General features: G+C 43.5%; 50 protein-coding genes, 1 tRNA gene and 1 pseudogene (1 of these 52 running past the window's edge). 29 read left to right on the top strand and 23 right to left on the bottom strand.

The window, feature by feature from the left end:
• Window positions 1-110 (bottom strand): annotated as a pseudogene (locus A3729_RS19970) (glycerol acyltransferase); its annotated part reaches 153 nt to the left of the window's first position; the annotation flags it as partial.
• A 257-nt stretch (window positions 111-367) separates the two neighbouring features.
• Between A3729_RS19970 and A3729_RS19965 the strand changes: the two are divergent.
• Window positions 368-955, top strand: a complete 588-nt coding sequence (locus tag A3729_RS19965) for a MarC family protein (RefSeq protein ID WP_068507525.1) — start codon at window positions 368-370, stop codon at window positions 953-955.
• Between the two features lie 33 nt (window positions 956-988).
• Here the strand turns inward: A3729_RS19965 and ald are convergent, their stop codons facing one another.
• From ald to metH, 4 genes are all read right to left on the bottom strand, one after another.
• Entirely contained in the window at window positions 989-2,110 is a 1,122-nt protein-coding gene (gene ald, locus A3729_RS19960; RefSeq protein WP_068507523.1) for an alanine dehydrogenase, read from the bottom strand.
• Window positions 2,111-2,267: 157 nt separating this feature from the next.
• Window positions 2,268-2,753, bottom strand: a complete 486-nt coding sequence (locus tag A3729_RS19955) for a DUF934 domain-containing protein (protein WP_068507521.1) — start codon at window positions 2,751-2,753, stop codon at window positions 2,268-2,270.
• Window positions 2,737-4,398: a nitrite/sulfite reductase gene (locus A3729_RS19950; RefSeq protein WP_068507518.1), complete on the bottom strand. Its 1,662-nt coding sequence runs from the start codon at window positions 4,396-4,398 to the stop codon at window positions 2,737-2,739. Before A3729_RS19950 ends, A3729_RS19955 begins: the two co-directional genes overlap by 17 nt.
• A 169-nt stretch (window positions 4,399-4,567) precedes the next feature.
• On the bottom strand, window positions 4,568-8,260 hold the full coding sequence (gene metH / locus A3729_RS19945) for a methionine synthase (protein ID WP_068507516.1): 3,693 nt from the start codon (window positions 8,258-8,260) through the stop codon (window positions 4,568-4,570).
• Between the two features lie 249 nt (window positions 8,261-8,509).
• Here metH and nfuA point away from each other — a divergent pair, with 249 nt between their 5' ends.
• The 3 genes from nfuA (at window position 8,510) to A3729_RS19930 (ending at window position 11,982) form a co-directional block, all read left to right on the top strand.
• Window positions 8,510-9,094, top strand: coding sequence for a Fe-S biogenesis protein NfuA (gene nfuA, locus A3729_RS19940; protein WP_197469755.1), 585 nt, complete (start codon window positions 8,510-8,512; stop codon window positions 9,092-9,094).
• 352 nt (window positions 9,095-9,446) lie between these two features.
• Window positions 9,447-11,396, top strand: a complete 1,950-nt coding sequence (locus A3729_RS19935) for a TRAP transporter large permease subunit (RefSeq protein ID WP_197475941.1) — start codon at window positions 9,447-9,449, stop codon at window positions 11,394-11,396.
• Window positions 11,397-11,406: 10 nt separating this feature from the next.
• Window positions 11,407-11,982, top strand: a complete 576-nt coding sequence (locus A3729_RS19930; RefSeq protein ID WP_068507510.1) for a magnesium transporter MgtE N-terminal domain-containing protein — start codon at window positions 11,407-11,409, stop codon at window positions 11,980-11,982.
• Between the two features lie 18 nt (window positions 11,983-12,000).
• Here the strand turns inward: A3729_RS19930 and miaA are convergent, their stop codons facing one another.
• Complete coding sequence (gene miaA / locus A3729_RS19925; protein ID WP_068507507.1) at window positions 12,001-12,912, bottom strand: tRNA (adenosine(37)-N6)-dimethylallyltransferase MiaA; 912 nt, start codon at window positions 12,910-12,912, stop codon at window positions 12,001-12,003.
• A 227-nt stretch (window positions 12,913-13,139) separates the two neighbouring features.
• On the opposite strand from miaA, the gene A3729_RS19920 reads away from it, so the two are divergent.
• Window positions 13,140-14,186 carry a putative solute-binding protein gene (locus A3729_RS19920; protein ID WP_068553859.1) on the top strand — a complete coding sequence of 349 codons (1,047 nt, stop codon included), beginning with the start codon at window positions 13,140-13,142 and terminating at the stop codon, window positions 14,184-14,186.
• A gap of 61 nt (window positions 14,187-14,247) precedes the next feature.
• Here the strand turns inward: A3729_RS19920 and A3729_RS19915 are convergent, their stop codons facing one another.
• Window positions 14,248-16,563: an RND family transporter gene (locus A3729_RS19915; RefSeq protein WP_068507504.1), complete on the bottom strand. Its 2,316-nt coding sequence runs from the start codon at window positions 16,561-16,563 to the stop codon at window positions 14,248-14,250.
• Window positions 16,564-16,787: 224 nt separating this feature from the next.
• On the opposite strand from A3729_RS19915, the gene A3729_RS19910 reads away from it, so the two are divergent.
• The 8 genes from A3729_RS19910 (at window position 16,788) to A3729_RS19880 (ending at window position 24,317) form a co-directional block, all read left to right on the top strand.
• Window positions 16,788-17,741, top strand: coding sequence for a LysR family transcriptional regulator (locus tag A3729_RS19910; protein WP_068507501.1), 954 nt, complete (start codon window positions 16,788-16,790; stop codon window positions 17,739-17,741).
• A gap of 50 nt (window positions 17,742-17,791) precedes the next feature.
• Window positions 17,792-18,358, top strand: coding sequence for a DNA endonuclease SmrA (smrA, locus tag A3729_RS19905; RefSeq protein WP_068507499.1), 567 nt, complete (start codon window positions 17,792-17,794; stop codon window positions 18,356-18,358).
• Window positions 18,359-18,588: 230 nt separating this feature from the next.
• A complete protein-coding gene (locus A3729_RS19900) occupies window positions 18,589-19,080 on the top strand; it encodes a (2Fe-2S)-binding protein (protein WP_068507497.1) in 492 nt (163 codons plus the stop codon).
• 10 nt (window positions 19,081-19,090) lie between these two features.
• Window positions 19,091-21,343 carry a molybdopterin cofactor-binding domain-containing protein gene (locus A3729_RS19895; protein ID WP_082865120.1) on the top strand — a complete coding sequence of 751 codons (2,253 nt, stop codon included), beginning with the start codon at window positions 19,091-19,093 and terminating at the stop codon, window positions 21,341-21,343.
• Window position 21,344: 1 nt separating this feature from the next.
• Window positions 21,345-22,349: an XdhC family protein gene (locus tag A3729_RS19890; protein WP_068507492.1), complete on the top strand. Its 1,005-nt coding sequence runs from the start codon at window positions 21,345-21,347 to the stop codon at window positions 22,347-22,349.
• 176 nt (window positions 22,350-22,525) lie between these two features.
• Window positions 22,526-23,101, top strand: coding sequence for a hypothetical protein (locus tag A3729_RS19885; RefSeq protein ID WP_068507490.1), 576 nt, complete (start codon window positions 22,526-22,528; stop codon window positions 23,099-23,101).
• Between the two features lie 31 nt (window positions 23,102-23,132).
• Window positions 23,133-23,288 (top strand): hypothetical protein, encoded by a 156-nt coding sequence (locus tag A3729_RS31780; protein WP_156490323.1) that lies wholly within the window; start codon window positions 23,133-23,135, stop codon window positions 23,286-23,288.
• A gap of 114 nt (window positions 23,289-23,402) precedes the next feature.
• Window positions 23,403-24,317: a DMT family transporter gene (locus A3729_RS19880; RefSeq protein ID WP_068507487.1), complete on the top strand. Its 915-nt coding sequence runs from the start codon at window positions 23,403-23,405 to the stop codon at window positions 24,315-24,317.
• 67 nt (window positions 24,318-24,384) lie between these two features.
• Here A3729_RS19880 and A3729_RS19875 read toward each other — a convergent pair whose 3' ends face one another.
• Window positions 24,385-25,089 (bottom strand): SIMPL domain-containing protein, encoded by a 705-nt coding sequence (locus A3729_RS19875; RefSeq protein ID WP_068507485.1) that lies wholly within the window; start codon window positions 25,087-25,089, stop codon window positions 24,385-24,387.
• Between the two features lie 122 nt (window positions 25,090-25,211).
• Between A3729_RS19875 and A3729_RS19870 the strand changes: the two genes are divergently transcribed.
• Entirely contained in the window at window positions 25,212-26,468 is a 1,257-nt protein-coding gene (locus A3729_RS19870) for a valine--pyruvate transaminase (RefSeq protein ID WP_068567122.1), read from the top strand.
• Here A3729_RS19870 and A3729_RS19865 read toward each other — a convergent pair.
• Complete coding sequence (locus tag A3729_RS19865; RefSeq protein ID WP_068510326.1) at window positions 26,465-27,472, bottom strand: AraC family transcriptional regulator; 1,008 nt, start codon at window positions 27,470-27,472, stop codon at window positions 26,465-26,467. The genes A3729_RS19870 and A3729_RS19865 overlap by 4 nt on opposite strands.
• A gap of 115 nt (window positions 27,473-27,587) precedes the next feature.
• On the opposite strand from A3729_RS19865, the gene A3729_RS19860 reads away from it, so the two are divergent.
• From A3729_RS19860 to A3729_RS19850, 3 genes are all read left to right on the top strand, one after another.
• Complete coding sequence (locus A3729_RS19860; RefSeq protein WP_068510320.1) at window positions 27,588-28,493, top strand: sterol desaturase family protein; 906 nt, start codon at window positions 27,588-27,590, stop codon at window positions 28,491-28,493.
• Window positions 28,494-28,557: 64 nt separating this feature from the next.
• Window positions 28,558-29,433: an endonuclease/exonuclease/phosphatase family protein gene (locus A3729_RS19855; RefSeq protein WP_068553365.1), complete on the top strand. Its 876-nt coding sequence runs from the start codon at window positions 28,558-28,560 to the stop codon at window positions 29,431-29,433.
• 117 nt (window positions 29,434-29,550) lie between these two features.
• Complete coding sequence (locus tag A3729_RS19850) at window positions 29,551-29,769, top strand: hypothetical protein (protein WP_068508004.1); 219 nt, start codon at window positions 29,551-29,553, stop codon at window positions 29,767-29,769.
• Window positions 29,770-29,807: 38 nt separating this feature from the next.
• On the opposite strand, the gene A3729_RS19845 is transcribed toward A3729_RS19850, so the two are convergent.
• From A3729_RS19845 to A3729_RS19835, 3 genes are all read right to left on the bottom strand, one after another.
• Window positions 29,808-30,191: an MmcQ/YjbR family DNA-binding protein gene (locus A3729_RS19845; RefSeq protein WP_068508006.1), complete on the bottom strand. Its 384-nt coding sequence runs from the start codon at window positions 30,189-30,191 to the stop codon at window positions 29,808-29,810.
• A 15-nt stretch (window positions 30,192-30,206) separates the two neighbouring features.
• Window positions 30,207-30,941, bottom strand: coding sequence for a DUF3108 domain-containing protein (locus A3729_RS19840; protein WP_068634336.1), 735 nt, complete (start codon window positions 30,939-30,941; stop codon window positions 30,207-30,209).
• Window positions 30,942-31,037: 96 nt separating this feature from the next.
• Window positions 31,038-31,802 (bottom strand): YciK family oxidoreductase, encoded by a 765-nt coding sequence (locus A3729_RS19835; protein ID WP_068510315.1) that lies wholly within the window; start codon window positions 31,800-31,802, stop codon window positions 31,038-31,040.
• Window positions 31,803-32,044: 242 nt separating this feature from the next.
• Here A3729_RS19835 and A3729_RS19830 point away from each other — a divergent pair, with 242 nt between their 5' ends.
• A complete protein-coding gene (locus tag A3729_RS19830) occupies window positions 32,045-32,470 on the top strand; it encodes an SRPBCC family protein (protein ID WP_068510313.1) in 426 nt (141 codons plus the stop codon).
• Window positions 32,471-32,534: 64 nt separating this feature from the next.
• Here A3729_RS19830 and A3729_RS19825 read toward each other — a convergent pair whose 3' ends face one another.
• Window positions 32,535-33,284, bottom strand: coding sequence for a phosphoadenylyl-sulfate reductase (locus tag A3729_RS19825; RefSeq protein ID WP_082880493.1), 750 nt, complete (start codon window positions 33,282-33,284; stop codon window positions 32,535-32,537).
• Between the two features lie 170 nt (window positions 33,285-33,454).
• On the opposite strand from A3729_RS19825, the gene thrH reads away from it, so the two are divergent.
• From thrH to A3729_RS19810, 3 genes are all read left to right on the top strand, one after another.
• Window positions 33,455-34,069, top strand: a complete 615-nt coding sequence (gene thrH / locus A3729_RS19820) for a bifunctional phosphoserine phosphatase/homoserine phosphotransferase ThrH (RefSeq protein ID WP_068510311.1) — start codon at window positions 33,455-33,457, stop codon at window positions 34,067-34,069.
• Between the two features lie 121 nt (window positions 34,070-34,190).
• A complete protein-coding gene (rluB, locus tag A3729_RS19815) occupies window positions 34,191-35,135 on the top strand; it encodes a 23S rRNA pseudouridine(2605) synthase RluB (RefSeq protein ID WP_082880495.1) in 945 nt (314 codons plus the stop codon).
• A 161-nt stretch (window positions 35,136-35,296) separates the two neighbouring features.
• A tRNA-Asn gene (locus A3729_RS19810) sits at window positions 35,297-35,372 on the top strand.
• A 130-nt stretch (window positions 35,373-35,502) separates the two neighbouring features.
• Here A3729_RS19810 and modC read toward each other — a convergent pair.
• The 5 genes from modC to nirB form a co-directional block, all read right to left on the bottom strand.
• Window positions 35,503-36,597 (bottom strand): molybdenum ABC transporter ATP-binding protein, encoded by a 1,095-nt coding sequence (gene modC, locus A3729_RS19805; RefSeq protein WP_068510309.1) that lies wholly within the window; start codon window positions 36,595-36,597, stop codon window positions 35,503-35,505.
• Window positions 36,587-37,285: a molybdate ABC transporter permease subunit gene (gene modB / locus A3729_RS19800; protein WP_068510307.1), complete on the bottom strand. Its 699-nt coding sequence runs from the start codon at window positions 37,283-37,285 to the stop codon at window positions 36,587-36,589. Before modB ends, modC begins: the two co-directional genes overlap by 11 nt.
• Before the next feature lie 8 nt (window positions 37,286-37,293).
• Window positions 37,294-38,103 (bottom strand): molybdate ABC transporter substrate-binding protein, encoded by an 810-nt coding sequence (modA, locus tag A3729_RS19795; RefSeq protein ID WP_068510305.1) that lies wholly within the window; start codon window positions 38,101-38,103, stop codon window positions 37,294-37,296.
• A gap of 229 nt (window positions 38,104-38,332) precedes the next feature.
• Entirely contained in the window at window positions 38,333-38,659 is a 327-nt protein-coding gene (nirD, locus tag A3729_RS19790; RefSeq protein WP_068510303.1) for a nitrite reductase small subunit NirD, read from the bottom strand.
• Window positions 38,660-38,689: 30 nt separating this feature from the next.
• Window positions 38,690-41,224, bottom strand: a complete 2,535-nt coding sequence (nirB, locus tag A3729_RS19785) for a nitrite reductase large subunit NirB (protein ID WP_068510301.1) — start codon at window positions 41,222-41,224, stop codon at window positions 38,690-38,692.
• Between the two features lie 426 nt (window positions 41,225-41,650).
• On the opposite strand from nirB, the gene A3729_RS19780 reads away from it, so the two are divergent.
• The 4 genes from A3729_RS19780 (at window position 41,651) to A3729_RS19765 (ending at window position 45,502) form a co-directional block, all read left to right on the top strand.
• The gene (locus tag A3729_RS19780; protein WP_068510299.1) at window positions 41,651-43,390 is read left to right on the top strand and encodes a bifunctional protein-serine/threonine kinase/phosphatase; all 1,740 of its coding nucleotides are present in this window, start codon (window positions 41,651-41,653) and stop codon (window positions 43,388-43,390) included.
• Between the two features lie 113 nt (window positions 43,391-43,503).
• Window positions 43,504-44,487, top strand: a complete 984-nt coding sequence (gene arsS / locus A3729_RS19775; protein WP_068510297.1) for an arsenosugar biosynthesis radical SAM (seleno)protein ArsS — start codon at window positions 43,504-43,506, stop codon at window positions 44,485-44,487.
• Window positions 44,471-45,184, top strand: coding sequence for a TIGR04283 family arsenosugar biosynthesis glycosyltransferase (locus tag A3729_RS19770; RefSeq protein WP_231872082.1), 714 nt, complete (start codon window positions 44,471-44,473; stop codon window positions 45,182-45,184). The genes arsS and A3729_RS19770 overlap by 17 nt, the downstream gene beginning before the upstream one ends.
• A 117-nt stretch (window positions 45,185-45,301) precedes the next feature.
• Window positions 45,302-45,502, top strand: a complete 201-nt coding sequence (locus A3729_RS19765; RefSeq protein ID WP_068510295.1) for a DUF2788 domain-containing protein — start codon at window positions 45,302-45,304, stop codon at window positions 45,500-45,502.
• A 30-nt stretch (window positions 45,503-45,532) separates the two neighbouring features.
• Here A3729_RS19765 and A3729_RS19760 read toward each other — a convergent pair whose 3' ends face one another.
• Window positions 45,533-46,450: a LysR family transcriptional regulator gene (locus A3729_RS19760; protein WP_068510294.1), complete on the bottom strand. Its 918-nt coding sequence runs from the start codon at window positions 46,448-46,450 to the stop codon at window positions 45,533-45,535.
• Window positions 46,451-46,604: 154 nt separating this feature from the next.
• On the opposite strand from A3729_RS19760, the gene leuC reads away from it, so the two are divergent.
• From leuC to A3729_RS19740, 4 genes are all read left to right on the top strand, one after another.
• A complete protein-coding gene (leuC, locus tag A3729_RS19755; protein WP_068510293.1) occupies window positions 46,605-48,026 on the top strand; it encodes a 3-isopropylmalate dehydratase large subunit in 1,422 nt (473 codons plus the stop codon).
• A 5-nt stretch (window positions 48,027-48,031) separates the two neighbouring features.
• Complete coding sequence (leuD, locus tag A3729_RS19750) at window positions 48,032-48,682, top strand: 3-isopropylmalate dehydratase small subunit (RefSeq protein WP_068510291.1); 651 nt, start codon at window positions 48,032-48,034, stop codon at window positions 48,680-48,682.
• Window positions 48,683-48,718: 36 nt separating this feature from the next.
• Window positions 48,719-49,831, top strand: a complete 1,113-nt coding sequence (asd, locus tag A3729_RS19745) for an aspartate-semialdehyde dehydrogenase (RefSeq protein ID WP_068510289.1) — start codon at window positions 48,719-48,721, stop codon at window positions 49,829-49,831.
• Between the two features lie 206 nt (window positions 49,832-50,037).
• Entirely contained in the window at window positions 50,038-51,225 is a 1,188-nt protein-coding gene (locus tag A3729_RS19740) for a PilT/PilU family type 4a pilus ATPase (RefSeq protein WP_068510286.1), read from the top strand.
• A 623-nt stretch (window positions 51,226-51,848) separates the two neighbouring features.
• Here the strand turns inward: A3729_RS19740 and A3729_RS19735 are convergent.
• From A3729_RS19735 to mmsB, 4 genes are all read right to left on the bottom strand, one after another.
• Window positions 51,849-53,675 (bottom strand): diguanylate cyclase, encoded by a 1,827-nt coding sequence (locus A3729_RS19735; RefSeq protein ID WP_068510284.1) that lies wholly within the window; start codon window positions 53,673-53,675, stop codon window positions 51,849-51,851.
• A 250-nt stretch (window positions 53,676-53,925) separates the two neighbouring features.
• Window positions 53,926-54,510 carry a hypothetical protein gene (locus A3729_RS19730; RefSeq protein ID WP_068510282.1) on the bottom strand — a complete coding sequence of 195 codons (585 nt, stop codon included), beginning with the start codon at window positions 54,508-54,510 and terminating at the stop codon, window positions 53,926-53,928.
• Between the two features lie 84 nt (window positions 54,511-54,594).
• Window positions 54,595-56,463 (bottom strand): extracellular solute-binding protein, encoded by a 1,869-nt coding sequence (locus tag A3729_RS19725; RefSeq protein WP_197470110.1) that lies wholly within the window; start codon window positions 56,461-56,463, stop codon window positions 54,595-54,597.
• Between the two features lie 126 nt (window positions 56,464-56,589).
• A complete protein-coding gene (gene mmsB, locus A3729_RS19720; RefSeq protein ID WP_068510281.1) occupies window positions 56,590-57,471 on the bottom strand; it encodes a 3-hydroxyisobutyrate dehydrogenase in 882 nt (293 codons plus the stop codon).
• Window positions 57,472-57,671: the final 200 nt, after the last annotated feature.

Below are 57,671 nucleotides of genomic sequence, written 5' to 3'. Positions count from 1 at the left end.
AAACCCCATGGGTCATAGCCAAGGGTTCCAACTGGTTTTTCTATCTTATCGAGTTGGACGTTTAGTTCTTTTGATACTAGTTTATCTTTTAGAAAAGATTTTAAGCCCATTTCAAATCCTTTGACATATTATTGTGTTGCTGTTCTATCTTGACTCGACTTAGTTTTGTGACTGTGAGTCGACATGAACATTATGTCATATTATTACGCTGCGGGTCTTTTTAAATCAGGATTAAAGGGCAATAAAATATATAGGGATTGATTTATCACATACAAAAAAATTAAGCCTTTTCGCTTTAGAGAAAGTATCTTTCGCGCTTGGCACGATTCAATACTATAGTGATAGTAAGTCCTTTTATGAGATTCTTATGGATATAAGTGTATATGTTGGAGCGTTGGTTGCTCTATTTGTGATCATCGATCCGATTGGAATGGCTTTAATTTTCCATTCTTTGCTTGAAAGTGGTTCAGGTCGAAAGTTGATCGCTTTCAAGGCCTGTCTTATTTCCACGATGCTACTAGTATTGTTTGGCAATTTTGGTGAACTCCTTTTAAGTAAGCTTGCGATTAGTATTCATGCATTCAAGATATCCGGTGGCGTGCTTTTGTTTTATACGGCGTTTCGTATGGTTACCAGTAGTTTGTCTTTCGCTGGCAGCGGGAATGGCAGAGATATATCGGTTTTCCCATTGTCCATACCGCTACTTGCGGGGCCTGGCTCTTTAACAGTAAGTATTTTGTTGTTTTCTTCGACTAGTTCGGCTTTGGGCCAGCTTTCTGTGATGTTTGCCATTGTATCTATCAGCACGCTAACCTGTATTCTGATGATTTTTTCGGGCAATGTTAAACGCCTGGTTGGTGCGATAGGTGATGAAGTATTAAAACGTTTTTTAGGAATGATCTTAGCTGCACTGGCAATCCAGTTTATTCTGGATGGCTTGCGAGTATTTACTTAATGTCGGCGAATCAGCTTATGCTGCTATAAGGAATCAAAGCTTATTAAGCGCATTTTCAAGAGAAATGCTTTTTAGGTTTTGTGCCTCGGCAACGTTCTTGTTACAGAGCTCCCCATTAACAATATTCAGACCTTTCATAAAGCCCGGGTTCGTTTCCAGTGCTTTACGACAACCTCTATTAGCAAGCTCGATTACGTAAGGCGCTGTAGCGTTCGTTAAAGCTAGAGTTGAACTTCGTGCAACGGCTCCGGGCATATTGGCGACGCAATAATGTACGACATTATTTATTGTGAATACTGGCTTTTCATGAGTTGTAGGTTTTGAGGTTTCAATACATCCACCTTGGTCTATCGCCACATCTACGATCACGCTGCCGCTTTTCATCTGGCTTAGGTCAGTTTTAGTAATTAGCTTTGGGGCGGTAGCGCCGGGAATTAGCACAGCCCCAATAACAAGGTCGCAGTGAGGTAGGAGTTTGAGTAGGGCTGCGCGACTTGCGTATAGAGTTTTGATGCTGTTGCCAAACTCGCTTTCTAGTGTTCTTAGTGTTTCAATCGATTTATCGAATACGGTTACGTCGCTCCCCATGCCAACAGCGATTTTAGCAGCATTGCGGCCGACAACTCCGCCACCAAGTATCAGAACGCGTGCCGGTTCGACACCGGGGGCACCACTTAAGAGTACGCCGCGACCTCCCTGCGATTTCTCAAGGCAGTGAGCGCCTGCCTGAATTGACATTCGGCCAGCAATCTCTGACATTGGTGTAAGAAGAGGAAGGTGTCCCGCAGCATCGGAAACCGTCTCATAGGCGATGCACGTTGCTTTACTATCTAGCAAGTCGCTTGTTTGCTGAAGATCTGGTGCAAGGTGTAAATATGTAAACAGTATATGACCTGCGGTGAGCTGGCTGCGCTCCCAGGCTTGCGGCTCCTTTACCTTAAGAATCAGGTTTGCTTGGTGAAAAATATCAACAGCAGATTCGAGCACAGTCGACCCTGCGTCAAGGTATTCTTGGTTTGAAAAACCGGATCCTAATCCTGCATCTTTCTCTATAAAAACCTTATGTCCATGAGAATAGAGCTCGTGAGCAATGTTAGGCGTCATGGCGACGCGGAATTCGTTATTTTTGACTTCTTTTGGTACACCAATACGCATTGCTGACTCCTTTAAAAAACGCCAGATATGTTATTAGTATAGCTGTATTTTTAGCGGATGAAGAACGACGTAAGGGGAAGAGGAGGGGGAGTTTGTTTGAAAAGCTCCACCTCTAAGATCCTGGTTTGGGGGCTTAGAGGTGGGTACTAAGCACTCGTTAGCCGCGACGGCGAAATAGTGGTTGATTCATAAAGCTTGCTGCTTGATAAGATTCAGTAAAGTCGGACAAGCCTTCTTGTGCGACCTCAATATCTTTGTCTTCTCGAACTGCATATGCGTCAAAACCGCAGCGTTTCAGATAGAAAAGCTGGTCGTGAAGAATGTCGCCAATTGCACGAATTTCACCCTCAAAGTTCAAACGGTCGCGAAGTATACGAGCATAGGAGTAGCCGCGCCCGTCAACAAACTTAGGGAAGTTTATTGCAATAGCAGGAAGCTTATCCAGGTAGGGTGCAAGCGCTTCCGGTTCTTCGTCGCTGTCGAGCCAAACGCCAACTTCAGAAGCATCAATGCATCCAGGGTTTTCAAGCAAATAGTTTAAGGGAACAAATACCTGGCTCTGCTCAAGCTTGCCTGAAAAACCTTTATCTAGAATTTGCCACGCATCATCGACAATCTTATCTACTTTAATCAGCCTTGGCATATACGCGCTCCTTAAAAGGTAGCATTCCAATTCTACGGAATGTATCAATAAACAGTTCTTCTTCAGTTCGGTTTTCAATATAAACGTTGATAATCTTTTCAACGACTTCAGGCATCTGAGCTCTAGCGAAGGACGGGCCTAATATTTTGCCAATGGCGGCATCTTTACCCGAGTTTCCACCTAGAGATACCTGATAGAATTCTTCGCCGCGCTTATCAACACCGAGAATTCCAATGTTACCCACATGGTGATGACCGCAAGCGTTCATACAGCCTGATATATTTAAATCGATCTCGCCGATGTCATAGACATAATCTAGATCATCAAACTTGATTTGAATCTGCTCAGCTACTGGTATTGATTTGGCGTTTGCAAGGCCACAAAAGTCGCCGCCTGGGCAGCAAATAATGTCTGTAATCATGCCAAGGTTAGGCGTTGCAAAACCAGCTGCTTTAGCCTCACTCCATAATTCAAACAACATATTCTGAGGAACGTCTGCAAGAACAATGTTCTGGTCGTGTGTTACACGGACTTCACCAAAACTATACTTATCAGCCATGTCTGCAATTGTATCAACCTGCTTGTCAGATGCATCGCCTGGTGGTGTGCCCGTTTTCTTAAGTGTTAGCGTAACGATCGAGTAGCCAGGCTTTTTATGGTCATTGACATTACGCTTGATCCAATTGGCAAAGCCTTTGTGCTCGTCTTGTTGCTTAACAAAGCTTTCACTATTATCAGCAAGCGATTGGTATGCTGGTTCTGTAAAGAAGTTTTTTACACGGTCAATTTCTTCATTGGTCAGTGTTGTCGCTCCATCCTTGATATGCTCCCATTCAGCTTCAACGCGTTCTGCGAACTTGGCGGGTGTAAGGGCTTTTACAAGGATTTTAATACGAGCTTTGTATTTGTTGTCGCGGCGACCGTGAATATTGTAGACACGCAAGATCGCATCGAGATAACTAAGCAGGTGCTTCTCGGGTAAAAACTCACGAATTACCGAGGCAATGATTGGCGTACGGCCTAGCCCACCACCGGCCAAAACTTTAAAGCCAATTTCACCTGCATCGTTCTTAACAAGCTCCAGAGCAATATCATTCACTAGAGACTCAGTACGATCTGTATCACCACAAGCGTTTACCGAGATTTTGAATTTACGTGGCAAGAATGCAAACTCAGGATGGAAAGTCGACCACTGACGTATGATCTCGCAGTAAGGGCGCGGGTCTAACAATTCATTCGCTGCCACACCGGCAAACTGGTCAGTCGTGGTGTTACGAATACAATTGCCACTCGTTTGAATGGAATGCATTTCAACACTACGAAGCTCGTCAAGAATGTCTGGGACATCTTTTAGCTCGGGCCAGTTGAATTGGACGTTTTGGCGAGTAGTAAAGTGCAGGTAGCCTTTGTCGTAGTCACGACTGATTGAAGCGAGCTTCCTAAGCTGTGTGGAAGACAGCATGCCGTAAGGTACGGCGACCCGAAGCATAGGTGCTAATCGCTGGACGTATAGACCGTTTTGCAGACGTAAAGGCAAAAAGTCGTCACCTGCCAAAGTCCCTTCAAGAAAGCGTTGGGTTTGACCGCGGAACTGCTGAACCCGTTCCTGGACGATCTGTTTGTCGTAACCATCGTATTTGTACATTTAGTGCGTCTCAATCGTACTTGCTTAATATAATTTAGCCCAAAGCAGCCTGGGGCCATTTTTGCGGGCGCTAAGGGTATCAGTTTTTAATAAGCGGTTAAATAACCAGCTTATATAAGTTTGTTTAGCTATTACGGGTTTTGGTTATATAAAAGCCGTTTTTTAGCGATTAATCATAGTTTAGTACCGGACTCAACCATTTTTCTGCTTCAGTGATAGACATTGATTTACGCTTAGCGTAATCCTCGACCTGGTCTTTGGTAATTTTTCCAACAGAAAAATATTTTGAATCAGGGTGGGAATAATAAAACCCACTAACTGAAGCTGCAGGTGTCATTGCAAAGTGTTCGGTTAATGAAATTCCGGCACTGTTTTCGGGTTCCAGTAGCTTGAACAGCTCGGTCTTTTCAGTATGATCAGGGCAAGCAGGGTAGCCCGGAGCAGGGCGGATACCGCGGTATTTTTCTTTAATCAAGGCGTCGTTATCAAAGCTTTCATCTCCAGCGTAAGCCCAGAACTCTTTACGAACTCTTTCGTGCATACGCTCAGCGAAAGCTTCGGCTAGGCGGTCAGCTAGCGCTTTGACCATAATCGCGTTGTAGTCGTCATGTTTTGCTTCGAACTCGGTGGCAAGTTCTTCAGCACCGATTCCAGCGGTGACTGCAAAGCCACCGATATAGTCATTGAGACCCGTTTCTTTAGGTGCAATAAAGTCAGCTAGTGATAAGCTAAATTGATTGCCCGCTTTGTCAGATTGCTGGCGTAGGTGATTCAGGCTTAGATTTACCTTAGATCGACTTTCGTCTGCAAATACAGTAATTTCATCATCGCCTTGAGCGTTTGCTGGCCAAAATCCGATAACAGCCTTGGCTTTTAGTTTTTTATTGCTTATCAGATCCTTGAGCATTTTTTGTGCATCATTGAAAAGACTCTGAGCAGCTTCACCGATATGCTCATCTTTTAATATTTTCGGGTATTTTCCAACCAGGTCCCACGTGATAAAAAACGGAGTCCAATCGATATAGTCAACTAATTCTTCAAGTGGGTAGTCTTCAAAGATTTTGGTGCCGGTAAATTTCGGCTTAGGTGGTTCGTAGCCGCTCCAATCAAGTGACAGCTTGTTTGCTACTGCTTTTTCATAGCTTAGGAAGCTGGACTTGGCGCTGCGGTTTTTACGACGTTCGCGTACCGTCTCATATTCCACCTTCACGTTCTCGACAAAGGTGTCACGCTGTGTATCACTTAACAAAGAGGTAGCAACACTGACACTACGTGAGGCATCTGTGACATAGACTGAAATATTATTTTGATACTGAGGTTCTATCTTCACAGCGGTGTGAGCCTTAGAGGTCGTTGCACCACCGATCATTAGTGGTATATCCAAGCCTTCTCGCTGCAGCTCTTTTGCGATATGGACCATTTCGTCAAGCGACGGTGTGATTAGGCCACTAACTCCAATAATGTCTACATTATGTTCTTTGGCGGCAGCAAGTATTTTATCGGCAGGAACCATTACACCAAGATCTATTACTTCATAGTTGTTGCACTGTAAAACGACACCAACGATATTCTTGCCGATATCATGTACATCGCCTTTAGCGGTGGCCATTAGGATTTTACCCTTGGTCGTTTGTTTATCACTTTTTTCTGCTTCAATGAAGGGGACGAGATGTGCGACTGACTGTTTCATTACCCGGGCGCTTTTAACGACTTGTGGTAAGAACATTTTACCTTCGCCAAATAGGTCGCCTACGACATTCATTCCATCCATTAAAGGGCCTTCGATGACCTCAATTGGTCTCGCTGCTTTGACGCGAGCTTCTTCGGTATCTTCTGTAATAAAGGTGGTAATACCTTTAACAAGCGCGTGTTCGAGTCGCTTTTCGACAGGCAGCTTACGCCACTCTAGATCCTCTTTCTTCTTCTCACCGGCTTCACCGCGGAAATTATCAGCTATTTCAAGAAGTCGATCAGTTGAGTCGTCCCGTCTATTTAGGACAACATCTTCGACGCGCTCTTTTAGCTCTGGATCAATATCGTCATAGATAACTAGTTGTCCGGGATTGACGATACCCATGTTCATACCGGCTTTTATGGCGTGATAAAGAAAGACGGAATGAATAGCCTCGCGTACTGGGTTGTTGCCGCGGAAGGAAAACGAGACGTTACTAACGCCACCAGAGACACTTGCATAGGGTAGGTTTTGACGAATCCAGCGAGTAGCTTCGATAAAGTCAACGGCGTAGTTGTTATGTTCTTCGATACCTGTTGCGACCGCAAAAATATTCGGGTCAAAAATAATATCTTCAGGAGGCATGCCTAAGCCAACCAATACGTCGTATGAGCGCTTACAAATCTCTATCTTACGATCTAAGGAGTCGGCCTGACCCTTCTCATCGAAAGCCATCACTACCGCGGCCGCACCGTAACGAATACAGGCTTTCGCATGATCGATAAATTGCTCTTCGCCTTCCTTCAAGCTAATTGAGTTAACGACAGCCTTCCCTTGTACGCAACGCAGTCCGGCCTCAATTACTTCCCACTTAGAGGAGTCAATCATAATTGGTGCTTTGGAGATATCTGGTTCTGAAGCGACGAGGTTGAGAAAGTGGACCATCGCTTCTTTGGATTCCAGCATGCCTTCATCCATATTGATATCGATGATTTGTGCGCCGTTTTCAACTTGCTGTCTTGCAACGTCGAGTGCTTCTTCAAACTCTTCGTCTTTAATAAGCCTCAAAAACTTCTTTGAACCAGTAACGTTAGTGCGCTCACCGACATTAATGAATAGTGAGTCTTCATCTGTAACAAAAGCTTCTAAGCCGGAAAGGCGAAGTTTGGGTTTGATCTGTGGAATAGCCCTTGTACTGTGTTTCTCCATACGTCGTGCGATTTCAGCAATGTGCTCTGGTGTTGAACCGCAGCAGCCACCGATAATGTTGATTAAATTATCTTTTGCGAAGGTCTCAACGATATCGGCCATTTCTTCAGGTGTTTGATCGTATTCACCAAACTCATTCGGCAGGCCTGCGTTAGGGTGGGCGCTAACATAGCATTCGCCCTTGGTAGATAACTCTTCAATGTAGGGCCGAAGTGCATCGGCACCCAGAGCGCAGTTAAAACCGATGCTCAGAGGCTTGCAGTGCTTAACAGATATTAGGAAGGCCTCAGCTGTCTGCCCGGACAGAGTACGGCCCGAGGCGTCAGTGATGGTGCCTGAAATCATGATTGGCAGTTTCAGTTTGGAATCCTGAAAGTATTGTTCAACTGCATAAATAGCTGCTTCAGCATTAAGCGTATCGAATATGGTCTCGATCATGATTATGTCGGCACCGCCTTTTACCAAGGCATCGGTGGCTTCATAATAATTGTCGTAAAGCTCTTCGAAAGTGACGTTTCTAAAACCCGGGTCGTTAACGTCGGGGCTAATGGATGCCGTACGTGATGTTGGGCCAACGACACCTGCAACAAATCTTGGCTTGTCGGGCGTTTCAGCGGTCTTCTTCTCCGCTTCTTCACGTGCAATACGTGCAGCTTCGAAATTTAACTCGTATACAAGCTCTTCCATGCCATAGTCAGCTTGGGAAACTTTGGTCGAGTTGAAAGTGTTTGTTTCAATTATATCTGCGCCTGCATCTAGATATTGTTTATGGATGCTAGCAATGGCGTCTACTTGAGTCAGGCATAATAGGTCATTATTGCCTTTAACTTCCGAAGGGTGGTCTTTGAACCTTTCACCGCGATAGTCTTCCTCTTCAAACTTAAAGCGCTGGATCATTGTTCCGGTAGCGCCATCCAGTATTAGGATGCGCTTGCTTAGCGCGTCGTTCAAAAGCTGAGTTCTATTTTGTATGTTGGACATTAAATGTGTATTCCCAAAATAAGGTGAAATAGCACGCAATTCTATGCGATGTTGTAGAAAGCGCTATCTTAGCGGAAATAAAAGTATATTGAAATATTTTGATATAGAAAATAATATCTAAAAACCTGACAATTTCTGCTCTCACACAAGCGTGAGTATAAAACGATTACCTGAGTATTTTACTAAGTCTTTATCCCAGAGTCCAAAACCCGTATTATATGCGCAAATAATTTCATCGAGGCTTACTTCATTATGGTCACTGTTTCCGAATCAGCTCAACATTATCTCGCTCAACTTGTCTCTAATCAGGAGTCAAATGGTATGGGCGTTAGAATGTTTGTTACTCAGCCAGGCACTAAATTTGCCGAGACCTGTTTGGCCTATTGTCAGCCTGAAGATATCGTTGAAGACGATGAAGTGATGGAGCTAGAAGGCTTTAAACTTTACCTCGAGAAGAAAAGCGTTCCATTTCTAGATGAAGCATTTGTAGATTACGCAGAAGAAAAAATGGGTGGCCAGCTGACAATTAAAGCGCCAAATGCCAAGATGCCAAAGATAGATGAAAATTCCAGCTTGTCAGAGCGTATCACCTATATTCTTGTTACGGATATTAACCCTGGTTTGGCATCGCATGGTGGTGATGTATCACTTGTTGAAATAACTGAAGATCAAATTGCGGTACTTCGCTTCGGTGGCGGTTGTCAGGGGTGTAGTGCAGTTTCAATTACCTTGAAGGACGGTGTCGAAAAGCGTTTGTTGGAGGTTGTTCCTGAGCTAAGTGGCGTGCGTGATGTAACAGATCACTCCGTTACGGATAATGCTTATTATAAATAAGCGAACTCTGGTATCAGAATAGCGCTCTTAGAGCTTAGGTTCTAGGTACAACTAGTTAGTCGTTCTAAAAAAGGAAGGTCAATGATCTTCCTTTTTTTATGCTTGATTGTGGCTCAGGTTAGGATCATTTCGCTGTATTCACATGCTATTTCGTATACTATGGCCCGACTTACATCTTAATTTTTAATATTATCTTCATAATAATTTTAATAACACTATGCAGCCTGATTACGATACTCAACTAACCAACAAGAAATCCGAATTTAGCATCAAAGTCCTGATGCAAAAAATCCTTTCCTACTCAATTCTATGTCTTTTGTTCGTAACGATTATTTCGGGCACTAGTGAGAATATGCATGCACAGATGCTTAAGCTTGGCAGCTATTTTTGGGAGGACTACTTTATTCTTCGGGGTGATGAGCCCACTGCAGACTGTGAATATCAGTTTGATATCGAAGCCAGGTTGGATGAATTAGAACAAGAGCACCTTGCAGAAAATGAAGACTTCGATTTATTTGCGACTGAGTTTGATCGTGATTCAGCTCGTAATTCCTTAGCTAGCCAAATCAGGCTATGCCAGAAGCAGCATGCTGATGCCCAGACCTATCGAGCTCAAATGAATGTTTGGGTTCGTACTTTTAAAGATCTTGAGCACACCTTTGCTCAAGTTAGTTTGCTTGCTATTGAGAATCAAAAACTTACTTTGATATTGCTGCTGGCACTGTCTGCGTTTATCACAACATGGAAGCGTAATCATATTGCGTTTAGGTCGATTCATAGTCGAATGGATCACTACGTTTCGAATGTAGGGCAGTTGTTTGCCAATGCCTGTCTTGGGTTGTCTACCGTCGCGTTTTACCAAGGCTCTTACGCATCGGGGACTGAGGTTACCAACCCTGAGTTAATGATTATCCTTATGCTCGGGTGTTTTAGCTTATGCGGTCTGAATCTATATCAGTTACTCAATCCATCGCCAGATCTTGAGCCTGGAGGTAAACCCTGGCTTGCCTTTATAGCGATACCTATTCATAGTATTATGCTGTTAGCAGCGATCTTTCAGTTTTTTATTGTTGAGTCGCACTATCCAGGTATTGCTATCTATTTTACTCAAATCTTTCAGCTAACTAATCTTCATTTAGCAATTGGTCTTTATATTCTGGTTGGTATGCTGCTTAAAGAAACGCTTCTTGGTGCAAAATTGTTTGAGGTGTTTAAACCTTGGCACCTGCCGCCTGAATTGCTTGCATTTGTTGCTATCGCATTGATGGCATTCCCGACTGCTTATACCGGTGCTTCGGGCATTATCATTATTGCGATGGGCGCGGTTGTTTATCAAGAGATGAGGCGAGTAGGGACTCGTCGTCAGTTGTCGCTTGCCGTGACAGCAATGACGGGTTCAGGTGTTGTGCTAAGGCCTTGTTTGCTTGTAGTTGGTATTGCAATACTTAATAAAGAAGTTGTGACAGACGAGCTGTTTCATTGGGGCTTCAGGGTTTTTCTTCTGAGTATGCTCGTGTTTGCGGTATTTGCAATGATTACACGAAAGGACCCTATGAAAATTGTACCGGCAAGTGAAGCATTGTTACCTTCTCTTAGAAATTTGATGCCACTTCTTCCTTATGTTGGGATTCTGGTCGCTGCGCTCTTTCTTTACGACATATTGCTAGATGCTCAACTTGACGAATTTACGGCACCTGTCATGCTGCCAATTATCGTTATGGCAGTTTTAGTGTTTGAACGTAAATTTAGTAGGGATTTCCATCAGCGAAATGAAAGTGCTAAGGCGAGTCCGACGATATCTTCAGCCTTTTCCAGTTCTGTAGATAACTCATCCATACAAATTGGCGCCTTACTGATGTTAATGGCTTGCTCGTTTACAGTTGGCGGCATTATAGAACGGGGCGGCGGCGTACTAGAGATACCCGAATTCTTCGGCTCTACCTACGGCACGATGGCGTTTCTCGTTCTGTTTTTGGTGATGATCGGCATGGTAATGGACCCCTTTGGTGCGCTTATCCTGGTTACAGGTACGATTGCTCCGGTTGCTTATGCTGCCGGAATCAATCCGATTCACTTCTGGATGACCTGCTTGATGGCTTTCGAACTTGGTTATTTGAGTCCGCCGGTTTCGTTAAATCACCTACTTACCCGTCAGGTTGTGGGTGATGAGGAAGTCAGTCTCGCTTTAAAAGAGGGCGATTCCTTTTATTATCGCCACGAGCGTTTACTTCTTCCGCTTATGGTTATGGGTACAACACTCATTCTTGTTGCTTTCGTTCCATTAGCATTCATCGATCAATAAGGTTGCTAGAATGGAACGCGTAGCAAAACGTGAGGAGCAATTAGAGCAACTTGAACGGCAGAGTGAAAGTGACTTGCCAGAAATAATTTCTGGCATGAGTGATGAACAATTTGAAGCTGTGTTTGATTTGGTTGAGTCGGTGCTCGAACGTGAAAGAAAAGGATTTGATCGTTTTTTCGAGTCTATCTCTCAAACGCTTAGATATATCCCCAACTTTCTCGTGCTTGCGATTACAAACAAATATATCGACCCACCCATTGCGGCAAGAATTACATCTAAGCTCCCCATTAAGAGTGCTGTTCAAATAGCAAAAGGTTTGTCTGTTGAGTATGTCTGTGAAACAGCGGTCTTTATGAATGAGCGCTATGCAGCCGAATTGCTAGCTCGGCTGCCGAAAAAACAGGCGCAAGATGTAATTGCCTGCTTGGCTGAGCAACACCCCTTGCGTGTATTGGATATACTGGAATATGCAGACAAAAGCTTGTTAAAAAGCATGGTTAAGCACGGTTTGACGCTGGCAGTACTTGAAAAAGACTTAAACGAGTTGAGGCTAGTGACCTTTAAGAAGCTGCACGCATTAGCGTAGTTCGCCAAGCAAAGCTCGCTAAAGATGCTTCGCGAGGTGCTCTGCGGCTTTGTCGAAAAGATCCTCTCCTTTATCGATCCAATGAATTTCCTGCCCCTTCTTTTCTATATTCCTAAACCACTTACTTTGTTGTTTTGCAAAAGCGTGAATGGCTGAATTGAGTTTTTGGTACATATCGTTGTAACTCAGCTCACCTTGCAAGTATTGTGCGACAAAGCGATATTCAAGGCCGAAGAAGTGTAACTTTTCCCAGGGAAGGCCTTGTTGTCTGAGTGTTTCTACTTCCTCTATCATGCCTTCTTCAAGCCGTGCCTTAAGCCTCGCTGTGATTCTAGCCTTTATTTCTTCGCGCTCTAAGCGAATGCCTATCGTAAGGGGTGTAAAAGTGGGAAGCTCCAGTGGCTTTAGATCTTTGCTGTCGGCTACTGCTATTTCGATTGCTTTAATGATGCGGTCTCGGCTTAACAAGTCGGTTGTGTTGTGTAAATTTTTGTCAAAACTTAGCAATAGCTCGATTAATTCGCGTTCTGATTTATTTTCCATTTCCTGACGTGCTTTTTCGTCAGACTTCGCTATCGTTAATTCATAACGGTTTAATATGGCATCTAGATACATCCCTGTTCCGCCCACTAAAAACGGCAGTTGTTCGCGTTTGACGATATTGGTGAAAGCTGTGGAGAAATGTTGGGCGTAGGCGAAAAGGTTGAATTCCTCTTGCGGCTCCACAATGTCGATTAGGTGATGGGGGACTTCTTCGTATTCATCGAGATCTTTGCCTGTACCAATGTCCATGCCCCGGTATACCTGGCGAGAGTCGGCAGAGATTATCTCACCTGAAAACTGACGGCAAAGCTCTACAGCTAATGAGGTTTTACCACTTGCCGTAGGGCCTAGAATGGTAACTAGTTTGGCTTGATGAGAATCTGTCATATTAATCTGTAATAAGTATTGAACTAACAAACACTTCGTTATAGTGTGGGAAATAAGTAGATATAAAACTGCCAGCTATTATAACTGGCCAGTTACCGTGAATCGCTATCTTATAACAATTACATGATAAATACGGCTACTTTGCTGGACACTTGTACCATAAAAACGAAGATATAATCTTGCAAACCTTGAGTTAACAAGAACCTAAACAAGGAATTCTTTTCGGAATGAAGGTCTACAACGTCTTAATAGCGCTGGTATTAATATTAGCAAGCACGTCTGCATACTCTCTAGAGAAAAAAACATTTTGTATTTGGGATCCGGTTGGGCGTAATGGCCCGGTTATGTCTTTTTATTCTGACTTAATACCAAAAGCTCAATCATGGGGCTTGAGTATCAGGTTTGTTGCATATACTGACGAAAAGGTCGCCGCAAGTGAGTTTAAAGCAGGGCGCTGTGAAGCCGTACTTTTGAGCGCAATACTTTCACGCCAATTCGTTAAATTTGGCGGCACAATGGATGCTATTGGCGCGATTACCTCCCAGAAAGGCCTTGAACTCGCCTTGGGTACGTTGGCTCGTCCTCGTGCCGGTAAGTTGATGACCCAGGGTAATTACGAAGTGGTTGCAACTTTTCCGGTAGGGTCAATGTTTGCCTTTGTAAATGACCGATCGATAGAAAGTATCGATGACTTTGCTGGTAAAAAACTGGCAATTCTTAATGGAGACCCCCAGGCTAAAAAGTTTGCCGACTTGGCGGGTGCTTCTCCCTTCAATGTTTCTCTGACCACTTTTGCAGGGCAATTCAATAATGGTAATGTCGATATTTTGTTGATGCCAGCTTTGGCCTATAACACATTTGAGCTATACAACGGATTAGGTGACAAGGGCGGGATAATTGATTACCGACTTTATTATGGCATGCTGCAAACAATCGCTAAGCGTGATCAATTCCCTGAGGTATGTTCCAGGAACCGAAAAGCCAGAAAGCGTGAGTGCGTTAGCTTTGGCCACAAAATGCGTAATTATATCCTGACACGAATGGATGATATGGAACGAATGGTTAAGGATGCTGAGAATGAAATACCTCAAAACTACTGGATCGAGATTAGTCAGTTTACTAAGGATGATATTGATCATTTCAGTAAACGTGTACGCATGGCACTAAAGGCAGACAAGGTCAATCATCCTACGGCACTTAAGTTACTCTGGAAAATTCGTTGCCGTCTGGATCGTTCTCGTGGCGAGTGTGCTGCAAACGCTAAACCAGAATAGCTACTTGATGAATAAGAAAGCCCCTACAAATTATCCTTTGTAGGGGCTTTTTTGTTGGGTTTTAGTTTGGAGTAGAAGTAAGGATGTTTTCTGTGCCTTGCTTACCCGCAGTCTTCTCTTCCAGCTTGAGTAGAATTGCGGGTAGCGCTATAAAGTCGAATATCAGTGCTAGCGTAATCGTTGTTGCAGTGAAGATACCCATGTGGGCGTTCATGTTGAAGTTGGACAATGCAAGCACCATAAACCCTGCGACTAAAACGAAGGTTGTCACCCAAAGTGCAGTACCAACGGTTGCGAAAGCATATTGCACCGCTTGCTCGCTAGTATAGCCTTTCTCACGCCTAGCCCTTCGATACTTGCTTAAAAAGTGGACGGTATCATCAACGACGATACCCAGGACCATACCTGTTGCGGTACCTACGGATATGCCAACATTACCGTTGAAGATACCCCACAAACCAAATGCAGCACCAATAGGTATAAGGTTAGGGATTAGGCTAACCAAGCCCAGTTTGACTGACCTGAGTACGATCACCATGATGATACAAATTAGTATCAATGCATAACTTACCCCCGAAACCATACTCATAACGTTTCGCTCACCGATATGAGAGAACATGATATTCGGGCTCGCAGCATAGAACTCAGTAATATCGGTATTTGTCTCAAGCCATTCAGCAATATCCTTTTCAAGCGCTAAGGTTTTGTAGCTTGGTATATTGTTTAGTACAACAGTTAGTTTGATAGATGATTTATCTACGTTTAACTGGTTGTTGAGATCCAGCCCATAGGGGAGCGACATTTCATATAACAGTAAATATTGTGCCGCTAAATCTTGTGACTCCGGTAGCCGGAAGTATGACTCATCATCGGCATGCATATTTTTATTCAGGCGCTTGAATATCTCGGTAATCGTATCGACATGAACAACTTCTTCTCGAGCTTCAAGCCATTGGCTGAATGCCTCGACCTGTTGTAAGAATTTCGGGTTGCTTATCTCACCGGATTCTCCGGCAACTAGTGAGTATTCAATTGTATAAATGCCAGAAAGGTTTTCAGCGGTAAAGTCGGTGTCTTTTCTAAATTCTACACTTTGCTTGAAGTAACCGACAAAGTCGTCATTTATCATATTTAATGGTATAGCAGAGAAAATGGCGATTGTTACCAAGCCGGTACCGATCAAAATTTGTCTGCGTTTGTTAATGACGAAATTAGCGATTGCATCAAGGCCTTTGTGTGCTTTATCTGCTTGCTTCTTCTCTTTTACCGGTAGCACCATAACCAGTGCTGGAAGTAAAAATACTGATAGAAAGAATGCTGCAACGACGCCCATAGCTACAGTATTACCTAAATCTCTGAAGGGTGGAACTTCACTAAAGTTAAGTGTCATAAAGCCAACAACTGTTGTGATGCTGGTGATGAAAACCGGCTGGAAATTGATACGTATGGCTTCTTGCATTGCTTCGGCTTTAAGCATTCCGTGCCGCATGTTAAATAGAAAGGTCACTAGAATATGAACGCAATCGGCAACGGCCATTGTCATGATTACCGTGGGCGCTGAGGTGCTTGGACCGGTAAGCGTCCATCCTAGCCAACCGAACATTCCCATTGCGCTGACGATAGACATTATTATGACAACCAAGGTTACGGCGGTACCGGTGAACGAACGTAAAAGCAATAATAAGGTGAAGATTATTATCACAAACATGACCGGAAACAGGTTTGCAAGGTCGTCCTGGGCTGATTCAGAAAAGGCATTGCCTAGCATCACGCTACCTGTGATATAAACATCCAGGTGGGGGTAGTCTTCTTCAAACTGGGCAATCATCACACGTGCTTGCGCTACTAGTTCGGGAATCTCCTGTTCGGTCAATTGAGGAAGTTGAACTGTGGTATTGACCGCAGTAACATGCGCTTGCTTGGAAATAAGGCGACTTTCTAGCAGCGGCTCGCTAAGCGCAATCCGTTTAATCTCGTCCAAATCGGCTTCATCTGGAAATTCAACCAGGTCGTTAACGAGCAAGTCATCTTCTTCGGCTTTTGTATATTGGAAGTTTGTGATTGAATCGACGCGTGTTGAATAAGGCAATTGCCAAGCTCTATCAGTTAGATCTTTAACTGCATTCAAGGTTGGAACGGTAAATACCTCGCCATCTTTCGGCGCTAGAACAACAAATATATTGTCTGATTTTGAATAGGTGTTTTGGAGTGTTTCAAATGCTACCAATTGTTCATTATCTTCTGAAAAGAATACTCGATAGTTTGAGCTGAACCCAATATTGCTAGCTCCGCTTGCTATAAAAAATACAATAGCTAAGGAGGCAATGATGATTAACCATCTGAACTTAATAATCTGCGCGGCAAGTCTATCGACCATAACAATGAACCTTGTAGTAAAAAGTCTTATTTTTGTGGCTGCTAACAATAGTATGTTATTGCCCCGTTGTTCTAATTTAATGCAATCAAACGCTAAATTTTGATGCTTTTATTGTAGTGCTGTTCCTATTTTGGTGTTAATAGGCTAAATTTAGAAATAATGTTCCGTATATGGAATGTATGCGGCTAACTCTAAATGCGAGAGTAAGAGAAGGGTACGAATTGATGCAAGACTTAAATGAAATGGCGATATTTGCAGTGGTTGTCGGATCGGGAAGCTTCACCAAAGCAGCGGACAAACTTAAGCTACCTAAATCTACCGTAAGCCGAAAAGTGAGTCAGCTCGAAAAGCGTATAGGTGTGCGACTTATTAATCGTACAACACGCAACTTAAAGCCGACAGAAACCGGTAAGTTGTATCATGAGCATTGCGTCAAAATGCTTGAGCAAGCTGAAGAAGCTGATCGTGTTGTTAATAATATGCAAGCTGAGCCAAGCGGTACGCTCAGGATTAGTACGCCGCTGTCTTTTGGTACACCTTTCTTCATCAGCACGATTAAACGATTTATGGAGCAGTATCCAAAAGTTAATGTCGAGATCTTCTCCGATGACAAACTGGTTGACTTACTAGAGCAGGAAATCGATGTGGCTTTTCGAATTGGCCCATTATCTGATTCTAGTCTGGTAGCACGAAATCTCGGAACCGCGCGATTGTCACTGTGTGCTTCTCCTGAGTATATTGCTAAAAACGGCATCCCTAAAACGATTCAGGCTATCGAAGATCATACCTGTGTCTCTCACCCAGCATCCGCTTGGGCTTTTCAAACGAATAACGGTATATACGAGTTTGAACCAAAGTCTCGCCTAGTGGCTAATGACATGGAAGTGCTGCGTCGAATGGTTATAGAGGGGGTTGGTGTTGGCGCTTTACCTCAGATTATTATTAGTGAAGATGTCAGGGCGGGGCGTTTGGTTACGCTACTTGAAGATGCACCATTTCAGGAAAGAACCTTTTACCTGGTTTATCCTAGCCGTAGAGAGCCACCTTCGAAGGTTATGGCCTTTACAGATTTTATTTTCTCAAGTTGTAAGCCGGTGCCACCATGGGAAACATTGAAGGAAGTATTTAATACGAATAAGAACTTGGAAAGTGTGCAAACTGCACTTGGCGAATCCTAGGTTTTATAATAGTATTTTTGGGTCAGAATTGGTTATGAGTGAGTACGGCAATGAGTGATGATGAGTTATTTGCAGAAGAAATGCAGGGAGTTACTCGTTTTGAAAGTAGCAAAATTTCTTCAAACAAAGTAGAGGAAGAAACACCAGGAAAGCGTGTTAGGCGCAAACTTGCCGTTGCCGATAAACTTACCGTAGATCCTCTAGCCTCCACCGAAGTGCCTATGCTGAAATCAAATGACATACTTGATTATAAGCGCGATGGTGTCCAGCACGGTGTGTATAAAAAACTAAGGATGGGGCGCTATGAATTAGATGCACGTTTGGACTTACATCGAATGACCGTTGAACAAGCAAGGCGCGAAGTATTCCGCTTTATTGATGAGTGCTCCAGGTACGAGCTTAGAGCAGTTATTATTTTACATGGGAAGGGAGATCGAAATCCTGACAAACTTGCCTTGTTAAAGAGCCATTTAGCGATTTGGCTTCCTCAACTAGACCAGGTAATAGCCTTTCATTCTGCTCAACCGCAGCATGGCGGCACTGGTGCAGTCTACGTAATGCTTCGCAAGGGTGACACTGCTAAACAAAATAATAGAGAGCGTCACGGACTACGTTGAGTCAACAAATCTTAATAAAGTGTAAGTGACTCTAAGTTACTTGGGTGTTAGCATCTAGACGTTAAAAAAATAATAAGATCTTACGTTCGGCGCTGGCCGTGTTTTGATCGCATTTAAAATACTTCTTGCCCTAAGAAGTATAAAAAATAATTAGCATTACTAAGTTCAACTATTTCTATAAAAACTATCTATAGCTTTGGCCAGACAAAGCTTTCTAGCTAGGAGGCAGAATGAAACTCAAGATTAATGGCGCGCCCATATCAATCGACGTCGAGCCAGATACGCCACTCCTTTGGGTGATTCGTGATGAGGTTGGTCTAAAGGGCACCAAGTTTGGTTGTGGTGCGGGTTTGTGTGGAGCGTGTACTGTTCATCTTAATGGTGTCGCCATTCGCTCTTGCATTACCCCTGTTTCGTCAGTGGAAGGCCAAAATATCTCTACCATTGAAGGATTGGCCAGTAAAGATGGTCAGTTGCACCCGCTACAAGAAAGCTGGATTAAACATAACGTACCGCAATGTGGTTATTGTCAGCCTGGACAGCTTATGTCCGCAGCCTCGCTCTTGAAAGCTAATGCAAACCCTAGTGATGAAGATATTGACAATGCGATGTCCGGTAACCTTTGTCGCTGCGGTACTTATTCCCGAATCAAGGCTGCCATTAAAGACACTGTTGCATCACAGCAAATTGCTGCCGATCTATCCTACAAAGCAAAGGTATGAAGCGCTCATAATGCATTCTAATCTCATGAACAAATCTAAAGAGCTTTTACCTGATACAGCGATAAATCGTAGGGATTTTCTTAAAGTTGGTTTAGGCGCTGCTGGCGGCCTTAGCGTGGCGATAACATTGCCAGGCTGCAGTACGCTAAGAAACAATGAACTATCAAATACTGGTAGCTGGTTGGCTAATGCCTGGCTCGAGATACGGCCAGATAACTCTGTGATCTTCACTTTAGATAGAGTAGAGATGGGTCAGGGCACTTACACGGGTATTACAACGCTGCTGGCTGAAGAGCTAGATACCTCACCAGATACTATTCAGGTTGTTTTTGCCGGGGCAAACGCAGCTTATCGCAACCCGGATTATGGCTTGCAGCTAACCGGGGGTAGTAACAGTCTTTCAAGCAGTTGGAGCCAGATTCGCGAGGCAGGGGCTGCTGTACGGACTTTATTGCTACAAGCAGCGTCAGAAGCATTTGCGTTACCACAAGATAACTTAGAGTGCCGTAATGCTTATGTCAGCGTTAAGTCTACCGGCAAAAAAGTGAGTTTTGGTGCTTTGGCTAAACTAGCTTCTCAGCAAGATTTACCGCAGGAAATAAAGGTAAAAGAACCGGCTCAATTCAAGTACATAGGGAAATTCGACGCTCGACTTGATGCAGCTGCAAAGGTAAAAGGGGAAAGCGCTTATGGAATCGATGTTGAATTGCAGGATCTTAAATACTGCGTTGTAGAGCGGGCTCCGAAATATGGGGGCAAACTTAAGTCTGCGAATATCGAAGTCGCTCTTCAGCAGAAAGGTGTTGTCTCGGTTCTTGAGGTTTCCCGTGGTATAGCTGTCGTCGCAAACTCCTATTGGCAAGCAAGGAAAGCATCAAAAGTACTAGAGGCGCAGTGGGCATTTAGTGAAGAGAGTGTTGAAACTAGTGATGCAATCAGCAACCTATATCTGGATAAGCTTGCAAATGATTCCGGCAAATCTATTCGTCAAGACGGCGATACAGCGGAGCTTCTCGAGGCTGATGGCCATATAGAAGAGTTTGAGTTTACAGCGCCTTTTCTTGCTCACGCCACCATGGAGCCAATGAATGCCGTTGCAAGGGTTAGCAAGGGGAAGGCGGAAGTATGGGCTGGAACTCAAGCCCCTGACGTAGCACAAGTTGCAGTCGCAAAAGCGACCAATATCGATCTGGACAATGTAACTATTCATAACCAGTTTCTAGGGGGTGGCTTCGGTAGACGCTTAAGTCAAGATTATATTGCCGAGGCTGCTGAGGTTGCGGAAAAAACCGGACTGACAATTAAACTGGTTTGGTCCAGAGAAGAAGATATCAAGCACGATTTATTTCGACCAGCAAGTTTGCACAAGGTTCGGGCTGCGCTCGACACTAAAGGCCTACCTGTCGCCTGGGAGCATCAAATTGTCGTGCCCAAGATTATGGATTGGTATGTATGGGACGCTTCACCAGCTATGTTTCCTTGGGCGCCTGAGTTTATGTACCCAATGCTGGGGCATGCCGGGCTAATGACCGAGGGAACGCCAATCACTCCAGCTGATACTTCGCCTTATGAAGGTGCTGCCGACTTTCCTTATACGATACCAAATATCAGTGTTAAGCATATCAAGGCCGATGCTGGCGTACCGATAAGCTACTGGCGTTCAGTTGGCCACTCATTTAACGCTTTCGTTGTGGAGAGTGCAATTGATCAGTTAGCTCAGTCAGCTGGACTAGATGCATATCAGTTCCGCAAACAGTATTTAGGTAATTCACCGCGACTACTTAAAGTGTTGAACCTGGTTGCAGAAAAAGGTGGGTGGGGGCGTACGCTGCCTAAAGATGTCCACCAAGGTATCGCTGTGCATAAGTCTTTCGGCTCTTATGTTGCGCAACTAGTTGAACTTAAAGTTGAATATGGACAAGTTAAGCTTCTGACGGTGCATTGTGCCGTAGATTGCGGCATGGTTGTAAACCCTGATATCGTTACAATGCAGATGGAAAGCGGAATTATATTTGGTGCGACTGCCGCACTCTATGGAGAGATTACTTTTGCTGAAGGTGAGGTTATGCAAAGTAATTTTCATGACTATCCTTTGATGAGGATGAATGAATCTCCAGATATTAAAACTTATATTGTCCCGTCAGACGACTCGCCAAGCGGTGTGGGCGAGCCTGGCTTGCCACCGATTGCACCAGCAATCGCTTCTGCTTTGTATAAAGCTACGGGTAAGCGATTTAACTCTATGCCTTTTAAGCTAAGTTAATATGTATGAACAAAACAAGCATGTATTGAATTCGATTAAAGAGTGGCTAGCTCGTGACGAAAAGGTCTTTTTGGTAACGGTTGTTACAACATGGGGAGCTTCCCCTCGTCCGCCCGGTAGTCTGTTTGCCTATAACTCAAGTTTAGGTATGCAAGTAGGTTCTTTGTCAGGTGGTTGTATTGAAGACGCTCTAGTTGAACACCTAAGCCTTGGAAATACCCAATACCCCTTTATCAAAGTCTTTGGTGATCACCCTGATGATGCGCAGCGTTATATGCTGCCTTGTGGCGGTACAATGTCTCTGCTCATAGAGGCCTTGGACAACACTCACCTTTCATACATCTCAAAAATTATATCTACGCTTGATTCCAGGAAATGGCTTAAGCGTGAAGTTTGTTTAGATACTGGTCAAGCAGATATTAGAGTCATGAATCATAAGGAAGCGCATGACATCGATAAGGTTAGTCTCGATAATGCTCGCTTCACTCATGTGCTCGGCCCGATCTATCAAGTACTAATCGTAGGTGTGGGTGAGGTTGCAAGGAATCTCTTGAATATTTTAAAGGCGATCGATTTCCATGTTGAGCTCTGCGATGCGCGTAGTAACGTGGTTGATAGGCACGATGCTAAAAGCTGGGATACTCCGCTGCATCTTTGCTTACCAGATGATCTGATAAAAGAGCGATTTTCTGATTCCTATTCTGCTGTGCTGGCTTTGGCTCACGACCCAAGAGTTGATGATCTTGCGGTGATGGCGGGTTTGCATAGCCGATGCTTTCTGGTCGGCGCAATGGGGTCTCAAAATACTACCAGCAAGCGTTTGCAGCGGCTGCGCACCCTCGGTTTCGCTTCTGAAGAATTAGCAAGGCTAAATGCGCCAATTGGATTTCCGATTGGCAGTAAGCTACCTGCTGAGATCGCTGTATCTATCGCTGCGCAATTAATTCAGGAAAGGAACAAAGTTTCCGCAAAAATGATTGACTCACGGCGCCTTTGTTCAGGATGAGTAGCATATATGTAATCAAATGAAACTGCTGTTACCTGGGCTTACAAATCAAAAGTTAAATAATGTTATTTCTTAATTTGCTGTGCTTAATCTCATTTTAAAGTGAGTCAATATTTGCCAGACTTAGCTCAGTTAATTTCCAGTCTTAATTTATTATTGGTATCAGGGATTCATAGGTGAGCCAATTAGCTCTTTATAATCAATTTAATTTGCGAGCACCGCTAAAAGTTTCGGACGATCATGCTATTCAAGTAGCAGAGCTAGCCGAAGATGGAATTTATTTTGCTCAGCACGACATTCTCACAATGCTGCCCAATACGAGCCCAACTGGAGACCAGCTGCTTAAGCTTTACGAAGAGCTGGTTGAGAATGTAAAGCGTGAGCATAATTATTTATATGCAGATATCGCTCGTATTCATGAAGACGATGTTCATGGCGTGGTATTGCGTAGTCAGTACATTTCTGAGCATACGCACAACGAAGATGAAGCGCGCTTCTTTATTGAGGGGGCAGTACTCGTATATATCCATGTTCAGGAAAAGATACATATACTTCAATGTGGGGCTGGAGATTTATTGATTATTCCAAAAAAAGTTAAGCATTGGATGGACATAGGTCCGCAACCTCATTTTACTGCCATCAGGTGGTATAACACTCGTGGAGGCTTACAGACCGAGTTTACTGGTTCTTATGTTGCTGAGTCTACACCTCGCTGGGAAACTATTTATAACGACTCGAACTCTAAGCGTTGACAATAAGCTAAAAGCCCTCCAGTATTGGCTTATGACTACTATTAATCAAAACACAGCACCTGCAATGAAAGATCTCATGCTTTGTGCCTATGCCTTAATCGCTATTCGTGGTTTAGGCAAGGTTGCCAGCATGCGATGGTGTGTGCGCGCCCGTATGGCAATGCTCGCTGTGTTTCTGAAGAAGTAGTCTGTTTTATAAGCCTTTCAAGTCACAGCAAGAAAATGCAGTGACTTATCGTTTCACCCACCTTATATCGCTGTATTTTCTTTAATTAAACTAACTATTAAAAGAGGATATAGCATGTCTGTGCCCGTGGCGTATGCCACCATTATAATAATCTGGTCGACTACTCCCTTAGCTATTCAGTGGAGCAGTGAAACGATAACGCCCATTAGTGCAATTACGCTGCGAATGTTGTTAGCGGCCGCTATCGGCTATGCGATCTTACGCCTTTTTAAGATTAAACTCTCGTGGACAGCGCGAGCTATTAAAGTTTATGCCGCTTCTTTGCTTGGCGTTTTTCTGGCCATGCTGTGCACTTACATAGCGGCGGCATACGTACCTTCGGGCATTATTTCGGTGATTTATGCACTATCTCCAGTGATATCTAACTTGTTATCACATGTGTTGATTGGCTCTGCTAAGTTTACTCGCGCACGCTGGTTTGCTTTTGGTATATCTTTTTCTGGGCTTTTGCTGATCTTTAAAGATGACTGGGTGGTGATGGACAAAGGCTGGTTTGGCTTATTATTGCTTTTGTTAGCTGTCAGCTTATATAGTCTTGGTGGCGTGTTAGTTGAAAAGCAGAAGTTTAAGGCACACCCATTAAGCATTACGGTAGGCACTTTATTACTATCGGTGCCGCTATTTATTGCAGCATGGTTTGTGATGGATGGTCAGCTTCCGTACCTTGATTGGGGAACACGTTCGCCATGGTCTGTTTTGTATCTAGCGATAGCCGGCTCACTATTGGGCTTTGCATGTTACTTTTTTATTATTAAAGAGCTGGGTGCAACGGCTGTTGCAATGGTGACTCTGATGACACCTGTTTTTGCTTTGGCTTTGGGTGCCTTTTTTAATGGTGAACACATTAGCGAAGTAATGCTAATCGGTACCGCGTGTATCCTTTCAGGGTTAGTTCTTTATTACTGGAGCGCTTCAGAGCGTAAGCTTGATAAGCATAAAAATAGTGAGTCTGTTGAAGTTGCGGGCTGAATGAGGCACCGGCGATTCAGGTTGAATTGCCGGTGTTATATGCTATTTGGTGTCGTATGACTAGTGCTTAATCGATTGAAAATACTGCGCTAATGGTCGCATTGTATTCAATTTCTTTTTGCTGGTAGGTATTACTTTGGCTGTCGCTCATTTCAGCACTCATTGCCATGGCGCGCATTTGTGGGGCTGGTCTTGCTTCGTTGCTAACATGCTTTACATTTAAAATTTTCCCCAAGCTTACTTCGAAGCCTTGGGCAATGGTAGCTGCTTTATTTTTTGCTTTATTAATTGCTTTGTTTAAGGCTTTGCGTTTTAGCTTCTGTTTGTTCTTAAGTGTGAATCTTATACTCCCTAGATGAGATGCTTCTGTGCGGGTGATGTCTTGGATAAGAGCCTGGAGTTGCGCAAGATCATTTAGTTTAAACTCAATTTTGCGCGTAATTTGATTACCTTTGAAATCTCGCTGGTTATTTCGGTATTCGTATTGTGGGTGTAATTGTGTATTGCTTGTGTCGAGGGAGTTCTCTTGAATATCGTATTCTTCTAGTTTTGACAGGAAAGGGCGGACCAGCTTGTCGACGGCTCTTCTCGCTTTTTCTGCTTCAAACTTTGTTGCAGAGAAAGTAATATTAATTATGGCTTGATCGGGCAAGGACTTTGCGCTTGCTGTCGTGCTGACTTCGATAAAGGGTAAGTCAGAATGCGTTTGATCATGGGCCAGGCAAAGACTACTTACTAAGAATGAAAACAAAAAAAGTGATATGAATCGCATGCTTGTGCTCCGTATTAATATTTGGTGTATACCTATACCAGTCTAGTCATTAAAGTTGTAGTTACCATAGGTTCATTCCATCGCAGCGAAACCATTGTTCACGTTATTAGGTGTTTATATTTATGAAGTTCTCAAGTTTCGGCGATAAGTTTACCTCAAAGGCCGGCATTACAAGCTTAATGGAAGATCTTGGAAATGCCTTGGCTGGCGACTCAGGTTTAATCATGATGGGGGGAGGCAATCCTGCGCATATTCCGGAAGTGCAGGATTATTTTAAAAATAGATTGCTGGAAATTGTTGAGTCTACATCCGATTTCCAGCAGCTGATCGGTGTTTACGATCCACCACAAGGCAATTTGGACTTCATTAAGTCACTCGCTTCATTACTTAAAGCTGAATATGGCTGGGATATAGGCCCGCAAAATATTGCTTTAACAAACGGCAGTCAAGCAGCATTCTTTATGCTCTTCAATTTGTTTGCAGGGAAGTATTCAGATGGTAGTAGTAAACAGGTTCTGCTACCACTTGCTCCCGAATATATTGGCTATTCCGATGCGGGTTTGGTTGAAGATTTTTTTATATCAAACAGACCAAAAACTGAGGAAATTAACGCAGAGACATTTAAATACCATATCGACTTCGAGAAGTTCCAAATTACTGAAAGCACGGGAGCGATCTGCGTATCTCGCCCCACAAATCCGACGGGAAATGTGATTACAAACTCAGAGATGAGTAAGTTAGACCAGTTGGCACGTGAACATAAAGTACCATTGATTGTTGATGGTGCTTACGGCACGCCTTTTCCAAACCTTATATTTACTGATGCAGAACCAACCTGGAACCAAAATATTGTCCTGTGCCTAAGTCTCTCTAAATTCGGTTTACCTGCTGCACGTACAGGAATCGTTATTGCGGATGCGCCGGTAATAAGCGCTTTATCGGAAGTTAATGCGATTATGAATTTGGCGACGGGTAGCTTCGGCAGCATAATGGCGAAAGATTTAGTCGACAGTAAAAGAATACTCACCTTAAGTAATGAGGTAATAAGACCTTACTATTTGTCTAAAGCTGAAAGAGCGCGCGACCTTTTATGTGAGTTACTTCAGGGTCTGCCTTTCTTAATCCATAAAGTAGAAGGTGCAATGTTTATTTGGTTATGGTTGAAAGATTGCCCCTTAAGTAACCAGGAGTTGTATGAGAAGTTGAAAGACAAAGGTGTATTAATTGTATCCGGGCATCACTTTTTTCCGGGCTTAAGTGATGACAATTGGAAGCATAAATCCGAATGCTTACGAATAACCTATTCACAAGATGATGTTCTGGTCGATAAAGGGCTTCGTATCATCGCTGATGAGATTAAAAGGGCATATTCTGTCTAAGACAGGTAGCGCTTTTGATACTGAAGCGGTGAACACTTGTACCACGTAGAAAATGCGCGGGTAAAACTACTTTGTTCGCTATAACCTAGCAGCAAGGCAATTTCGGAAAGCGTCAGTTTCGGATCTTTTAGGTAATTTATTACCATCGATTTTCTTATTTCCTGAAGAATATCTCTAAAAACTTTACCTTTTGATTTTAAGCGACGATGAAGCGTACGCTCAGACATGTTGATTCGCGAAGCGACGGTATTCGTATCAGCATCACCCTCATGTAAGCAGCGAATAATCGTATCGGTAAGTTCGGCTATAAAGGTGTCGCAATCTGGTAGGCTTATTAGTAAGTCTTCTGCTTGTTTGCCTAGTATGCCGTGAAGTGTGATATCAGAGTGCGGAATTGGAATATCTAGATCACTTACCGAGAAGGCGATAGACAACTTTTCTTGCTGACTGTAAACAGGACAACAAAAATAATTTTTACACGATTTAGCTCGGTCATCACTTAAAGCTTGCGTAAAGTGAATGGCTGAAAGATTTAATTTTTTCGGGAAAATAATCTCATTAACTATCGTCACCATTGCACTAAGTAATAATTCGTCGGAACATTGGCTTGAATAACCGTAATCCGGGTTCCACACCAGGCAAAATGAATTGTCAGGATTTAGTTCCGTGTGTGCAAGACTTCCTGCGTAGATCAAGCCCTGAAATCGTTTGAAGCAAGCTAACGCTTCACCCACGTTTCTGGCCGTGCGAAACAGGTAGCCGAGTACGCCTACATGCTCAACCTTTATATACCTTCCTATTTCAAGGCCCAACGCGTCGTATGGCGTTAGCGCTTCTAATTCTTCTAATAAACGCCACCATTGTGCAAAAGACATATGTTGCTTAGCGGATAAATAGTCAAGCTTCTGTTCATACAACGGAAGACTAAGACCGCTTTGCTTAATAAAGGTCTGTAGGTATCCGACAACATCCCGAGAGATAAAAAAATCATTTAAAGAATTCATAAGCTGATTGTAATGGTGGCGCAGATTGTCAAAAAATATTATTGCTATGACAATAATAGATGCTGCTTGTGGAATAAACTAGCTTTAATTACTGATTAGTTTGAAGGAGCAATTCATGAGCGACTTACTACATGCCTTGGGCTTTATTATGCTTTTTGGCAGCGTGTTTATATCAATTATTTGTCTTGAGGCTTGGTACTGGCATAGGAAGGGAAGAAAAGATGCCTACCATTTAAAGGAAACGCTAACGAATATTGCAACCGGTGGGATTTATAAAATATTCGATGGGATTGCTATTGCCCTGTTTATTCAGGCATTTTATGAGTTTGTTGCTCAATACGGGTTTCAGTATAAAATTGAAGATGGTTTGTTGAGTTACCTATTCCTATTTATCGCATGCGATTTTTTCTTTTATATCTACCACTACGGTATGCATAAAATACGTTGGTTATGGTCAATACATGTAACGCACCATTCGTCTAAAATTATGAATTTTTCTACCGCTTTGCGCCAAAACTTTTTAATGGATGTTAATTTTGGCTGGATGATCTGGTGGTTGCCACTAGCAATCATTGGCTTCGACAAAGATCTTGCTTTAATTGCGATTGAATTAAGCCTGTCTTATCAATTCTTCCTTCATACCGAGCTTATTGGAAGGTTGGGAGTATTTGAAAAGGTTTTCAATACACCTTCGCACCACAGGGTTCATCATGGCTGCAAACCGGAGCAGATCGATACAAACTTTGGTGGCGTGTTAATAATCTGGGATCGCTTGTTTGGAACCTTCGTAGATGAGCGTGATGCGGGTAAGGTTGTTTACGGACTAACTGAGCGACAACCGACAACCCTGAATCCAATTCGCTTGAACCTGGATGAATTTATCCAGATGTTTAAAGATGTTATTCAATATAGGGACCTCAAGATATTCTATAAGTCTCCTGCTTATGTAAATAAGTATCAGTCGTCTAATTTGCATGACGAACCGCGCGATCAAACAATATCCGCTACAAATGTTCCGTAACCTTGTCGTAACGGTCTATAGGTTCTTGCTATGATGGAGGCTCGCAGAAAAGAGTGAAACCCTAATGGTAATTCGATCTATGATTATGGGGGTCTGTATATTGTGTTGTACAGGCTTAAACGCAGAGCTTCGCGTAATGACTTTAAATACCGAATGGCTATGGACCCCTTATGACGGTAAAGCTGACGGTAGTAAAGTGACGATACGAGACATGTCAAAGAAGGATTACCTAACTGAGCTGGCATTCTATGCGAAGCTTGTTAGAGAGCATAGGATAGATATTCTAGCGGTGTCAGAAATTGAAAATAAGTACGTTGCGATCGATTTGGCAAACCGTTTTGGCAAAGACTGGAAAGCGTATTTTACACAGGGAAGGGATACGGCAACGGGCCAAGATGTTGCCTTAATCAGCCGTTTGGAACCAGTCAAAGGTAGTTTAACAAACTACGGCTTCCCTTGCGGAAAAACCAATGGTGTCAAAAAGAAAAAGTGTCTGAGTAAGGTTGTCGGTGCACGCTTCTACTTAGATAATGCTTCCGGGGAGCAAGTCGCAGTTATAAGCTCTCATTTTCTATCGAAGCGAAATGATAGCAAGAGCAAGCGCTTAAAGCGTGAAAGCCAGGCATTGGCGCTGTCGAAAGCCGTTGAACGCGAAGCAAACGATTTTTCCTCGACTAAAGTCGCGAAGGTTATTGCTTTAGGGGATTTTAACGATACAGCGAACTCTACAGTGTTGAAGTTGTTACGAGCTAAAGGCTCCTTATTATCAGCCAGTAGTTGCAGAATGCAAGACAGTATAGAATCTCACTCAAAACCCAAGCACCGCAAGAAGTCTCTAGTTGACCATATTTTGTATCGTGGGTTGACCTGTCTTGATGATTACGCGGTGTCCACCGGCAGCTACTCAGATCATCCAGCGATTGTTGCTATTTTACGTTAACGCCAATTGCTAAGCTTGCAAGCGTTCAAATTGCTTAACTACTTAAATCTTTTGTTTGCGCAAGTATTATCTGCGATTATTATTCGGAGATAGAATTGTTTTAAGAGGGAGTGGTAAATGGTGCTGTTCTGGCCAATTCAGCAAGAGCTTGATTGCATAAGTAATAGCGGTCAAATTCTGGGTAAAATAAAATTTGACGGAGATAAAGAAGAGTACAGATTTTATCCCAATAATGAGTCGCTTGCCTTATCAGGCGCCGAGCAAACCATGATTAATGAGCGAATATCGGGTCTCGAGTCGGGGAAGTATATAATTCCTATGCAGGATGATGATTAATTTGCTGGCTGGTAAGAATACAGACTAGCCTGTCTTCGCTAATCTTTGTACAAAGCTTCTTTTCCATAACTCAGTTCCAAGGCTTGGCGTTCGGCTTTTCTCAGCTTTTTTACGACAAGTTTGTAGGAGTGGTCGATCATTCGTTCAATTTCACCGACAGGGATGCTTCCGTCAAGAATTACGGTATTCCAGTGGAGTTTGTTCATGTGGTAACCGGGCTTTACGGCTTCAAAAAGGTCGCGTAGCTCGTTTGCTTGATCTGGGTCGCACTTTAGGTTCATTTGGGCAATGTTGTCATTAACGCCAAGCGTAGCAAACATCTTAGCCTTAATTTTCGGAACCATAACATCTGGGCCAAAAGGGTAGTCTTCTCTGGCTTCAGGTTTTGATAGTAAGTACTGTTTTGCTGTCTCGTAGTTCATACGCTTCGCCCTTGGCTATTTAAATGTAACTTCTGTGCCGTTAACGTTAGCTGTCTCTAGATGTATTTCATACTCTTCTCCATCTTTCTCGATCTGTGTCATCTTGAGAAGAAGCATAGGGTATTTCTCTGAAACCCATAGGTAGGTCTGGCGTTTGCTGTCATCTGCGCGAACCTTTTTTACGACCAGCGCTTTGGCCTCACCAAGCTTTGTAGTAATTAATTCTTCACCGGTTTTTACGAACGTGCTGGGTCTAAGTTTTTTCTTATGTGCTATTTGGAAATCCAGACGAGGAGAGGGACTGTCTAGCTCTCGTAGAAGTTGCAACTGATAGCTAAGGCGGTCGTAGGTGTTACTGGGTATACCCGTAATTTCCCAGTCTGCGCCTTTGCTACGACCATTAACCATATCTGCCTGCCAGTCGAAATGGACCTTAGCTTTTCTATCTCGGCCAAACATGGGGCTAAGTCTATAGTTGTAGCCTTGTGGTAAAAGGCGGCCATCTTCGAAAGTAAACTGGGTGCTTTCGTTTATATCGGCTACAAAAGAGCGGACATTAAAACTATAGTGCCAGCGGTTTTCATCCATTTTCTTCAGATGTCTAGCAGCCTTGCCTTTGATTTTGATTCCTTTTTTTATATTAGCGCTATAGGTGGCGCTATGAGGAACCAATTCAAAGGAATGTGTGCTAAAGCTAATGCAGGATAGGCTGCTTAGTAGTAACAAGCTGGAAAGAAAGAACTTCATCATTATCTCTTACTTATATTGTTGCTGTTACTTTAGCTTAGCATTCGGTTCTAAAGGCGAGGTGGCCAATAGATTACCAAGAATTATAGGCCTTTTATGTTATTCGTTCGGTCTTGCGTTGGATTGAGCATCAAAGGCTTGGCCCGTTACTTTTTCGCTGTCTTTACCCATTAGATAGAGGTAAACAGGCATGATCTGTTCAGGGCTAGGGTTATTATGCGGGTTTTCTGCAGGGTATGCATCGGCTCGCATATTGGTGCGCGTGGCGCCAGGGTTAATGCTATTCACTTTAATAGTTTTATCTGTCCCATTTAGCTCATCAGCAAGTACTTGCATTAAACCTTCGTTTGCAAATTTGCTGACAGAGTATGCACCCCAAAATGCGCGCCCCTTTCTGCCAACACTAGAAGAGGTGAAAATAATAGAAGCATCTTCGGAGTTTCTAAGTAGTGGTAGCAGCGTCTTTGTCAGCATAAAAGGAGCGTTAACGTTTACCTGCATCATTTTGTTCCAAACAGGTACTTCGTATTGCTCAATACTAGTAAGAGACCCAAGCTGCGCCGCGTTGTGTAAGATGCCATCGATATGAGTGAATTCTGCTTCGATCGAGTTAGCAACGTCGATATAGTCTTTCTCGACAGCGCCTTCCAAGTTCATTGGAATTATTGCCGGCTTTGGGTAGCCTTTGGATTCAATCTCGTCATATACTTTTTCTAGCTTTGAAACGGTTCGCCCCAATAAAATTACAGTTGCTCCATGCTTGGCAAAGCTAAGTGCTGCGGTCTTGCCGATTCCATCACCCGCTCCGGTAACTAAGATGACTTTGGATTGTAGTAGGTCTTTCGGGGCTTGGTAGTCAAACATAGGGGTCTCATATTTACGGTTATATTGGAGGGCGTCGTCATTTCATGATGCCGCTTGCTAATTCTAGTAAAACCAAAGCGGCTTAGCTACAAGATTTCACGCCTATACTGTCTTTAGCGCTTAATTTCTTAAGTAGTAGCTTTTCGCTTTAAAGCCCGGAATATTTATATATAATGACTGGGGGTCACGGCTGTTTTGTCGTGCCGCTATCCATTATTAAATCGCCAAAAGGTAAGTGATGCATGTCTGTTAATACAATAAAAATGAAGCAAATTTTCAATGCGCCAGTCAGTGAGGTATTTGCCACACTTAGTGATCATAATACTTTCGGTAAGATTTGTGGTATCAATATGTCTAGAGTTGTTGATGGTGCTGATGGTGCTAACGGCTTGGGTTCGGTTAGAGAGATCAAGATCGGGATTTTACCGGGCTTTGAAGAAACGATTACTGAGTTTAAACCAGATGAGTTTATTCAATACAAAATCACTAAAGGAAGCCCCATTAAGAACCATGTAGGAGAGCTTAGATTTAGTGAGGAAGGCGGCGCTACAACGCTAGACTACACGATAGAGCTTGAGTCTAAGATTCCACTGACTACCAGTATTATTTCGAAAGGCCTGGAGCAGGGGATCTCTAAAGGCTTGCAGAAGTATGCGCAATCGTTATAGAGAGCAAGGCTCCTTTTAGTTAAACAAGGCCGCGAATTAGCGGCCTTGTTGTATCGACGACGGCTTATTTACTTTCGGTAATGTGCAAGCCGCATTCTTTTTGAGTCGCTTCCTCCCACCACCAGCGACCTTCACGCTCATGCTGGGTAGGCAATACTGCTTTAGTGCAGGGCTCACAACCAATACTGGTAAAGCCTTTTTCGTGCAGTTCGTTGTAAGGCACTTCAGAAAGCCTAATGTAGTCCCAAACTTCTTTAGAGCTCCAATTCGCAAGCGGGTTGAATTTGATTAACTTACGCTCGTCGCTTGAGTTGCCATGATCAATCTCAATAACAGCAACTTCAGAGCGAGTGCTTGGGCTTTGATCTTTACGTTGGCCGGAAACCCACGCATTCAAGGTACCAAGCTTTCTTTTCAAAGGCTCTACTTTACGAATGCCACAGCATTCTTTATGCCCGTCTTCAAAAAAACTGAATAGCCCTTTTTGCTTAACAAAAGCCTCTAGTCGCTCAGCATTGGGGGTCATTAATTCAATGTCGATGTTATAGTGTTGGCGAACCTTTTCAATAAAGCGGTAAGTTTCTGGATGTAATCGGCCTGTATCTAGCGAGAAAACCTGAAGGTCGTCAGTTAGTCGATGAGAAAGCTCAATCAAGGCAACATCTTCTGCGCCGCTGAAAGAAATTGCAATGTTATCGAAGGTGTTCACCGCAAATTTTAGAATTTCGCGAGGTGATTTACTTGAAAGCTCATCATTTAGCTGCTGAACGGCTTCATCGGTAATTGTGGCGGGGTCGTTAAAGTCAATCGACATTATTTGGTCTCTGTATATGCTTTGTTTTAATACTAATGTGGTATTAGCAATATGAGCTCGATTCTAACGAAGATTTTACATTATGCAAGGCGCTAGCTTTTAGTTAGAATAGCGCTTCGAATTTTCACTATCGAAAGATATTAACCTTTATTATAAAGACGGAGTGCGTCGTGGAATTAGTTTGTCTTGATTTAGAAGGGGTATTGATCCCTGAAATATGGATAGCATTTGCTGAAAAGACCGGAATAGAAGAGCTTAAGGCGACCACTCGTGATATACCAGATTATGACGTATTGATGACTCAGCGCCTTCGTATCCTTGAAGAAAACGGTTATGGTCTTAATGAGATTCAAGCTGTTATCGCTGAACTCGATCCGCTTCCAGGTGCTAAAGAGTTTATTGACTGGTTGTCTACTCGCTTTCAGGTAATTATTCTTTCTGATACGTTTTATGAGTTTGCAATGCCGCTAATGGCAAAGCTAGGCTTTCCAACACTATTCTGTCATAAGCTTGAAGTGGCTGAAGATGGAAAGATTACTGACTATGTTCTTCGCCAGAAAGACCCTAAGCGTCAGTCTGTTAGAGCCTTCCAATTATTGAACTATCGTGTAATTGCAGCAGGCGACTCTTATAATGACACAACTATGCTGAAGCAGGCTGAAGCAGGCATCCTGTTTAAGTCACCTCAGAATGTGATCGATGAGTTTCCTCAATTTCCAGCAGTTCATGAATATGCTGATCTTCAGGCAGAGATTTTAAAAGTTAGCCTGACGCAAAATTCCTAAGCAATAAGTTCCGGGCTTAGTGACTACGCAATAGTTCCTCAGCCCTGGTTTTTTATTGGCGAATACCCTCTGCTGACCTACAATGGTTGCAGCATATAAATTTCACCTAATGAGCATTTTAATGACCAAGAAGCCAGATACTGATCTACAACATACTCCTGTCAGCGAAAGCGATCTTGACGAAAGCTTACAAGCTGAAAGTAGTGCCACGGCTCCTGTTGGTGAGCGCCTACAGAAGGTTCTTGCGCAAGCCGGCCTTGCTTCTCGCCGTGAGCTAGAACGCTGGATTAGTCAGGGCCGAGTGAAGGTAAATGGTGAAGTTGCTTCATTGGGCTTGCGGGTTGTACCAAGTGATAAAGTTTATGTAGATGATCGTTTTGTAAAAATGCCTAGAAGGTCTGAACAAGAATATAAGGTTATTGTTTATTCCAAGCCTGAAGGGGTTGTCTGTACACATTCTGACCCTGAAGGGCGACCAACCGTCTTTGATAACCTGCCGAAGCTTGAGGGGCAGCGCTGGATATCGGTAGGTCGTCTGGATATTAATACTAGCGGTTTGTTGATTTTGACAACCGATGGCGAATTAGCTAATCGCTTAATGCATCCATCTTACGGTGTTGATCGCGAGTACGCAGTTCGGATCCATGGTGAAGTCGATGGCGCGATGCTCGAAAGACTTAAGCAAGGTGTGTTACTCGATGACGGACTTGCCAAGTTTACCGACGTTCAAGAATACGGTGGCGAGGGCCGCAATAAGTGGTTTCACGTTGTTGTCATGGAAGGTCGTAATCGAGAGGTTCGTCGCTTATGGGAGTCTCAGGAAGTTCAGGTAAGCAGGCTTAAGCGTGTACGCTACGGCTGTATATTTATGCCAAGTCGTTTAAAGGTTGGCGCCTGGGAAGAGCTTAAGGTTAAGGATATTAACGAATTGCGAGATTTGGTTAACTTGCCTCCTATCAAGCATAGGCAGAAAACTAGTCAGGAAATCGCTAAAGAAAGCAGGGCACACACTAAAGCGGTTAAGAAAGGCGTTAAGCAAGCTCGACGTCCTAGTAAGCGGAGATAGTGATTTTAAAAATCTCCCTAATGTAAGAAAGTTGCTGTAAGCCCCAGATTTTGTTGATTATTTATACAAAAATCACGCTTTTAAGAAATACTGCATTTTCTTTACAATAAAGTGTTGACGACCATCAGTTAAGGCGATAATATTCGCGCCGTTGATGAAGTTCCCCGATAACTCAGTTGGTAGAGTAGCGGACTGTTAATCCGTTTGTCGCTGGTTCGAGCCCAGCTCGGGGAGCCAACTTCATAACCCTCAAGCACAAATACTTCCCTAAAATTTCCCCAAATTTAGATTCTACTAAACACTAAGATACGCGCCGGTGTTTTCGAATTGATGCTTTTTGTTGGTCTGTAAAATGAAGCTTCTGAGACTATTCAACTATTGCAACGGACTTGATTTGGGCCCATACCTTTAGTCCGGCAATTAAATTTAGTTGGTGAACGGATTTTCGAGTTACTCGGGCAATTAACTTGCTGCAACCAATATTTAAACTTACTAAAGCCATAGAAGAATCTTTTTCATCTATTTCGTCGATTACTGCCGGTAATAGATTAAGAATGCTACTGTTTTTCGATTGACTTAAAGTGATGCTGACATCCTTTGCTAATATACGCACTCTAAGTTCTGCGCCATGCCCTAGCCCCTTATTGTGAATCCATATGCGTTCGCCTTCAAAGTCTACGGCTGCGAGGTTCCATTGTTCATCTAGCTCGTTAACTCGCCCTTGGATGATAATACCTGTTTCATTTCCTAAATAGTCGGCTGTCTCTAGATTAGAAAGCACATCTGAAACCTTACCTTGAGTGCTAAGCTTTCCGTTTTCAAGTATTACTAAGTGGTCAGCAAGTTTAGCGACTTCGTTTACCGAGTGAGTGACGTATAAAATTGGTATACGAAATTCTGATCGAATCTTTTGAACGTAGGGAAGGATTTCGAGTTTTCTGGCTTTATCTAAAGAAGCTAATGGCTCATCCATTAATAAGAGTTCAGGCTGAACAAGTAAAGCTCTGGCAATCGCAACTCGCTGGCGTTCTCCTCCTGATAATTCATCGGGCTTCTTGTTTAGAAGAGCTTCGATTCCGAGAATTGAAAGAACATGCTCGATACTGATACGCTTTGCGCTGCTTTTGCTGGCGCGCTTAATAGCATATTCTAGATTGCCTATTGCGCTTAAATGAGGGAATAACTTGGCGTCCTGGAATACATAACCAATTGGACGCTTGTGGGTTGGCAAAAAAGAGGTCGAGCTTTGCCATTCAGCTCCGTTTATGACTAGAGATCCGCTTGCGTGCTCTAAGCCTGCGATGCAGCGTAATAGGCTTGTTTTCCCTGAGCCGGAATGCCCAAAGATTACATTAATTCCGTCCCCTGGAAGCGTGGTGTTGATTTGTAGCTCGAAGGGCTTGCCATTGCGCGGGCTGCGTGTGGAGTGGAGGTTGATCGCGATTGTAGGCTTATACTCCATTTTTCAGTCCACCAAAAAGATTTTGCCTTCTGTTAAAACTGTATAAGCAAAGCAGCACGATAAAGGAAAATATAACCATAATGCCGGCTAAGCCGTGGGCCTGGGAGTATTCCAGCGCTTCTACATGGTCATAAATCTGAACAGAAATAACGCGCGTCTCATCCTGAATGTTTCCGCCAATCATCAAAACAAGCCCAAACTCGCCAACAGTATGCGCGAAACCAAGAACTGCGGCCGTTAAAAAACCTGGCTTACACAAGGGAAGGGTTACCGTAAAAAAACGATCAATTGGAGAGGCTCTAAGGGTGGCGGCAGCTTCGATGGCATCATCACCTAGCATTTCCATAGCATTCTGTATTGGTTGCACAACAAAGGGCAGCGAATAGATAATTGAGCCAAGTACAAGCCCCCAAAATGTAAAGGGGAGCGTGCCAATGCCCAGACTCTGGGTCATTTCACCAATATACCCGCTTGGTCCCATTGCGATCAAAAGGTAAAAGCCTAGTACCGTGGGGGGTAAAATTAAGGGTAGAGAGACCAGGGCAGATACAGGTACTTTTAGCCAAGATTTTGTGCGGGCAAGCCACCACGCAAGTGGCGTGCACATGACTAATAAGCTGATCGTAACAACTGTAGCAAGTTTTAATGTGACTAATATGGCTGAATAATCTGCTTCAGAAAAAAACATATCGCTGCTTAATTGTGCTGATTGTCTAGAGTGGTGTCGGGCACGTTATACGAAAAGCCTTGTATTATCTCCCTAGCTTTGCCTTGTTTAAGATAGTTATAGAAAGCAATGGCAGCAGGGGACTTGTTTGCTCGACTTAGTAGAATAGCATCCTGCTTTATCGGATCATATAGCTCAGAGGGAATAGAAATACATGCTTCTGGCTGAATATTGTCTGAAGAGTTTGCTTGAGCTTTTGCAATAAAGGCTAGGTTAACGTTACCACTGACCAGAAACTGGAAAGTTTGCGCAATATTCTCGCCGCGAATCCATTTGTTACGATCAGTTTGGTCTATTTCAAGTTGTTCTAATACTTGTTGGGCAGCGCGTCCATAAGGGGCAAGCTTAGCATTAGCTAATGCTATTTTCTTAATCTGCGGCGCTTTTAGTATATTTGACAAACTGGCGTCAGAAATAGGGGTGTTAGCGCATAGTGCCAGCCGTCCGATCGCATAAGTGAACTGTGACTCTGGTAGGGTAAGGTGCTTAGCGCTGAGGAAGTGTGGTGACTTTTGATCGGCCGACAAGAATAGCTCGAAAGGAGCGCCGTGAGTAATTTGTGCGACCAACTTACCCGACGATCCATAGGAGGCATGGATCTTGTGCTTGCTTTCACTCTCAAAGTTTTTAATTAAAACTTTGGCGGTGGAGATAAAGTTAGAGGCAACCGCGATATTGGCGCTTTCGCTCCACACCTTTGTAGAGCAGGAGAAAATAACCAGGCTTGCCAGAAAAGCTTTGAGCCAGATTATTGGGTAATTGAATATAGGTGTGCGCATCTAAGGTCTGAAACAGCTGCTATTTGTAAGTGTTGGCTTTGGTTAAAAGCGCATATTGAACGATTGCACTGATTTCAGCAAGTTTATGATGGGGGTTAAAAAAGAAGCCCCTTTCGGGGCTAAACCTTGCGACATACAAGGGAAAGAATGTATGGGGTGGGAAGACTGTTTTACGACCTCGTGAGTCCAGCCAACACACCCCGCTTGATAGAACTTTTTTGCTTGCTGCCTAGGCTAGCAAGACCGAATCGCCTTCGAGTTTAACTGGGTAAACAGTTACAGATTTGTCTTCTTCCTCAAGGCATTCGCCTGTCTTAAGGTCAAAGTGCTGTTTGTATAGGGGAGAAGCAACCACGTACTTGCCGGTTAAATCTCCAACAATCCCGCGAGAAAGAACATTTGCCTTACCGCATGGGTCCCAGTTAGATATTGCGAAAATCTTTTCTTCGCTGCTCGGTATGTAGAAGATCGCAACTTGCTCATCGTTTACTAGCGCGCATACGCCTGAATTTTCTACAAGATCGTACTTCGTACAGATAACTTCATTAAGTGCCATTTTGATTTTCTCCTATCTGTGAGTACTGGATTAAGCTGACTTAGCGATTAATTTTGATTTTTCGTCTTCGCTAGCAGGTCTTACTTGACCACGCTCTTCAACGAAAACAACGTTACTATCTTCTTTATCAGAGTTAACAAATTGACGGAAGCGACGTAGTTTTGTTTCGTCTTCGACCGTAGTTTTCCATTCACACTGATAAGTATCGACAACGCTTTGCATCTGAGCTTCAAGTTCAGCTGCAATACCAAGGCTGTCTTCAATAATAACCTCACGAAGGTATTCGATACCGCCTTCAAGGTTGTCCATCCATACAGATGTTCTTTGTAAGCGGTCTGCTGTTTTGATGTAGAACATCAAGAAGCGATCAATATATTTAACTAGCGTTTCGGTACTGATATCGGTCGCAAACAGATCAGCATGTCGTGGCTTCATGCCGCCGTTTCCACAAAGGTAGAGGTTCCAGCCGTTTTCAGTTGCAATGATGCCAACATCTTTACTTTGCGCTTCTGCACACTCACGAGTACAGCCGGATACTGCCATTTTTAGCTTGTGCGGAGTACGCAAACCTTTGTATCGGTTTTCGATATCGATTGCTTGACCCACGCTATCCTGAACTCCGTAACGACACCAAGTTGATCCGACGCACGACTTAACGGTACGTAAGGACTTACCGTAGGCGTGACCCGTTTCAAGGCCTGCTGCAATTAGTTCACCCCAAATAGTGGGTAGGTCATTAAGTTTAGCGCCAAATAAGTCTATACGCTGCCCGCCCGTAATCTTTGTATAAAGTTTGTACTTTTGGCCTACTTGACCGATAGCGATCAGTTGCTCAGGCGTAATCTCACCACCTGGTACACGTGGGACAACTGAATAGGTGCCATCTTTTTGCATGTTTGCAAGAAAGGTATCGTTGGTATCCTGCAGGCCTGTATGTTGCTCTTCTAGAATGTAATCATTCCAGCTAGCTGCAAGCATATTTGCTACCGCAGGCTTACAAATATCACAACCAAGGCCGGTACCGTGTTTTTCTACCAGTTCGCCAAATGACATGATACTACCGACACGAATTAAGTGATATAGCTCTTCACGCGTATGAGGGAAGTGTTCACAAATGCTTTTATCAACCGTAACGCCGCGCGCTTCAAGCTCAGTATCAACAACATCCTTAAGAAGTGCTGCGCAACCGCCACAACCGCTAGCTGCTTTGGTTTCACCTTTTACATCACCTACGCTGCAACAACCGGAATCAAGAGCGTTAATAATGTCGCCTTTACTAACGTTTAGGCATGAACAGATTGTTGCTTCCATTGGTAGTGCTGAAGCACCTAGCGCAGGACCACCCCCTTCAACATTCGGTAGAATCATTCCTTCAGGGTTTTCGGGAAGCTCGATACCGTTCAGGTAGTATTGAAGAAGTGTGTCGTAATCTGAACAGTCGCCAACTAGTACTGCACCTAACAGTGTATTGCCGTCTTCAGATACGATGATTCGCTTATAGATCTCTGAGTTTTCGTTACTGTAGACGTAAGCGATTGAGCCGGGCGTTTTACCATGGGCATCGCCAATTGAGCCGACGTCAACACCCAGAAGCTTCAGCTTCGTGCTCATGTCTGAGCCAGTAAACGAAGGTTTTTCGTCGTCGTCGGAGAATTGCTGAACAGCAACTTCTGCCATTCTATAACCGGGCGCAACCAGTCCGTAGATCATGTTGCCATATAGAGCACATTCACCTATAGCAAAAATGTCCGAGTCAGAGGTTCGGCAGTGGTAATCGACAACGATACCGCCACGCTCACCAACTTCTAACCCGGTTTTACGTGCTAACTGATCATAGGGGCGAATGCCTGCAGAAAATACGATCATGTCAGTATCAAGATGCGTGTCATCTGCGAAGTTCATTCGCAGTTTTGTGTTATCACCTTTGTTATCGATAAGCGTAGTCGCTTTTTGGGTATGTACTTGAACACCAAGCGCTTCGATCTTACGGCGAAGCATCTTGCTGCCGCCATCATCTAGCTGAACACCCATTAAGCCGGGAGCAAACTCAACAACGTGAGTTTCAAGCCCTAGATTTTGAAGTGCGTTTGCACACTCAAGACCAAGCAGACCACCACCTACAACTACACCAATTTTTGAGGTCTGGGCATGTGATTTAATTTCACCCAAGTCATCAATTGTTCTGTAGGTTAGGCATTCTTTGCTTTCAGAACCTTTGATAGGTGGTACAAAAGGATAAGAACCAGTTGCCAATACTAGCTTGTCATAATCGAAGCGTCGCCCGCTTTCAGTGATAACAATTTTGTTTTTACGGTCTATATCTGTAACGGCATCACCAAAAATCGCATCAACACCATTATCTTTGTAGAATTCGCGGGTTGTTAGTGCTAGATCTTTTGGCTCTTTGCCAGAGAACACTTCAGAGAGATGTACCCGATCGTAGGCTGGTCGCGTTTCGGCGCCTAGTACTGTAATGTGTGCTCCAATTTCGGATGCAATCATTTGGTCAACGAAGTGATGACCCACCATGCCGTTACCGACTACAACAACTCTACTATTCTTCATTCTATGGCCTCGTATGTCTGAGAATCTGCGCATACGCTGTGCTTATTTACTAGTGAAAAGCTTTAGCGTTACTCAATGCTTGTTTACGCAATTATCTGTAATTAAGCATGAGCTATGCCAAGTATCGAAATAATTTCATAGGGTATTGAAATAAAAAGGAAAAAAATTCTTAAGTTCGTGTTTTATAGCCAGGTTTTGAGCGTTTGAGAAAAAACGCGTGCTTTAAAGTGGTGCAGCTAAAAAATGCTGTTTTCCGCCTTGGTTGATAATGGTGCATGACTATGCGCTGAGTTCAATCCTAAGGCAGTATATTGCGTTCGTTTTTACATATGCCGTTGAAAATTAAGATTTTAATCTAAAGGGGGTGTTATTTTGCTACTTATTGACGCAATAATACCCATAATAAATAAGTGAGTGAAATATCAGATGCATCTAGAAAGCGGGCTTCGTACAAGTGCAGGGCAAATATCAGTAAAGGGCTTAAAGCACCAAAATGAAGATTCTGTCGGAATATACGTCCCGAAAGAGCCTCTATTAACTGTAAAGGGAATGGTTGCTATTGTTGCAGATGGAGTCAGTAGTGCAGAGGCGGGCAAGGAGGCAAGCGAAACCTGCGTTAAGAACTTTATCTCCGACTTCTTCAGTACACCTGACTCCTGGACAGTTAAAAACTCAGCTCAAAAAGTATTAACGGCTTTGAATCGTTGGTTATATGGGCAGGGGGTTGGTTATCTTCAGGCTGAGCATGGCTATATCAGTACAATGTCGACCTTGGTTATCAAGTCGCGTGTCGCGCATATATTTCATATCGGCGATAGCCGAGTGTACCGCCTTCGGGGAAATAACTTTGAGCAGCTCACGCATGACCATTCCGCCAGAGTAAGTAAGGATTCCACTTATCTTACTCGTGCAATGGGAATGGATTTAATGCTTGATGTCGACTATTACTCGGAGGATGTCGAATCTGGTGATATCTTTTTTCTGAGTACCGACGGTATTCATGATTTTATCAACGATAAACGTATAAAAGAAGTCATTGCTAAGGCGGTTGATTGCAAGTCGGATGAATTTACCGGGCTTTGTGAGAGTTTGGTTGATATTGCACTCGAAAACGGCTCCGATGATAACTTGAGTTGCCAGATTGTCAGAGTCGATGCTTTGCCTTGTCCAAATGCCGAAGATGCCTACGTAAAGCTTTCAGACTTACCCTTCCCACCAGAGCTTTCCCCTGGAATGTCTATTGACGGCTACCATGTGATAAAAGAGCTACATGCCAGTAATCGATCACAAGTATATTTGGTAAAAGATCATAACACTGACAAGTTACATGCTATGAAAACGCCTTCAGTGAATTATGATGATGATTTGGCGTACAAAGAGCGATTTGTATTGGAACCCTGGGTAGCTGGCCGTATTAACAGTAAGTACGTAGTAAATATTCATGAAAGTGAAAGAGGGCAAAAGTTCCTTTATTACGTTTGTGATTATGTTGAGGGCCAAACGCTAGCTGAGTGGATGAAAGCAAATCCAAAGCCCGGTATCGAAAGAGTTATGTCGATAATTCATCAGGTAGTGAAGGGTGTTCGTGCTATGCATCGTAAAGAGACTTTGCATCAGGATATTAAACCAGAAAATATAATGGTCGATGACGAGGGTAAGGTAACGATTATAGATTTTGGTTCCTGCTTTATTGCGGGTGTTGCTGAAATAGAATCACCCTTTGAACGTGAGCAAGTACTGGGAACTGACACCTATGGTGCGCCAGAGTATAAGCTGGGACGAAAAGCTTCTTTAAAGTCCGACATGTTTTCAATTGCTGTTGTTCTCTACGAAATGCTGACGGGACAACAGCCTTATGGCGAAAAATTTGAGACCAGTCAGTCTACCAATGAATTTTATCGACTAAAATATCAGCCAGCTCGAGAGTTTAACCCAATGGTTCCCGAATGGATGGATGGTGCGATCGAAAAAGCTTTACAGATTTCTACAGAACTTCGATATGATGCCTTGTCAGAATTTATTTATGATCTCGAACATCCTAATTCGGAGTTTATGGATAAGGCCCATATACCACTTGCAAAAAGAAATCCGCTGCGGTTTTGGCAAAGCATCACTGCAATCATGTTTGTTGTAGAATTGGCCACACTCTGGCTTTGGCTGGGGTAATGCTTTTTAGGCATCCTTTGCCCGCATTTTTATAGAATTAATACGATTGATATGGAACCTATGGCGCGGATTGTAGTCCTAAGAGATCATATCAATACAAAAACAGGATCTTTATGTTAGATAGCCGCCCTTTATTGGTCGAAACGCAGTTCCCTTCGCTTAAGCGAAATAGGCTAGAAACTTTACAGGTAAATCTGGGATACCTATGTAACCTTAGTTGTACGCACTGTCATGTTAATGCAGGGCCGACCCGTAAAGAGCTAATGAACAAATCAAATATCGACTTGGTATTGGCTTTGTTGAAAGAAAAAGACATTTCACAGCTGGACTTAACGGGCGGCGCACCGGAAATGAACCCTTATTTTCGTTACTTGGTCGAAGAAGCAAGGTCACTGGGAGTGCATGTTATTGATCGCTGCAATTTGACGATTCTGCAAGAACCTGGCTATGAAGACCTTGCTGAGTTTCTGGCTGCTAACGAGGTGGAAGTTGTCGCGTCTCTACCTTGTTACACGAAAGATAATGTCGACCAACAAAGAGGGAAAGGTGTTTTCGAAGATAGCATCAAGAGCTTAAAGCTCCTAAACAAACTAGGTTATGGAGTCGAAGGGAGCGGCTTGACCTTGAGTTTAGTTTATAATCCTGGTGGTCCGTTCCTACCTCCTCCTCAGCAACAGCTAGAGCAGGATTATAAAAAAGAGCTCTATGAAAATTTCGATATTCTCTTTGACCAACTTTTCACAATAACGAATATGCCTATTTCTCGCTTTGGGAGCGTGCTTTTGTCCAAGGGCGAATTTCATAACTATATGGATCTATTGAAAGAGTCGTATGCAAAGGAAAACCTTACCTCGGTAATGTGTCGCAGCTTGATAAGTATTGACTGGCAGGGCCATGTGTTTGATTGTGATTTCAATCAGATGCTTGATATGCCAATGCTTAGACTGGAGGGAGGATTGATAGCATCTGATAAAAATAGAATGCATCTAAGCGATATTTTAGGGCAGGCTATAGAAGGTTCTACGATAGTTGTGGCAGACCACTGCTATGGTTGCACTGCAGGACAGGGGAGTAGCTGCGGTGGCGCACTCGATTGACCTGAGTATTATTGTTCCCGTATTTAATGAAGCTGAAAATATTGAGCGTTTATTACGCAAGCTCAACACTCTCACTAGTAAGCGCTGCGAAGTGCTGCTGGTCGATGGCGGTAGTACTGATGGTAGTGGCGAGATAATTTCTTCACTTATAAGTGAGCTAGATATGGATGCTCATTTAATTCGCTCAAAGTGTGGGCGTTCCGCACAACAGAATGCTGGTGCAGAGTTAGCTCAAGGGCGTCTTCTTCTGTTTTTGCATGCAGATACGGTATTACCAAGTAAAGCTATTAACATGCTACATGGCGCAATCTCATCCGAACCCGTTTGGGGGCGCTTTGATATTCAGCTCGATAACTCTGCCGCGATATTTAAGGTAATCTCTTGGTTCATCAATATTCGCTCACGGCTTACAGGTATAGCTACTGGAGATCAGGCGATATTTGTTAGCGCCTGCCTTTTTCGGAAAGTAGGCGGCTTTCCAGATCAGCCTTTAATGGAAGATATAGAGTTAAGCAAACGCTTAAAGCGTTCTGCTCCGCCCTTATGCCTAAAAGATCAGGCCATTACTTCAGCACGCAAGTGGGAAAAAGAAGGGGCAGTAAAAACCGTATTATTGATGTGGAGGCTACGTGCGGCATACTTTCTTGGTGCAAAACCTGAGCAGCTTCACCGCCAGTATTATAAAACCAGAGCCTAATCTAGTCTGAATACTCTAACTTATTAAATTAACATTAGTTTTCTTGAACGAAACAGCTAAGAGCAAGTAGAATCGCGCGCTTTGTTTCGCACAGTATTAATGTTAAGAGGTAAAGTCATGAGTGTTGAGCAGTTTGAGTCTATTTCGTTATATGTTCTGGTCACTGCGCTAATTCTTTATATGGGATATATTGTTTGGGACTTGGCTAAACGCTCAAATGCCGGTAAATTCGGTACATTTATCCTGTTCTTTGCGCTTGGTTTGGGGGTATTTGGTTTTGTTGCGAAAACAGTTATTGTTGAGATGATGAATCTCTAACGGTGCGATTGCCTCGGTACGTTAACCAATTTAAGTTTTTTGTACTGATACCTGCCGTCCCCAAATGGATTCAGCCACTTCAATAAAGGCTTTTGCAGCGTTGCTCATACTCTTTTTTCTGAAACTCACGGCGCCAAGATTTCTGGTCAATTCTGATTCGGTGCCGTAGCTATTCGAAAGATCGATCGGTAATACTTTCAGCTCTTCATCAATCATCGTGTTTGGCAGCACGCTCCAACCCATGCCTACTCCGGCCATCATCTTCATGGTTTCTAGATAGTTCGTTGGAATGCTCGCGTTTAGCATTAATTTCGATTGATGAAACATAGCTTCGACGACGCGGTAAGTGAGCGTGGATCGTGAGGGCAGAATTGCGTTGTGCTTTGCAAGGTCAGGGGGTGTTACGCTTGTTAAGCTGGCAAGCTCATGATGTTGGCTACAAATAAAGCTCATAGGGTCGTCCCAAGAAAGGTGACATATATAGTCATCACTTAATTGGTCCGGGATGGTAATAAAAGCAATATCAGCCTGATTATCACCCAATATCGGATAGGCGCTTTCAGAATCAAGGAAATTAAGCTTAAGGTCAACTTCAGGATAGCGCTTACTGAATTCCTTTAAGATTAAGGGAAGTCGGTGTAGGCCTATATGATGACTGGCAACAATTCTTAGTTCACCCTCTACATTGTGAGACAAATTCTTGATTGCATGCTTTGCGTTATCAATTTCATGCAGGATGGACAGAGCGTGTGGATACAGCGCTTCGCCAGCCTCGGTTAACAGGAGGTCGCGCTGCAAACGCTCAATGAGTTTGCACGAAAGTTGACGTTCTAGTCCCTGAATTCTCTTTGTGATGGCGGGCTGAGTAATTGATAGACGTTCGGCTGCTTTTGAAAATGAGCGCTCTTTGTAAACTGTCACAAATGCTAATAAAGAATCTATATCCATTTTGTACCTTTCCTTAACAGGTATTCCAAATTGGAATCAATAATATAACAAATATGAATTTGTTTTATTTGATCTGGGATAATATTATTAGTGCACGCTTGATATCAAGTATCAGGCATCAAATTTTAGGCCTTAAGCAACACTGGAGTACGTTATGGCTGGTAGAACGCTATATGACAAATTGTGGGATTCCCACTTGGTTAAGCAGCGTGAAGATGGTTCTTCACTAATCTATATCGATAGACAACTTCTGCACGAAGTAACGTCACCGCAGGCTTTTGAAGGCTTACGTCTGGCTGGTCGTCCTTTATGGCGAACTGATGCTAATATCGCGACACCTGATCATAACGTCCCGACAACTGACAGAACTGGCGGAATTGAATCTATTACCGATGAAGTTTCACGTATCCAGGTACAAACCTTGGATGACAACTGCGAAGCTTTCGACGTGCTTGAATTCAAAATGTTAGACAAGCGCCAGGGCATTGTGCACGTAATAGGCCCAGAGCAGGGCGCTACCTTGCCGGGCATGACGGTTGTTTGTGGTGATTCCCATACCTCTACCCATGGCGCATTCGGTGCCTTGGCTCACGGTATTGGCACCTCTGAAGTTGAGCATGTTATGGCCTCCCAGACCCTTGTTCAGAAGAAGATGAAGAACATGCTTGTACGTGTGAACGGTTCAGTTGGCGAAGGTATCACAGGTAAAGATATCGTTTTGGCTATTATTGGCAAAATTGGTACGGCTGGCGGAACAGGTTGTGCAATCGAATTTGCAGGTAAAGCAATTGAAGAGCTATCTATGGAAGGTCGTATGACCGTTTGCAACATGGCTATTGAGGCCGGTGCACGAGTAGGTGTGATCGCAGTAGATCAAACCACCATAGAATATGTCAAAGGCCGTTCATTCGCGCCAAAAGGCGAGATGTGGGACGCCGCAGTCGAAAACTGGAAAGACTTGCACAGTGATGACGATGCTGTCTTTGATCAGGTTGTCGAGCTAGAGGGCTCTGAAATCAAACCTCAAGTTACCTGGGGAACCTCTCCTGAAATGGTGCTTCCGGTAGATAACAATGTGCCTAACCCTGACAACGCTAGTGATGCAGTTGAGAAAGAGGGCATCGAGAAAGCGCTTAAGTACATGGGCTTGGAAGCAGATATGCCTATTACTGACATTAAGCTGGACAGAGTATTTATTGGTTCTTGTACTAACTCAAGAATTGAAGATATTAGAGCGGCAGCAGAAGTGGTCAAGGGGCGCAAGGTTGCAGACTCTTTAACGCAGGCGCTGATTGTTCCAGGCTCTGGCTTGGTCAAGGAGCAAGCTGAGCAAGAAGGGCTGGATAAGATTTTCTTAGAAGCCGGTTTTGAATGGCGTGAACCGGGTTGCTCAATGTGCTTGGCAATGAATGCAGACAAGTTGGGTGAAGGCGAGCATTGCGCTTCAACTTCAAACCGTAATTTCGAAGGTCGCCAAGGCTTTGGTGGTCGTACGCATTTGGTTAGCCCTGCCATGGCCGCTGCGGCTGCCATAGCCGGTCACTTTGTTGATGTACGTGAATTTATTAAGGGGTAAAAGCGATGAAAAAGTTTACACAAGTTAAAGGTATCGTTGCTCCGATTGATCGTGCCAATGTCGATACCGATATGATTATGCCAAAGCAGTTCCTTAAGTCGATCAAGCGCACGGGCTTTGGTATTAACTTATTTGATGAGTTGCGCTATTTGGATGAAGGCTATCCTGGGCAAGACTGTTCAAAGCGCCCATTGAATATGGACTTTTCGCTTAACCAGGCGCGCTATCAGGGGTCAAATATTCTTATTGCACGTCAAAACTTTGGTTGTGGTTCATCTCGTGAACATGCGCCTTGGGCGCTTGATGATTATGGCTTTCGTGCTGTTATCGCGCCGAGCTTTGCGGATATTTTCTTCAACAACTGCTTCAAGAACGGTATTTTACCGATCGTTCTGAGTGAAGAAGATGTTGACGTAATCTTCAACGAATTATTCGCAAACGAAGGTTATGAACTAAGTATTGATTTAGAGCAACAAACCGTGACTTCACCGAGTGGTAAAGTATACAGCTTCGAAGTCGATGACTTCCGTAAGCACTGTTTGTTAAACGGTTTGGATGATATTGGCGTAACGCTAGAAAACGTCGAAGCAATCAAGGCTTATGAAGAGAAAAGAAAAGCTGAAGCACCTTGGTTATTTGTAGATTTTGAGCGATAAAACAGACTTATTGGATTATTTAAAAGAGTTTTCAAGATGAAAAAATTAGGACTTGTTGGTTGGCGAGGCATGGTAGGCTCCGTGCTAATGCAGCGCATGAAAGAAGAAAACGACTTCTCATTGGTTGAGCCTATTTTCTTCACAACCTCACAGGCTGGCCAAGATGCGCCAGATGTTGGTCAAAGTGAGAAAAAGCTTAAGAGCGCAACCGACATTGCTGAATTATCAGCAATGGATGTCATCATTACTTGTCAGGGTGGTGATTATACCAAAGAGGTATTTCAGCCACTGAGAGACTCAGGCTGGGACGGCTACTGGATTGACGCAGCTTCTGCGCTTCGTATGGATGATCAAGCGATTATCGTGCTCGATCCTGTTAACCGTGACGTGATCGATAAAGGCCTGGCATCAGGCGTTAAGAACTACGTTGGCGGAAACTGTACGGTCAGCTTAATGCTGATTGCGCTAGGTGGTTTGTTTGCTGAAGACTTGATTGAGTGGGTTTCACCCATGACTTATCAAGCAGCTTCAGGTTCTGGTGCCAAGCATATGCGTGAACTAATCTCGCAGATGGGTGATATTCATAATACTGTAATTAATCCACTATCAGACCCTGCAAGCGCAATCCTTGATATCGACAAAGCGGTCGCTGAAAGGCTGCGTTCTGATGAGTTTCCAAAAGACCAATTCGGTGTGCCGCTTGCGGGTAGCCTGATTCCTTGGATCGATACCCAGCTACCTTCAGGGCAAAGCAGGGAGGAGTGGAAAGCTGGCGCCGAGACAAACAAAATACTAGGCATTGAAGACACACCGATCCCTATTGACGGCCTGTGCGTGCGTATTGGCGCAATGCGTTGTCATAGCCAGGCCTTAACGATCAAGCTGAAGAAAGATATTTCAGTGGAAGAGATTGAGCAAAAATTAGCGAAGGCGAACGACTGGGTTAAGGTTATTCCGAATGATCGTGAGCAAACGATTAATGAGCTTACACCTACTGAAGTAACTGGTACGCTAAGCATTCCTGTTGGTCGTATTCGTAAGCTTACAATGGGGCCGGAGTATATTTCAGCGTTTACTGTAGGTGATCAGCTACTATGGGGTGCTGCTGAACCTCTAAGAAGAATGTTACGCATCTTGTTAGAACAGTAGTTAGCTCTGATTGAGCCATATTTTCAGTTTTACATAAACAATATGGCTCAATTCTTCCTCCCTTCTTGTACTACCTCTCATACTTCACGTTTTTACCGCTCAAGTATCCATCAAATCATTTCAAGCTGGCGAAACCCACACATATAGTCTATTTCTTATTGTCTAGATTTCTTTACTCTCTTGATCTGACGAATAGGATATTCTCGATGAAATTTGAAAAATACTTAACTGTGCTAGCACGTAATGACGGTTCTGATTTGTATTTAAGTACCGGCGCGCCGCCTTGCGCAAAGTTTCACGGAAAGTTAAAACCGCTAGAGCAAGAGCCTTTACAGCCTGGGGTAATACAAGATATTGCATATAGCGTGATGGATAGCGAACAAACAAAGGAATTTGAGCAAGAGCTAGAAATGAACCTAGCCTATACAATTTCCGGTGTTGGTCGCTTCCGTATCAATATATTCAAACAGCGAAACGAGATTTCAATCGTTGCACGTAATATCGTCACAGAGATTCCAAAGGCTGATGACCTGGGTTTACCGCAAGTATTAAAAGAGGTCGTAATGGCTAAACGTGGCCTAGTGTTATTTGTTGGTGGTACAGGTTCGGGCAAATCTACCTCTCTCGCAGCACTCATAGATCACCGTAACTCGAACGCAGGTGGTCACATTATCACTATCGAGGACCCTGTAGAGTTCGTCCATAAACATAAGAAGAGTGTAATAAACCAACGTGAAGTCGGGGTTGATACCCGAAGCTATAGAGCCGCGCTTAAGAATACTCTGCGTCAGGCGCCGGATGTTATTCTAATTGGTGAGATCAGGGACAGAGAGACGATGGAGCACGCGCTAGCCTTTGCTGAAACTGGCCATCTCTGTATTTCTACGCTCCACGCTAACAACGCAAACCAGGCGCTCGACCGAATTATCAACTTCTTCCCTGAAGACCGACGTATTCAGCTACTCAATGATTTAGCACTGAATATGCGTGCATTTATTTCTCAACGTCTAATACCAACAGTAGATGGAAAGCGTGCGGCGGCCATTGAGATTCTCTTAGGAACGCCAACTATCAGCGAATTAATCTTGCGTGGAGAGATTGAAGGCATAAAGGAAATTATGGAAAAATCCCAAGGTTTAGGGATGCAAACATTCGATACCGCTTTATTCAATCTACACAAAGCAGGCAAAATATCTCTTGAAGAAGCTATTAAGAACGCTGACTCTGCTAATAACCTTCGCTTGAAGATCAAGCTAAATGACTCGAATGGTGGAGAAGGGGATTCAAGTGAACCGTCTAAAGACACCATGGTCACGTCCAGCGCTTTGGAATTAAGCCTTGAAGAAATTAAGAAGGACGAACCCGAGGATGATTTTCCTTCGCCTTCATTTTAATGGTCCGAACTCGGCCTATAGTTTTAAAATAGCGTTTAGGCCCAGCGTGACAGGGTTGCTTAGGCATGAATGTCCGCATTTAATACTCAGACAACTCTAATAGGGTGCGCCATGCGCACCGCTGAACCCTGTGGCTCAAACAAACATAAATTGAGGTAACCCCCTAACCAGTAAGCAGAGCCTTCCACGGCTCGCAAGCGGGCTAGCACGGAGCAGAGTCATACTGATGGTGGAACCTTCTGGCAGCGAAGGGCACAATCTTCGCCGGTGCGCGCGGCGCACCCTATCAAGATAGAGATTATTCAGCCAAACCTGCATGTGGTGGACTAACGAAAAGAACACAGAGTGCTACCTTTCTCGAAGCCTGCTATCTTCACCTTCCTGCCTCTGACATAAGCCCAAGTTTATACTAGCAGTCACGACATTGCGGACATGGATATGAGTGAATGTTACTCTGACCCCAATATTTATGACCCCAATATTTAGAATGATGTTTAGGCTATTTTTACCTGATTGAGCTCATCGCAAAGTAAAAGCCCAGGCACGTTTTTAGACGACATGGCGAAAGGGGCGGGTTATAGTTCCTACTCTCCTAAGTACATATCTGTAATAACTAATCTTTATTATTGCTGATGCTTCGTTTGATAGCTTTCCACACGGTTTCGGCCATTTCGTTTTGCAGAATAAAGCGCATTATCTGCATTTTCCAAGAGATGCTTAGCTGTATCTGTTTTTTCAGGTATCGTAGAATAAACACCGATACTTACGGTGACAGCTTGATCAAAACCCTCAGCTTCAATGACATGCTGATCGATACGTTTTCGAATTCGCTCAGCGACAACGATTCCTCCCTCTAGCCCCGTTTGAGGTAACACGATGCAAAACTCTTCTCCGCCATATCGAGCGGCTAGGTCGGTAGGAAAGCGCAATTGTGTTGAGAGCTCAGTAGCAACGGCCTGTATACAAATATCACCAACCAAATGGCCAAAGTTGTCGTTTACAGCTTTAAAATGATCGATATCAATGAGTAGTATTGAAACGGGGTGCTGGTATCGTCTTGCTCGGATGATCTCCTGATCAACATATTGATCAAGATAACGGCGATTCTTAATGCCGGTTAGTTGGTCAGTGTCGCTAAGCTCTTTTAGGCGTTGATTCGCTATTTCCAGCTCCTTGGTTCGTGCTGCGACATTTTCTTCTAATTCATCGTTCGCTTGTTTTTGAACTGCTAAAGCGTGCTCCTGAGCTTCAATCCTTCCAGAGCGTTCATGATTGATTCGCTGAGCAAGAGCAAAAGAAAGTAACATTGCTTCTAGCAAAGAACCGAGCTGAACTGATTGGTCAGTGATAATGTTTCTGGGAATGATTTGGAACTTACTGAGTGCTAATAAAATTCCACCGACTAACAGCCCTGTCCAGGATATGACATACAAACCAGCGGACTTTTGACCCACGTACCAAGCATATACGCCAACTGACAGTGCCCATAAGCAGCTAAAGGCAGCATAGGGTATAAGAAAAACAATTGAATAATTGTAGGGAAACCATAGGTAACAGAGCATAGCTGCCAAACAAATAGCCGACAAAACATTTGCCTGTAGGGACAGCTGGTTTTTTAGTTCGCTAAGTTTTAGGAAGTACTTAGCAAAAAGTACTGCGAAAAGTAGAACGCCATTCAGGAATATGACCGTGGACGTATCGTTCCAGGAAGTGCTTTCCGGCCACAAATATTGAAAAGACCAACCGTTCAAACTGGCCAAGAACATTAACATGCTACAAATATAGCTGACATAAATTAGATACACTTTGTCTCGAAGGGTCAGATATACCAAGAGGTTGTAGATGGCGATTACTAGTATGCCTCCCATATACACGCCATGAACGAGATTGGTTGCGCTATCTGCTTGTCGGTGAGCTTCAGGGCGCCATAACTTAATGGGGACTTGCAGTGAACTTGAGGATTTGGCTCTAACGTAAACCCTTATGTTTTGTGACGAAGGCAGGTCAAGGGGGAGTATAAATAAGCGGTGCTTAAGTGGGCGCTCCGAAAAACTAAGTTTGTCTCCCATAAAGTGTTTTTCGATTATTTGATTTTTTGCAACTAGATAGACATCTAGATAATCGAGAACAGGGTAATCAAATTCTAGGTAAAACTGGCTGTCGCTTCCAATATTTATTACGTCAAATTTAAGCCACCAGTCTGAATTACTATACCCCCGGTTAAATATTTGCTGGGTACTGGTTTGCCATCGGGGTTCGTTACTCAATATTGATTCGATAGTCTGCTCAGCGTTAGGTGCTTCTATGTACTGGATGCCTTGCCCAATAGGGGTATGTGAACTGGAAGTTGTTCCAACTTCAAAAGTAGCGTGAGATGCACTACATAAACCCAATAAAAAGAGAGTGGTGAGAAGTAACAGTACTGAATTTGATGGCAGGCACTTAGACATAAGATAAATATAGTCTGGGTGTCCATATTTAACAACCTGGATAGCTATTTTTTAATAGCGGATAATGCGTTTGTCGAACGAATTGATTATTTAATCTTCCTCTCACTGACTTATAAGTGACGATGGCAGGCTGTTAGATAAGTAGCGATTTTTACAGTTGATCGTTGCTTACTAGCACGATAAGGGAATAAATGAATACTGCATATAAATGATTGCCTCATTGCTTAAATAAGGCAATCAGTTCTATCAACTACATGTTATTTTGCTTCTTGAACTCTGTAATCAATTCAAGCGGCTTGTGCTTTTTGTTTGTCTTGTTTAGCACATAGACAACAGTCTCGCCTTTTGGTCCTGAACCGATTTCTGTGAAACGATAAGGTGCTTCGCCTACTTTTCGAACGCTATTCATATCTTCTAGTGTGCTGAAGACGTAGATTCGGCCTTCCATGCGCATTTCACCATAGAATGGCTGGGCTGGCGCTACAGTGCCTTCAATCAGATCAATACTTGGAATACCTGAACGCTTCTTCTTATCTTCGCCTGTCAAAGCAAACTTTAGGGTTTCGCCTTTAGGGCCTGCACCGATGCGTGCAACCATGTAAGCAGTATGCCCAGTCTTAAGGAAAGATTGGTATAAGGCTTTATCATAGAAAAAGTAAATACGGCCATCGTGGTGTACTTCATATAATGCCGGTACCTTTACTGACATCTTTGTTTGCGTTTGCATTGTTTCAGACGCTGAAGTAGCTTCTTTTGTATCCGTGCTTGCGCACGCAGCTACACCAAGAGCCATAACCGTTGATAAGCCAAGTATACGTAGTTTCTGTGCGATCATTGCTTGATTCCCGTTTTGTGTGTGATACGACCAATACAGGATATTAAGTTTTTATGACAGGAATGTTACAGGAAATGGGAAACCCTAATCATTGCTTGTTTTACGCCACCAGTTCTCAACACCAAGCTTATAGGGCGGCTGAGTGCTTGGACGAGCAAATCGATCCCAATAGGCAAGACGGTGGTAGTTTAGGTGCCAGTTTGGAATGCTATAGTGTCTCCATAAGAGTACTCGGTCTAGCGCATTCATTGCGACTATCAGTTCTGCGCGGGTCCTGGCTCGCAATACATGGCCAAGCAGGTCGTCAACGACAGGGTCATTGATACCCGCATAATTTTGGCTGCCCTCGATATTAACCGTATCGGAATGAAAGTAGTCTCGTTGCTCGTAACTGGGGGCCTGACCCTGAGACAAAGAAACAGTCGTCATATCGTAATCAAATTGATCTAACCGTACTTTGTATTGAGCTGTATCGATTAGCCGTGGCTCTGCAGTAATACCGATTTTTTGTAAGTTCTTCACAAAAGGTAGAATAACGCGCTGGATTCCAGCCTGACGAATGAGTATTTCGAAGCTAAATACTTTTCCGCTGTTTGCATGCCTTAATTCACCATCCTTTAAAATCCAGCCAGCTTGTTTTAAAAGATTGAGTGCTCTGCGTTGTACTGTACGAATATTTCCATTGCCTTTAGTTTTGGGTAGGGAAAAGGCAGACTCAAATAGGGAAACAGGCAAATTTTTCTTATGAGGCAATAGTAGTTCAAGCTCCTCTTCACTAGGGAGGCCAGTAGCTTTGAATGCTGAATTAGGGTAGTAGCTTTGGTTTCGCTTATAAGCGCCATTAAAAAGGGCTTTGTTCGTCCACTCAAAGTCAAACATTAAGCTCAGTGCTTCTCTGACTTTTGGATCGGAAAATATCTTACGGCGGTTGTTAAAGAAAAAAGCCTGAGTGGTGCTGGGAATATCATGTTTAATTTCCGCTTTAATGACCTTACCTTCATTCAAGGCAGGGAAGTCGTAGGCCTTAGCCCAGTTTTTTGCGGTATAGTCGAAAAACAGATCAAAGCTATCAGACTTAAAGCCCTCAAATGCCACTGACTGATCGCGGTAAAAATCTATCACTACGGTATCGAAATTATATCTACCTTTATAGATATTTAATTCACCCTTAGGCAACTTAGTAAACCAAGCGTCTTTTACACGCTCTAACTTGATTGACTGGCCAACCTTTACGTCACCGACTCTATAAGGCCCGCTTAACAGTGGAATGGTTTGGGAGCTGCGTTCGAAATCTTTATCCACCCAGAAGTGCGCGGGTAATATCGGCATTTCACCAAATCGTAAGATATTTGCAGCTTGGTCGGCCTGATCGAACTCAACGCGCACTGTATCGGCGTCAATCGCTTTGACTTTGGTAACGGCGCGAAGGCTTTGTTTGAAACGCGGGTGCCCGATTTCTGTAAGGGTAGTATATGAAAACACAACATCTTCAGCGTCGACCGGGTGCCCGTCATGGAAGTGTGCTTCTGGCTGGATATCAAACTCGACCCAAGCATAATTCTGGGGGTAACGGATTTTAGCGGCCAACAGGGCATAGGCACTTTGTGGTTCATCGCCTGATGGTGAGTAGCTTCCGGTTCCTGCTAATAAAGTTTCATTTAGCTCTGTAAACCCATACATAAACATTCCCGGAGAATTGAAGGGGCTGGTTCCTTTTAAAATGTAAGGGTTTAGAGAATCAAAAGAACCGAAACCCATTAGACGCAGGTTCCCACCTTTGGCGGCGTTAGGATTGACATGGTCAAAATGAGAAAAGTCCTGCGGGTATTTAAGGTCGCCGTACAAAGCAAAGCCATGTGACTCGGTAATAATTTCGGCAGCAAGCGCCTTACCAGTAAAAAAGTGTAAAAACGCTATGATTAAAATAGTCTTATATTGAGGCGTAGAAAGCACGGTTAAAGCCTTAATGAAGAAACGATAAATTAACCTATTCCTATAAAAGAAATAGGCGCGCAGGCATAAGAGTTTATCTAAGGGAAAGGGCTTACAACAGTAGTAAGCTAATTTTTTTGTACTTACTTAAGAAAGAAGCTCAATAATACTCGAGAAGTCTTTTAATCCATCGCCTGAAGCTTGTTTTTTTTGATACATTTCATAGGCTGCATTACCGAGTGGCGTGTTACTTCCAGTACTTTGTGCGTTTAAGGCCGCCAAACCAAGATCTTTTGTCATTAGGTCGACCATAAAACCAGGCTGATAGTTATTCGATGCAGGGCTGGTCTCCATGACGCCAGGATAAGGGTTATACTTTTCTAAACTCCAGTTCTTTCCTGAGCTTGCGAGCATTATTTCAGAAAGTACTTTAGCATCCAAACCGTTATTTTCACCTAATTTCAATGCTTCACTTGTGCCAATCATATGAATAGCAAGGAGCATGTTATTACACATTTTAGCGACTTGCCCGGCTCCGTCAGTCCCTGCCAAAAATATATTGCTCCCCATGGCGCTAAGAACAGGTTTTGCTTTATCAAAATTGGTTTCTGAACCTCCACACATAAATGTCAGTGTTCCTGCGGCGGCGGCTGCGACGCCACCTGAAACAGGAGCATCAAGCATTGAAATACCTTTATCTTTTGCTGCGTTATGTACGCTAATAGCAGACTCCGCTTCGATCGTTGAGCAATCAATCACTAAGGTTTCTTTATCAATGATTGATAATAGTTTTTCGCCTTCAAGATAAAGCCCTAACACATGCCTACCTGCAGGCAGCATGGATATAAGGATAGTAGCGTCTTTGCACGCTTGTGATGCCGAGCTTGCGACATGCGCACCGAGTTGCTTCATCTCTTCTAGTGGAGTCTTGGCTAAATCATATACCCGCAGGTTGTAACCCGCTTTTACAAGATTTTTTGCCATGGGACGTCCCATGTTCCCTAGACCTATAAACGCGATCGTTGTCATTATTATTTTCCCAATCTTGGAAGGGGCAGAATAGCCCCCTTTGTTATTTATAAGAAGCTTTGCTTAAGCCAGTAGCCCATCTAAAGGGTTTTTATCCCAAGGCCTACTAAATAAAGACTCAATAACGGAACTTGGGATATGGGTATAGTGCGCGTATTCCCACTTAGGTGTTTTGTCTTTATCTATTAATAGCGCACGAA

It is taken from the genome of Oleiphilus sp. HI0043 (genome assembly GCF_001634935.1).
Note: the sequence above shows the minus strand (reverse complement) of the source record. Positions and strands in the feature narration are given on the sequence as shown.

What these genes read in the sequence shown, in the direction of transcription:
- A3729_RS19965 (WP_068507525.1), top strand. Translation starts at nt 368, where the DNA reads ATGGATATAAGTGTATATGTTGGAGCGTTGGTTGCTCTATTTGTGATC.
- ald (WP_068507523.1), bottom strand. Translation starts at nt 2,110, where the DNA reads ATGCGTATTGGTGTACCAAAAGAAGTCAAAAATAACGAATTCCGCGTC.
- A3729_RS19955 (WP_068507521.1), bottom strand. Translation starts at nt 2,753, where the DNA reads ATGCCAAGGCTGATTAAAGTAGATAAGATTGTCGATGATGCGTGGCAA.
- A3729_RS19950 (WP_068507518.1), bottom strand. Translation starts at nt 4,398, where the DNA reads ATGTACAAATACGATGGTTACGACAAACAGATCGTCCAGGAACGGGTT.
- metH (WP_068507516.1), bottom strand. Translation starts at nt 8,260, where the DNA reads ATGTCCAACATACAAAATAGAACTCAGCTTTTGAACGACGCGCTAAGC.
- A3729_RS19935 (WP_197475941.1), top strand. Translation starts at nt 9,447, where the DNA reads ATGCATGCACAGATGCTTAAGCTTGGCAGCTATTTTTGGGAGGACTAC.
- A3729_RS19930 (WP_068507510.1), top strand. Translation starts at nt 11,407, where the DNA reads ATGGAACGCGTAGCAAAACGTGAGGAGCAATTAGAGCAACTTGAACGG.
- miaA (WP_068507507.1), bottom strand. Translation starts at nt 12,912, where the DNA reads ATGACAGATTCTCATCAAGCCAAACTAGTTACCATTCTAGGCCCTACG.
- A3729_RS19920 (WP_068553859.1), top strand. Translation starts at nt 13,140, where the DNA reads ATGAAGGTCTACAACGTCTTAATAGCGCTGGTATTAATATTAGCAAGC.
- A3729_RS19915 (WP_068507504.1), bottom strand. Translation starts at nt 16,563, where the DNA reads ATGGTCGATAGACTTGCCGCGCAGATTATTAAGTTCAGATGGTTAATC.
- A3729_RS19910 (WP_068507501.1), top strand. Translation starts at nt 16,788, where the DNA reads ATGCAAGACTTAAATGAAATGGCGATATTTGCAGTGGTTGTCGGATCG.
- smrA (WP_068507499.1), top strand. Translation starts at nt 17,792, where the DNA reads ATGAGTGATGATGAGTTATTTGCAGAAGAAATGCAGGGAGTTACTCGT.
- A3729_RS19900 (WP_068507497.1), top strand. Translation starts at nt 18,589, where the DNA reads ATGAAACTCAAGATTAATGGCGCGCCCATATCAATCGACGTCGAGCCA.
- A3729_RS19895 (WP_082865120.1), top strand. Translation starts at nt 19,091, where the DNA reads ATGCATTCTAATCTCATGAACAAATCTAAAGAGCTTTTACCTGATACA.
- A3729_RS19890 (WP_068507492.1), top strand. Translation starts at nt 21,345, where the DNA reads ATGTATGAACAAAACAAGCATGTATTGAATTCGATTAAAGAGTGGCTA.
- A3729_RS31780 (WP_156490323.1), top strand. Translation starts at nt 23,133, where the DNA reads ATGACTACTATTAATCAAAACACAGCACCTGCAATGAAAGATCTCATG.
- A3729_RS19880 (WP_068507487.1), top strand. Translation starts at nt 23,403, where the DNA reads ATGTCTGTGCCCGTGGCGTATGCCACCATTATAATAATCTGGTCGACT.
- A3729_RS19875 (WP_068507485.1), bottom strand. Translation starts at nt 25,089, where the DNA reads ATGCGATTCATATCACTTTTTTTGTTTTCATTCTTAGTAAGTAGTCTT.
- A3729_RS19870 (WP_068567122.1), top strand. Translation starts at nt 25,212, where the DNA reads ATGAAGTTCTCAAGTTTCGGCGATAAGTTTACCTCAAAGGCCGGCATT.
- A3729_RS19865 (WP_068510326.1), bottom strand. Translation starts at nt 27,472, where the DNA reads ATGAATTCTTTAAATGATTTTTTTATCTCTCGGGATGTTGTCGGATAC.
- A3729_RS19860 (WP_068510320.1), top strand. Translation starts at nt 27,588, where the DNA reads ATGAGCGACTTACTACATGCCTTGGGCTTTATTATGCTTTTTGGCAGC.
- A3729_RS19855 (WP_068553365.1), top strand. Translation starts at nt 28,558, where the DNA reads ATGGTAATTCGATCTATGATTATGGGGGTCTGTATATTGTGTTGTACA.
- A3729_RS19850 (WP_068508004.1), top strand. Translation starts at nt 29,551, where the DNA reads ATGGTGCTGTTCTGGCCAATTCAGCAAGAGCTTGATTGCATAAGTAAT.
- A3729_RS19845 (WP_068508006.1), bottom strand. Translation starts at nt 30,191, where the DNA reads ATGAACTACGAGACAGCAAAACAGTACTTACTATCAAAACCTGAAGCC.
- A3729_RS19840 (WP_068634336.1), bottom strand. Translation starts at nt 30,941, where the DNA reads ATGATGAAGTTCTTTCTTTCCAGCTTGTTACTACTAAGCAGCCTATCC.
- A3729_RS19835 (WP_068510315.1), bottom strand. Translation starts at nt 31,802, where the DNA reads ATGTTTGACTACCAAGCCCCGAAAGACCTACTACAATCCAAAGTCATC.
- A3729_RS19830 (WP_068510313.1), top strand. Translation starts at nt 32,045, where the DNA reads ATGTCTGTTAATACAATAAAAATGAAGCAAATTTTCAATGCGCCAGTC.
- A3729_RS19825 (WP_082880493.1), bottom strand. Translation starts at nt 33,284, where the DNA reads ATGTCGATTGACTTTAACGACCCCGCCACAATTACCGATGAAGCCGTT.
- rluB (WP_082880495.1), top strand. Translation starts at nt 34,191, where the DNA reads ATGACCAAGAAGCCAGATACTGATCTACAACATACTCCTGTCAGCGAA.
- modC (WP_068510309.1), bottom strand. Translation starts at nt 36,597, where the DNA reads ATGGAGTATAAGCCTACAATCGCGATCAACCTCCACTCCACACGCAGC.
- modB (WP_068510307.1), bottom strand. Translation starts at nt 37,285, where the DNA reads ATGTTTTTTTCTGAAGCAGATTATTCAGCCATATTAGTCACATTAAAA.
- modA (WP_068510305.1), bottom strand. Translation starts at nt 38,103, where the DNA reads ATGCGCACACCTATATTCAATTACCCAATAATCTGGCTCAAAGCTTTT.
- nirD (WP_068510303.1), bottom strand. Translation starts at nt 38,659, where the DNA reads ATGGCACTTAATGAAGTTATCTGTACGAAGTACGATCTTGTAGAAAAT.
- nirB (WP_068510301.1), bottom strand. Translation starts at nt 41,224, where the DNA reads ATGAAGAATAGTAGAGTTGTTGTAGTCGGTAACGGCATGGTGGGTCAT.
- A3729_RS19780 (WP_068510299.1), top strand. Translation starts at nt 41,651, where the DNA reads ATGCATCTAGAAAGCGGGCTTCGTACAAGTGCAGGGCAAATATCAGTA.
- arsS (WP_068510297.1), top strand. Translation starts at nt 43,504, where the DNA reads ATGTTAGATAGCCGCCCTTTATTGGTCGAAACGCAGTTCCCTTCGCTT.
- A3729_RS19765 (WP_068510295.1), top strand. Translation starts at nt 45,302, where the DNA reads ATGAGTGTTGAGCAGTTTGAGTCTATTTCGTTATATGTTCTGGTCACT.
- A3729_RS19760 (WP_068510294.1), bottom strand. Translation starts at nt 46,450, where the DNA reads ATGGATATAGATTCTTTATTAGCATTTGTGACAGTTTACAAAGAGCGC.
- leuC (WP_068510293.1), top strand. Translation starts at nt 46,605, where the DNA reads ATGGCTGGTAGAACGCTATATGACAAATTGTGGGATTCCCACTTGGTT.
- leuD (WP_068510291.1), top strand. Translation starts at nt 48,032, where the DNA reads ATGAAAAAGTTTACACAAGTTAAAGGTATCGTTGCTCCGATTGATCGT.
- asd (WP_068510289.1), top strand. Translation starts at nt 48,719, where the DNA reads ATGAAAAAATTAGGACTTGTTGGTTGGCGAGGCATGGTAGGCTCCGTG.
- A3729_RS19740 (WP_068510286.1), top strand. Translation starts at nt 50,038, where the DNA reads ATGAAATTTGAAAAATACTTAACTGTGCTAGCACGTAATGACGGTTCT.
- A3729_RS19735 (WP_068510284.1), bottom strand. Translation starts at nt 53,675, where the DNA reads ATGTCTAAGTGCCTGCCATCAAATTCAGTACTGTTACTTCTCACCACT.
- A3729_RS19730 (WP_068510282.1), bottom strand. Translation starts at nt 54,510, where the DNA reads ATGATCGCACAGAAACTACGTATACTTGGCTTATCAACGGTTATGGCT.
- mmsB (WP_068510281.1), bottom strand. Translation starts at nt 57,471, where the DNA reads ATGACAACGATCGCGTTTATAGGTCTAGGGAACATGGGACGTCCCATG.